The sequence below is a fragment of the Micromonospora sp. WMMD956 genome, from assembly GCF_029626125.1.
GTDB lineage: Bacteria > Actinomycetota > Actinomycetes > Mycobacteriales > Micromonosporaceae > Micromonospora > Micromonospora carbonacea.
The window spans coordinates 2,875,875-2,931,747 of the sequence record NZ_JARUBI010000005.1 but is presented as its reverse complement, the minus strand read 5'-3'; the positions used below and the strand labels follow the sequence as shown (position 1 = coordinate 2,931,747).

Sequence of the window (55,873 nt, the reverse complement as noted above, 5' to 3'; positions counted from 1 at the left end):
CCCGGCTCGGCACCGGCAGACCGCACACCGTCGTGCTACCCGGCCGAGCCTGGCCGGCACGGCCTGCCGGCGACCACCTCAAGACCTGGCACCGGGAGTTCCGTGACCACCTGCGGTGGGACGTCGCCGCCGAGACGCTGGTGCTCACCGGCAGCCGCAAGGCGTTCGAGCGGCAAGCCGACGAGGTCCGCGCCCTGGCCGAGGAGTGCCCGGCACACCGCGCCCACGCCCCTGAGACGCACTGCTGCGCCGAGATCAGCATGGGCAGGATCCGACGCCACCCCGACCACCGCCGCCCCTACGCCGAACTACACGCCGAGTACACCCGGTAGGACCACGGCGACTCGACGGTCCGCAGCAGATCCGGGTGCCGGAGCAGGACGGCTTCAGGCATTCATCCCGGAGGTGGATGCCAGCGAGGTCAGGGTCAACCTGGCCGATGATCTCCGGTCCTTCGTGGACGGCTGCAAGACGGAAGTAGCCCGCACCAGTGTGGCCGGGGTCCAACTCCTCGACCAGTACCGGGGCCGACGGCTCGACGAGCTATGGCTGGACCACGACCTCGGCGGGGACAACACGATCTGGCCGGTCGTGGAACTGCTGGAACGCGCAGCGTTCGAAGGACACCCACTCGACATCGGCGTCGCACACGTCCACTCCGCCAACCCGGTCGGCGCCACAAAGATCGTCCAGGTGCTAAGGCACTGGGGCTACCACATCCAGGCCACGCCCGGTTCGGCTATGTCGACCAGCCCGCGAACGCACGGTGAGAGCGGTGGTAGTCGGTGCGGGATCGTCACGGCGGGCCGCCGATTCGCACGATTCACGGCATGAGCGCGCTTCCCGTCCAGATGCGCGCCTCTTCTACCGTGATGCCATGCAGTGGCACCTCTTGCTCGCTTGCACGGTGCTTGCGACGGGCATCGCGGTCCTGATCTTCAAGCGCAGACGTCGGCGGCCACAGAGCGCAGCGGAGAAGGCGGCAGCCGCGCGGGCCGCCATGCGATCGATACGCCGCGACTCGCCGCGCCCTGATCGCGACGTCTTCCAACGGGGCCGAGGCGTCCCCGACCGCCACTCCGCTGCCATCGCGGAGAACACCGCGTATGGCGACGCGGCGACCTTCGACACCAGCGGCGGCGGAGGAGGAACCGACTGAACCCCACCCGCACCTGCCCAGCCTGCTTGAGGAACTGCGCAATGCACCCGTCTCAAGGTCAGCCGGTGGCTGCCAGCGCGGCCTGTAGCTGATCCCGGGTGCCTTCGTCGAATGCGACGAGTCGTACCTGTTGAACGTTCGTCGACACGGACCTGATCGTTGCTATGGCGATCTGCGCCGCCCGCTCGGCAGGAAAGCCGTACACGCCGGTCGCGATCGCGGGAAACGCCACGGTTCGGGCGTCGAGCTCATCGGCGACCTGCAGGCTCCTGCGGTAGCAGGAGGCCAGGACATCGTCCTCACCGTGGCCGCCGCCTTCCCAGACCGGTCCGACCGTGTGGATGATGTGCCGCACCGGTGGGTCGAGGTCGAACGCCGGGGTCGGCATCGCCTCGCCCGGCTCGCACGGGCCGATCGCACCACCCGCCCGGGCCAGGCGAGGCCCGGCAGCGCGGTGGATCGCCCCGTCGACACCACCACCGCCCAGAAGCGACTCGTTCGCGGCCGTGACAATGGCGTCCACGTCCTCCCGCGTGATGTCACCCAGGACGACCTCGATCGCTACCACGGCAGAATCCTGGCACACATCGGACGACGACGTGATGGCCGGCAGAACCCCGTTGGTGAGTAGAAGTAGTCGCGCACGTACCGCGCCCAGTCTTCGATCTTCGGGTCCTTCGCGCGCAACAACCACTCGGAAAGATCTACGACATGGTCGGCTGGCTGCGTCGGAATCGTGATGCGCAGACAGTCAACACCGCATGCTGACGCTCCGAGGCTGACCCGGGCCCGCGCAGCGGCGGTCGCAAGAGCCGAAATCAGATGCGTGGACCACGCGACTTTCACCGCCGATGGTCGCCTGGATGACATCCCGACCCCTGCGCGCCACCCTGCGCCAGCCCAGGTCAACGGCGACCGACCGACCCGACATCCACCTCGGGAAACAAGATCCACATGACCGACCACAGCGGACGATGGCTGACCCTGAAGTACCGGCGCCCCGACCATGATCCAGACCAGCCGACACGCAAACGCACCGGTCAGCATGCCCCGGCACGAACCCCGCCGGAACAGCACACCGACAACGGAGCACCATCGGAGCACCAGATTCCAAATCCTGGGAAGATCCGTCCCAACCCGCAGAAGCGATCAAGGCCGCGACCAGCGTTTCCGCTGGCCACGGCCTTGATCGTGAAGTGCGCCCGAAGGGACTCGAACCCCTAACCTTCCGGTCCGGTGCGCCGTGAGGCGCTGTTGTTCGAGTGGAGGTGGAAGACCGCCGCCGTCTGCCTGTCGCAGCAGGTGGGCGTAGCTGAGGGCAGCCTGGTCCGGGTGGTGCCGGTTCGGGTGGGAAGCAGCCCTGACAAAGCCGGGGCGTGCCAGCACTGCCAGATGGTGCGGGTCCGGCGAGCGAGACGAAGAGGAGTACGCGAGGAACCGGCGTCATTACGTCCCTTAATGGGTTACCGGCTCGAACCTGGTGGATCAGGGCCGGACGACGGTGTTTCCCGAGTGCATCGAGCACCCGGGGAGTTTCTGGGCTGGATTGGATCGCCGGTCCGGGAGGCTGCGGGGAACTCTGCGGTGTACTCGTAGCAAGGCCGTCAGGGGCAAAGCCGGGCTCCTCCTTCGACGAACGAACAGCAGTGAACACGGGAGCCACCCGGCCGTGACTCCCGAGCCGTCCGCTTCCAGCGGGCCGGTCCGGGATAGGCGCACCGACCGTCGAACGGGTCGGGTGGGGCGGAGCCGCCGTAGTACTCCGAGCCGGGGAGAGCCCGGCACATGGGGAAGGGCGGCAGCGGTTACGCGAAGGGATGGATGCTGTAATGCCGCAAGACGCGCCGCCGAACGGCGACGCCCGACCGGGCTCCAGTCCGGTTGATCGGGTAGCGGAGATGCAGACCAAACTTCATCGTTGGGCGGCGGCCGATCCCGGCCGCCGGTTTGATGACCTGTTCAACCTCGTGCACGACCCGGCGACGCTGGTGATGGCGTTCGACCGGGTCGCCGGTAACCGGGGAGCCCGCACTCCCGGCGTCGACGGCCTGACCGTCGATGACGTCGAGCAGTACGTGGGCGTCCCCGGATTCCTGACCGGCCTGCGTGCCCAGTTGAAGGCGGGCACGTTCCGGCCGCTGCCGGTGCGGGAACGCAAGATCCCGAAACCCGGCGGGTCGGGCAAGGTCCGCAAGCTCGGTATCCCGACTGTCGCGGACCGAGTCGTGCAGGCGGCGTTGAAGCTGGTGCTGGAACCGATCTTCGAGGCCGGTTTCGAGCCGGTCTCCTACGGGTTCCGGCCCAAACGGCGGGCCCAGGACGCAGTCGCCGACATCCACCTGTTCGGCACCAACGGGTACCGGTGGGTGCTCGACGCGGACATCGAAGCGTGCTTCGACTCCATCGACCACACCGCGTTGATGAACCGCGTCCGAGCCAGGGTGACCGACAAACGCGTGCTGGCGCTGGTGAAGGCGTTCCTCAAAGCCGGGATCCTCACCGAACTCGGTGACCGGCGGGACACCCATACCGGCACGCCGCAGGGCGGCATCCTGTCTCCGTTGCTGGCCAACATCGCGTTGTCGGTGCTCGACGAGCATCTGACGGCGCCGTGGAAGCCTGGCGGGACAATGTCGACCAGCGGACGCCGTAACTACCGGCGCAGCCGGGGGTTGCCGACGTGGCGGCTGGTCCGTTACGCCGACGACTTCGTGGTCCTGGTCCACGGGACCGAGGACCACACGGCCGCGTTGCGCGAGGACATCGCCGCTGTGCTCGCTCCGCTGGGTCTGCGCCTGCCGCCGGCCAAGACGCGGATCGTGCACCTGGGCGACGGGTTCGACTTCCTCGGCTTCCACATCCAGTGGCAGCGCAAGCGAGGCTCGAACCGGTGGCATGTGTACACGTTCATCGCCGCCCGGCCGATCCGGTCGTTGAAAGCGAGGATCCGAGCACTGACCCGCAGGACATCACAGCAGGACCTGAAATCCGTGCTGACCAGGCTCAACCAGGTCAGCCACGGCTGGGCCAACTACTTCCGGCACGCCGTCGCCAAGCACACCTTCCACACCCTGGACAGGTTCACCTGGCAACGGCTGATCACGATGCTCATGCACCGGCACCGCTGGAACTGGAAGGCCGTCCGCAAGCAGTTCACCACGGCGACCGGCAGGTGGCTGCCCATCACCGCGGACGGGACCGCGCACCAGCCGATCGCGGCAATCTCCGTGACCCGCTACCGGCAACGCCCGATCCCCAACCCCTGGCCCGCACCCGACAACGCCTGACGACAGCAACCGTGGAGAGCCCGTTGCGCGGAGACGCGCACGGCGGGTTCGGCGAGCGGCCTGGAGAAACGGACCAACGGCAACGCTGGCACCGCGCTCCAGGCCGACTCAACTAGTCCGACGGCAAGAGAGCGGGGTTCTACAAAGACCACTCTGCCCCAAACTCGTCCGACCGCAACCCCTCCGATCCACCCACGTCCAGCCGCGTTCCCCTAGGTCCACGCCCTGCACACGGGAAGCTCGCCCTCTCATCGATATGCAGGCACACCTCGCGTTTCCTGTCGGGTCCGCGTCCGTAGCGGTACGTCCGTGTCAGTTCCCCGGCGTACAAGCACCCGCCGAGCAACCACGATCACCACACCGCCGCTCGCAGTGCGCCGGTCCAGGACCAACTTGGGTACGCCACTATCGTGCTGACCGCCGACCTCTACACCAGCGTCCTGCCGGAGTCGCAGCGTGCAGCGGCCGAGGCTACCGCACGCCTCGTCCTCGACGCCGGCAAACCCGACGAGGAGATCCGGCGTCAGATGGGCCGGAGCCGGGACGCAGCGCAGGAGCCTGCCGTCGCCGCGCAGGAGCGGTCAGCAGGTGGATGCCGGCCGCGGTGAAAGCCGTCTCGGGCTGCGGGGAGCGGCCGGGTGTCGGGCGTCGAACCGTCGTCGGGCCGGTGGGGCACACGGATCCGGCTGACCGTAGGCGTTCCTCGGACCCAGGCCGTTCTGGTATCGGTGGTGCGGGAACGTGTGTGTGCGCCGTAGGCTCCGATCCTCGGTCGCCCGGCCGTAAGTCGTCGGGCGCGCGGGCGGAGGAGCAGTGCGGGTGGCGCAGTTGGAAGACCTTGTGTCGCAGGTGTGGAGTCCGAGTAGCCGGCCGTTGGTCGAGGAGGCGTGGCGCTGCTATAACTCCGGCGCGATCCGGGCCAGCATCGCGGCGACGTGGACCGCTGTCACTGCGGACATCATCACCAAACTCACTCGACTCGCCGACGATGGTGACAACGCGGCCGTCCCGTTCCGCGACGAGGTCGCCAGGGCCCGGGACAAGGGCCTGACCAGAGACGGCGTGCGTGCGATGCAGGCCATCGAGACGGCGCTGCTGGACAAGGCCGCCGGGTTGGAGCTAATCGACGCGATCGGTGTGCGCGAGTTGGAGCGGATCCGTGAGGACCGTAACCTGTGCGTGCATCCGTCGCTGCGCGGTAATGGGGACGTGTACGAACCGCGACCGGAGGTCGCCCGGGGGCACCTCGCGGTGGCCCTGACGACGTTGCTGACCCACCCGCCGATTCAGGGCGGGAAGGTCCTGGAGGCGTTCACCGCGTACATCTGCGACCCGTTGTTCGTGCCGACGCTGCCGCACATCCAGACGACGTTCTTCGACCGGGTCCGGGTCGCGACCCGGCGGACCCTGGTCAGGTTCGCCGCCAAGCACGCCATACTCGAACTCGACCCCAGCGGGCAACTCCCGGCGGCCGAACACGCCGACCGGATGGCTGCGGCACTCCGGGCATTCGCGGGACGGGACCGCGCACTGGTGCGCGAAGCGGTCGCGGAACAGCATGACAAGTTTCATATGCTCGGCGGCGGGCCGCAGCTTCGGGCGCTGGCTCGGCTCGGCGACGAGGACTACTTCTGGAGCCTCGTGGACGAGTCGCTCACCGAGCGGCTCCGGGAATTGCTGGTAACCCCGGCCCCAGCCACCTGGGAACCACTTCCGGTCGACGTCACCGCCAGCCTCGCTCTGGTCCGCAGTCTGCACGTCCGTGAACGGCTACCGGATCTGGAGAGCCGCTTTAACGCCTTGTCGGCGTTCCACCGGATGTCAGTCGTCGAGACAAGTCCGGACCCGTACTTTGTTCCCACGGTCGTCGCACTGCTCAAGGAGGCGGGCAGCTACCGGACGGGAGAGCGAGCCGGCAGGATCCTCGTACAGCATGCCCCTTTCCTCAGCGTCGAGGCACTCAGGGCGGCATTGGAGGAGTGGTACGGCAACGGGGAATGCTTGCACGCCACCGAGATGCCGGAGTTCGCCGTTCAACTGTCTCATGGCACGACACACCTCGGCCCAGTCGGAGCTGGCGCCTTCGTCGAGTTCCTCAGCAAGGTTCAGTCGCGCGAGGAACCGGACAGCTACTACAGCTACCCGGGACTCGACAGGGCGCTCCGCGCCGCTGGACACCTACCGCCGCAGCCACCGGTGGCATCTTGACCGCCGCAAAGACCCCCTCGGATCGCGATTGAGGAGTAGAACGTGGCCGAATCAGCCACTTCAGGCGGCTCCATCAGCGGGGCAACGGAGGTCGCCGCACGTCATCTGGCGGTACTGCGGCGGCCTACGTTACGTGCCCGACGGGTGGAGGCCCACTCACTCGCCTCGAACAAGGAGCGGCTCCTGGGGTGGGCCCGGGGCACAACTACGCTGCGCGTCGAAGCGCCGTCGGGCAAGGCAGTCGTGAGCTGGGATCTGCCCGACAAGGAAGCGCTTGATTCTCTCGCGGCCCGATGCCGACCCTTCCTTCTCAACCGCGATCCCGTCTTGAACGGCCTTGAGTTCTTTCTTCAGGGCGCGCCTGGCGACCTTCAGCAGCAGCATCAGACGATCCGCGCAGGCTGGCGGCTGCTGGACCTTGCAGACCGGGGCACCCTCGGCTACGGGTCAAAAGCTGGCCTACTCACCGAGGCGATGAACGAGTTCGTCACGGACAAGGAGTTGGCGTACGCCTGGCTCCACGGCGACCTCGCGCACGCCGACGACGCGACCGAGGGTCGCGTCCACGGCCACGACATCGACGCCCGCTTCCAGGCGGGAGTCCTCCTCATCACGAACGTCGCTGTCAGGGCGATCATGACCCTCAACTTTTTCAGGCGCCTGCGGTCGGCGGGATACGTCGAACTCGAAGAGGATGTCTTCACCGAGCGAGTTGTGGCACGCCCTGAACGTGAACTGGCGGTCACGAAGATCGCTACCGCTCCTGTCGGAACGCCGATAGATGCCATCGAAGCTTTTCTGGACGGGTCTGCTACTCGTGCTGACGAGGACGGTGCCGGGGTGACATAACACGGGATATTGATCCGGCTACCGGGCTGGCTGCCGGCACGACCGAGTGAGCCTGGCCCCTTTGATGGTGAGATCGCTCGAGCGACACCCACCGTCGAATTGGGACGATCAACAAAATCGCCTGACCGCGTTTTCGCAGGCCAGACGCCTCCTGATCTTGTGCGCCTGAAGGGACCTGAACCCCTAACCCCCTGATCCGTAGGCGGTTTATGGTTGCGCCTCCCGAGCCCGGCGGGCCTGTCCACACGTCGATGGTCAGGCGCCACGGTTCGGTCGGTAGTGCACTGCCCCTTCGGTCGCGTGAGTATCGCCGCCGCCCGCCCAATACCCGATGATGAGCCACAGCTCGTAGTGCAAGAGCCATTCGGTGGTCCAGGGCAGGATCGTCGTCGCCAGGAGCATGTGGTGTTTCCACTCACCCGGGTAGTACAAGCACAGCTCGTCGCCGGGGTAGACGTGCGGGAGCGCCTCCGCCTCTGGGTGCAACTCCAGCACGGGAGGGTCGATGACGGTGACCTTGGGACGGAGTCCGTGCCGGTAGGTCAGACGCACGGTGTAGGTCCGGCTGGCCGGCGACGGCTCAAGCCGGACGGTGCAGGTGAGCTCGCCGCCGCGGACGGCGCCTTCGGCGTCAGGCAGCACGGTGGTGATCACGACGAGCTGCCTGGTGAGGTTAACCGCGCGGGTGGGGATGCTGACCATGGAATGTGTGTCGTGGGACGCGCGGTCCGGACGCGGTCGTGGTGAGCAGGCCGCCGGTGGCCATGTGCAACTTGCCGGTCTTCACCTCGATGGTCCGGCGCTCGGCGAGCCGCTGGAAGGAGCGTTGCACGGCGTCGGCGGTGAAGCTTTCCGACATCCGGGCGGCGAGGGCCGGGAGTCCCTTGTGCTGCAGATGCACGAGCTCTTCGAGCAGCACAGCGAGGTCGTTGTGCCAGCGGAGGAAGGCCTTGCGCCGCTCCGGATACTCGTTCCACTTGTCGGCGAAGTTCTCGTCCTCGTGCGCCGGGTTGGGCACCCAGAACTGGCCGTGGCGGTTCTCGACGTACGCGTTCATCCGGTCCATCACGGCGCGGGTGGCGCTGAAGAGGTCGGACTCGCCGAGGTAGGCGCGGGCGGCGAGGGTGGTGATGAGGATCGACGGGGGCCGGTGGTCGGTGTCGTCGGCGAAGTACAGCATGGCGTGCCACTTGAGGATCTGCACGGCCCGCTGCAGGGTGCTGCGCACCTGCCAGTCGGGCACGTCGGCGACGTTCGCGTGCCGCTTCGCCTCGACGAGGCGGCGATCGAGCTGCGACTGCTGCTGGAACCAGGTGGCGTAGCCGATCGGGTTGGAGTGCTGCCACAGCCGCAGTTGCTTGTCGGTGAGCAGGATGCCGGTGGGCGGCAGATCGGCGTCCGGGATGGTGGGCAGGACGTCGAGGTGGAAGCCGTCGTCGGGGTAGCTCAGGGTCCAGCAGCGGCGGGTGGACACGCAGCTGGCGGGGCCGTCACCGTGGCCTTGGCGGTGCTTGAACCGCACGAAGGCGTGCAGCATGCGCCCGACGCGCTCTTTGAGTTCGGCCTGGGTGGTGGACTCCTTGGCGATCGGCAGCCAGCACACCAGGTCGATGTCGTACTCCCCGGTCGGGGTGTTCGGCCGCACGACGGTGCCGAGCCGGAACGAGCCCTGCGGGTAGATGCGCCAGTCCGGGGTTCCGTGCTCGGCCAGCCAGCTGCCGACCTCCTCGTACTTGTCGACGGCGAGCTGGTACAGGTGCGGGGAGATGTCGAGGGTTTCGACGGCGCCGTCGAGCAGCATCGACAGCATCTCCTCCATGGTGTCCATCTGTTCCACGGTGTGCACGGGTCAGTCCTTCCGGGCCGGGTAGTGCGGGACGTACGCCGGCGCGGTGTGGTCGGCGAAGCAGCGGGTGAAGGCCGGTGATGCGTCGCGGCTGTGGTGCCCAGCGAGGCCGATCAGGGCGTCGGCGTCGACCTTGTCCAGGGCAAGCGCGCCGGTCGGCACGGTCGGGTTGAGCCGCAGGACGTTGTCCTTGCCCAGGAAGTGGCGGACCTGCTTGGCGGCGCTCTCGCTCTGGGCGCGCATGAGGACTTCGACCGCGTCGCGCGCCCAGGGGAACAGGCCGCCCCGGTCGAGGCGGCGGCTGCGGTGCCGCCGGTCAGTCGTGGTGCCGAGGCTGAACACCCGGATCTGCTCCAGCGGCACGCCGAGCGGGCCGACCGCTTCGGTCAGCGCGACCATCGCTGGGTTGTTCGCCCAGATACCGCCGTCGACGAGCCGCGCACCGCCCAGCGGCATGCCGGGCAGGTAGGTCGGCGCGGCGGCGGTGGCCATGGCGACGTCGACCGCACGCTCACGCCAGTCCCGCTTCAGTGTCGGCAGGTGCGGGGTGCGGAACAGGTAGACGTCGTCCGCGCCGATGTTGTACGAGGTGATCAGCAGCCGCTTGGTGCTCTGCCCGAAGGTGCGCTCGCCGAGGACCTCGGTCAGCGCGGTGCGCAGCGGCTCGGCGGCGTACTTGGCGCGCAGCAGGTGCCGCACGCCGCGCAGCCGGCTGCGGTCGCGGAAGATCCGCGAGCCGTGGTCGGTGTAGAACTGCAGGATCTCCCGCGGGGTAAGGCCCAACCCCAGGCCAAGCGCGATGATCCCGCCCGTCGACGTTCCGGCGATCAGGTCGAAGTGGTCGACGATGCGGATGTCGAGGTCTTCCTCGAGACCCGCCAGGACCGCGGCCGAGAACATCCCCCGCAGCCCGCCCCCGTCCAGCGACAGGATCTGGAACCGATCGCCGCTCACTGGCCGTACCCGCTCCGCCACCTGCGTGCCTCCGTCTCGGGCCGAGCCTGTTGTCGACCTTGCTCTCACGATACTTCACGCACAGACCGTTTCATGTACCGGATAGGTCTACGAAACAGTCGCGTAGAGGTGATACGTGCATGGAACGCTAGAGTCCAGGGTGATGGACATCTGGTTCGGCGACAACGAGACCGCCGAGTTGTGCAGCCGGGCAGCCATGCTGACGGCGCGCTGGGGGGCGGCGGGCGGGATGGCGGTCGGCCGCAGGCTCTTGCAGATCGAGGCCGCTCCGACCGTCGAGGCGCTGCGCGCACTTCCGGGCGGCCTGCGCCGCGACGCGACGGACGACACGTGGATGATCAACGTTGGCAACGTGGCGGTCATCCGGTTCGCCCTCGACGACCGGACGTCCGACGGCGCTGGCACCGTGCGTGTGCTCTCCGTCAGCGATCAACCAGCGGGAAGGACTCGCCGATGACAAACACCGGTAACACCCGGCGGTTCCGGCCCGACTACGCGGTCCCGCCCGGCGAGACGCTGGTCGAGGTCCTCACCGAACGCGGCATGAGCCAGGCCGACCTGGCGCGGCGGACCGGGTTGTCCACCAAGCACATCAACCAGATCGTGCTCGGCACGGCGACGCTGAGCGCCGAGACGGCCGTGAGGCTTGAACTGGTCACCGGCGTGGCCGCGCAGGTGTGGACCGGGCTGGAGGCGGCCTACCAGGTGGCGCAGACCCGGCTGGAGGAAACTACCCGACTGCAGGCGCACGTCGACTGGCTGAACCAGCTCCCGGTCGCGGAACTCATCCGCAGAGGCTTCGTCCGCAGCGACACGTCGCCGGTCGAACGGCTGCGCGAGGTCCTTGCCTTCTTCAAGGTCGCCTCACCGGACGCGTGGCACCAGGTCTGGGCGGTACCGACCGCCTATCGGCAGTCCCGCGCCTTCGACGTCGACTACGGCGCGCTCGCCGCGTGGCTGCGCATCGGCGAGATCCGGGCCGACCGAGCCGACCTACCACCATTCGACCGCAGCCGGTTCCGTGACCACCTCCCCCGCATACGCGCCCTCACCAACATCGAGGACCCCCAGATCTGGCTGGCGCAACTCGAATCCCTGTGCGCTGACGCCGGCGTCGCACTCGTCGTCGAACGCGAAATCGTCGGCGCCCGCATCAACGGCGCCGTTCGCTGGCTTCCCAGCGAACGACCACTCATCCAGCTCAGCGTCCGGCACCGCTGGGCGGACATCTTCTGGTTCACGTTCTTCCACGAGGCAGCACACGTCCTTCTGCATGACCGCAGAAGGTTCACCATCGTTGACGGCATCGAACGCCCCGACACCGACAACGCCATGGAACTCGAAGCAGACGACTTCGCCGGCCGGGTCCTGCTACCTCGATCGTTCGACAGCCGCCTGACCACTGTCCGTTCTCAAGCGCAGGCCGTCGCTCTAGCGAAGGAAGCCGGTGTCCATCCCGGCATCGTCGTCGGCCGCCTTCAGCACGACAAGACCATCCCGTACAGCCACTTCAACCGCCTCCGCACCCGGCTCGCGTTCACCGACGAGTAGTCCGCTCCATCGGCTCTGCCTCGACTCACCCCAAAATTCTCACCGAGCCGCCGGCCGTGGATGGCATCCACCGGCCCGGACTTCGCCGCCGCCAGTGCCGACCGGACGTCTATCGAAATGCGCCCTGCAGGGCTTCGAACAGGTCCAAGCCCTGGTACTCGCGACTCTGCCGCCAAGGCGGCAGAGTCGGTGTCGCTCTTTCGGGTGATGAGCCGCTGTTCCGAACATCGTCATGCTGAGCCGCAGGACGGATCGGCGGGTAGCACGTCGATCGGCCGGCCCGCTCCTTTCACGCGTCGCAGATAGGATCGAGATCTCTGGCTACCAGTATCCCGACGCTACCGGCCGACCACCGTTGATCACCGCGTACCGGCTTGCGTGCTGGCCGCCTCCTTCTGGCCAAGGATACGACAGCCAAGCCTCTCGGTATAGCGCGGGCTCGCTCGGCCACCTTCACCGTTCCATCAAAGCGGGGGGGCAATCACAGCAACAGCCACCGATAACGCCAACGGGTGGGGTCTAAAGTCGCATGCAACAGGGGAACCACCGGCTACTCAGCCCGGGCAGCGGGCGCGGTTTGTGTGTTGGCCAGATGGGCCTGAAGACGCGCGTGACGGAACTGATAGGTGGCTCCGACCTGCCGCAGGACTCCACGCCGGTAGGCGTCGTCCAGGAAGCGCATCACACGCCATGGCAAATGCCCACGCGCTGCCAGCCAGATCCGCGCCACGCCAAACTGAAACCAGGCACGACCAAATCCGAAAATCGGCCCGACCGTGAGCCCGACCATGAGTCCGAACATGAACCCGAACCTCAACCCGAACACGACCCCGAACACGAGCCCGGCTTGAACTCCGAGCACGAGCCCGAGCGCGAGCCCACCGGTCAGGAACAGCGCCCTGTCACGGCGGAAGGCAAGCTGGGGATCGAGAAATTCATCGGCACCGGCGGGTTCAATCCCGCTATCGAGCGCGCCCAGGAGCGCGCCCGCGAGACTGCCCCTGAGGCCGCCCCCGAGGCCGCCCACGAGACCGCCCACGAGACCGCCCACGAGACCAAACACAAGACCGAACGAGAGAATTCTCGGGCTTACGCGGTAACGAGCCAGCCCGCCCCCCATCGCTTGGTGAACGACCGCGACCACAAGCGCGCCCACTCCGCTTATGAGTCCCAAGGCAACCCCGACCACGAGGTCGCTTATGAGCCCGAACGGGACTGCGTAGTTTTCCGTGTTTGGTCTGGGTGTGGTCCGTTGGACAGGACGGAGTTCCTGTCCGGGAAGGACCACGTCATGGCAGACAAGAAGAACGTTGCTCCGCTTCCGCAGCCGTCGGTGGCGGAGGTGGAGTTCGCGCAGCAGCTGGTCGAGCGGGCCAAGGCCGATGGGGTGTCGTTGGTCGGGCCGGGTGGGCTCCTGGCCGGGATCACCCGCACGGTCCTCGAATCGGCCCTCGATGCGGAGTTGGACGCGCACCTCGACGAGGCTGGTGTCGACGAGGCGACGGGTCGGCGGGTCAACGTCCGTAACGGTCATGGGGCGAAGACGGTGCAGACGGAGGTCGGGCCGGTGCGGATCCAGGTCCCGCGGGATCGGGCCGGGTCGTTCACCCCGCGGATCGTGCCGAAGCACGCCCGCCGGTTGGACGGGTTCAACGAGGCGATCCTGTCGCTGTACGCGAAAGGGTTGACGACCGGGGAGATCTCCGCCCACCTCGCCGATGTGTACGGCGCGGATGTGTCTCGGGAGTTGATCAGCCGGGTCACCGACAGTGTCCTGGCCGACATGGAGGCGTGGCGGCAGCGGCCTCTGGACCGGGTGTATCCGGTGGTGTTCATCGACGCCCTGGTGATGAAGATCCGGCAGGGGCAGGTCGCGAACCGGCCCGTCTACGTGGTGGTCGGGATCAGCCTCGACGGGGAACGCGACGTGCTCGGCATGTGGGCCGGCACCGGCGGTGAGGGCGCCAAGCAGTGGGCCGGCACCTCACCGAACTACGCAACCGCGGGGTGGAGGACGTGTTCATGGTCTGCTCCGACGGCCTCAAGGGCATGACCGACGCCATCGAACAGGTCTGGCCGCAGGCGGTACACCAACAGTGCGTCGTCCACCTCGTCCGAGCGAGCCTGCGCTATACGAACCGGAAGGACTGGCAGAAGATCACCCCGGCGTTGCGGGAGATCTACACCGCCCCGACCGTCGCGGCTGCGGAGGCCCGTTTCGAGGCGTTCGCCGCCGAGTTCGGCGACCAGTACCCTGCGGTGATCCGGCTGTGGCGGACCTCGTGGCCGCAGTTCGTGCCGTTCCTCGACTACGACCACGAGGTCCGCAAGGTCCTCTACACCACCAACATCATCGAGTCCCTGAACGCCCGGTTCCGCCAAGCCGCCCGCAGGCGGGGACACTTCCCCACCGAGCAGGCCGCGATGAAGGTCCTCTACCTCGTCGTCCAGCAGAAACGTAAGGGGGGCGGGAGCATCACCGGCCGGGTCTACGGTTGGGCCAAGGCCCTCAACGCCCTGATCCTCGCCTACGGCGACCGGATCACCGTCTAACAACCTCGATCACACCCAACGGTCAAACACGGAAAATGCCACACTCCCCGGTCAGGGACGCCGACGATGCGCCCCTGTACGAGGGGGAACCCGGCTACCGGCCCGAGCTGGACCGCGACGGCGACGGAGAGGCGTGCGAACCGGACGGCGGCAACGGGAACCGGAGCGGCCGCGACGACACCAACGGCGACGTGTACTACGCGAACTGCACCGCGGTGAGGGCGGCAGGTACGGCCCCGATCCGGCGCGGTGATCCCGGGTACTCACGCAAGCTGGACCGAGACGGCGACGGGGTGGGCTGCGAGTAGCCAGCAGACTCATGGGAGCCCCGTCACTGGACCGAAGGCAGCCAGGGCTTCCACAGGCAGTCACCTGACTCCAGGACGATCAACGCGACCGAGCACATTGACTACTCGTCAGCGGACAGCGCGTCGCTCAAGAAGTTTTGGACCGGAACTGGTGGGCGACGACTGAGCTGTAGTTATGTTGACGGTTCGCGCAGTGTCTCGCGGACCGCCTCGAAGGGACGAAGGGACGCCTCGTTGACGTTGCGCGATTCAGGCGTACGAAACTCGACGAGAACCGAGAACCGCCGCGCCCAGGGCCCAAATCCACTCCTGGTGAATGCCTCGCGGACTGCGGCCCTCCACGCAGGCATGGCTGCCGACGAGTAGCTTGCCGACCGACCTGCCATCTCTACAATGACGAGCGTCTCGAACCTCGTGACAGACCATGATGGCCGCCGCAGCCCCTGCAACGAAAGGCCCCCACTCTCATCGCGGCATGTCCGGACGCCGTGCAGTCTGCGATGCCTGAGTCAGCGACGTTGGCATGCTACTGCGCCCCAAGGCAGTCGGTGCCGACCAGTCCCCGCGCGCCGTTACCGGTACCACCAGGTCTGGCTTTGTTTAGGGGCCTCGAGCAGCGGCGAGCGGCGCGGATCGCCACTGCGGCGGGGGCGACAGGGGATGTGATCATGGAACTATTCCGGTAGCATCCTGGCTTCGTGGCCTTGACGGACGATATGGAACGGCTGGGAGTGCACAGCGTTGGGCGGCTGGTGCACCGGGAACTACGCTGGAAGTTTCGTGAGCAACACGAGTCGGACTTCGGTATCGACGCCATGATCGAAATCGCCGAGGATGGCCGTCCGACGGGCCAGCTGATCGGGGTGCAAATCAAGAGCGGGAGGAGTTATTTCGGTACGTCCGCGTCGGATCAGGCCGGCTGGGTCTTCCGGGCACGCAAGCGGTTGCTGGACTACTGGCTCGATTACGCGTTGCCTGTTGTCGTAATTCTCTACGACCCGGGATCGCAGGCCGCATTCTGGCAGCACGTTACCGCTGACCGCGTGGAACTTACCGGTCCTGAGTTCCGGATAACGGTCCCGGCGGCGCATCGTCTAGACGGATCGGCTGCAACGCAACTACGTGCGATCTCGACCCGTCCGTCGAACACAGTCAAGTATCAGTTGCTCGTTAATCTGCGTGATACCCTCGGCGCCGACCATCCGGAGACTCTGGAGGCTGCGGACGATCTGGTAGACGCCCTAATCGACCTCGGTGCGATGCAAGCTGCCCGCGATATCGGCGAGGACACCTTTGGTCGCCGCCAACGAGTGTTCGGCACGGACCACCCGGACACGTTGGAATCGGCAAAAAAACTGGTGGCTGTGCTGGGTTACCTGCAAGACAACGAAGCCGCGCTTCTCCTTGCAGACGACACATTTGCGCGCACCCGTCGATTGCTCGGCGAGGATGACTACCGCACCTTAGACATTGCCAAAGAATTCACCAGAATCCTATACCTGTCAGGCGCCGAGCAACGGGCCAGAGCCCTCGGCGAGGACACCCTTTCCCGGTGCCGCCGGGTCTTCGGAGAGGAAGATTTCCAAACGGCACAATTCGAGGAGCAGATGGCAATAGTGCTGGCCGGGATGGGCGATGACAATGCAGCCCAGGCGACGCTACTGCACCGGCTCGATGCTGTGCGCCACCGACTAGGAGCCAATCACACGCACACTCTGGTCCAAGCGCACAACATGGTCCTTACGCTGGATAGCCATGGCTACACCGAGGTTGCACGGGACTTAGCACAGGATACGCTTTCGCGTCGTCGCCGAGTGCTCGGAGAGGACGACTTCCGGACGCTGCGGACAGCCGGTTTCTTGATCAGTGTCTTATACCGGTTGGGCGACCATGAGGCAGCACGCAAGCTCGGCGAGGACACTGTCAGTCGTAGACGTCGCTCATTGGGGCCTGACCACCCGGAAACCACCTTTCTTGTTGACTTCCTATCTGCCTTGTCGGAATACTAAAGGCCGACCATGTAACGCACGGCGTGCTCACTGCTACACGCCCAATTGGTCCTCTCGACCCGAGTACTCCAGCCGCAGCTGGTGGATTCATTCGGTGTCTTCGCTGGTAGTGGGCCCGTTTGGCGCTGTATGGGTGCCGGCGTCGCCATCGTGACCATCGAGTATGCGATCGAAGGGTGGGGTGGTGGTGATCAGGTGTGCCAGGAGACGGCGGACCTCGCCGAGACTGAGGGGACGAGCTGTTCGGCGGGGCGGTACGGGTCGGGAACGACGGTGGCTTCCACCACCAGGCCGCCCGGGACTGCGCGGAGATCCTGATCATCGGCGGCGAGGACGCAGCTTCGGCGGATTCACTGGCTTTCCTCCGGTCTGGTCTTCTCGTCATGGTTGGTAGCGCGGGACCGGTGAGATTGAAGCACCGCGCACCGCTCGCTGGGGTCAGCCGCGCGAGATAGAAGAGGCTGTCGGGTACATGTCGCTCAGCTCCTCGTTTTCGGCCGCGCGATGCTTCAGCCGGGGTGGCATGGTGCTCCTTCGCGGTCGTTCGGTTGGCCTCGTTCATGCGACGGCCCGTTGACCCAGTTCAGGTAGTCCTCGTCGGAGGCGTTCCGGTACGGCTCGAACACGGTGCCGCCGGCACGGGCCGACCTGCGTGTGCTGGCCCGCCAGCAACTCGTGCGGTGCCGGTGGAGCGCCCAGTTTCCGCACCCGACCGATCAGGCCACGACCCGGGTCGTCGAGTCCGGTGAGCGGCCGGTTGAGGACGTCGGCGACAGCTCCCGGGGGGCCAGCCTCGTCGGAGCGCGGCGGCGATGCTGCGGGTGAGCTCCCGGGCGTCGGGAATCGTCAGGTTCCCCCGGACCCGGTCGACGAGCCCGGCCGCCGCAGTGTGGGCCTCGCCGTCCGGCGTCGCGCTGTCCTCCGCCGCCTCCGGGGGGGGGTGGAGGTTAGAGGTTCAGGTAGGGGTACTGGTGGTTGCGTTCCACCGTCGGAACTACCAGCGCTGTCCGTAGCTCCAACGGTGGGAACCACCAGGGTTCGCCAGGCGGTAGACGGTCAACCGGCTGCTCGCTTCCTGCGCCACGACCAGCCAGCCCGCCTCAACGAGCGACGTCGCCGAATCCGTTGCCATGGTGGTGACGACGCCGAGCTGCGGTTCGAATTAGTCTCGTAGCTCACGGCAGGCCGCCCAGAGGGCGGCGACGAGGCGCTGGCGCCACGATTGCGGGGTGGGCATGGACTGATACGTCGCCCCGGACAGACGATCACCCTAGGAGCACCCGGAGTCCATGTCGGACGGTCGTGCTGATTGAAGATTGCGAGTATATGCTGGTCATGGGGTTGCAAAATTGCCTACTGCTGATGAATAGACGGCCGCGCTGAGGACTTTTAATCCTTAGGTTCTGGGTTCGAGTCCCAGGCGGCCCACCGTTCAACTGGCAAGTCAGCCCGACATCACTTCATGTCGCCGCCCTTTGCGCGAGTATTGTCGGGCGCTGGCCTTGGCTTGCGAGCACCCGCGAGCATCCCGTTCGGTGATGGCAGCATGGGCGCGTCGCGTCGCCGCCGGCCTGGGCGAGGGCCTGAGTACGGTGGCCGACCCTTCACCACATCCGACCAGGTGTTTGTCGCAGTAGTCCAGCCCGTACGACCCGGCCCTTGCGACTAGGATCGACGCAGGGGATGGCCTGGTCGGGGGCAGGCGAAGCCAGTCCGTCGCTGGCCCTCTCCGGCCCACACGCCGACACCGCACATCGCCAGGCGCGACAGTTGGAAGGACGCCGGCACCACCATCCAACGCGGGCGGCTGTCGGCGGAAGATGACCCGCAGACGTTCGCCGCATTCGTGATCGAAGACGCCGAACACGGCATCGTCAGCAACGCCGCCGGCCTCTGCGACCGCCACGCGCCAGGTCCCGGCAATCCAGGCGGCCTGCGCGGTCACATCTTCAACATCAGCACCCTGCCCCACGCCCGCGGACGCGGCCACGCCCGAGACTGCCTGACCTCCCTCCTCCACTGGTTCGCCGACCACACCACGGTCAGCGTGGTCGACCTCAACACCACCCCGGGCGGCGAACGCCTCTACCGCACCCTCGGATTCGCCCCACCACGCCACCCCGCCCTGCAACTGCGCCGCGACCAGATGTAGGGCTGCCTACGTACCGGAACCTTGAATCCCGATTCGGGATCGATCGTGGTCAGGCGGACGGCAGCACACCGCGTGCGCATCGCCCGGGCCCGACCACCGCCACCTTCGGTCGTGGGCAATGTCACACTACTTTGCATGCTGCAAATTGCAGTCAGCTAGAAGCTCCCCGCTGCATTTCATCAAGCGTGTCCGCTACACGCAATTCGGGCGGTTTTGTGGTGGTGGAACGCAGAGTCCGGCCCAAATGTCAACGTACAGGCCGTGTGGCAATACGGTGAGGCAATAGTCACGGTGACCGGCCGCTCCCGGGACCGCGCCCGCGTTTCCGCCACCGTGTCCGTCACTCCCGCCCCTGCTGAGCGTTGAGTCGAACGCGAGGGGAGTGCGTGGACTCCTTCGGGTCACCGGTGTCCGAAGAAGAAATGGTGCCTGACGGCCCCGACGAAACAATCCCCGCTCGGCCCGGGAGGCAGCCAGCACCCCGGGACGACACGGTCCGGGCAGTGGAGGCGCTGGCCGCCGTATCCGAGCTTGCAGCAGTAGTGCTGGAGGCCCGGGGCAACGGTGGCCCTGCTGACGCAGCCAGGGCCACCGCCCATCTGCTACGCCTGATCGCCGCACTCGCAAAGCTCAACGATCAGGGGTAGCCGTTCCTGGTGCGGGGCCGGCGCATGCCGGTCCCGCACCATTCTCAGCATCCAACGAGGACGGTGCAATAACGACGCGGCACTCTTGCAAGTACGCACTGAAGTGCGGAAACTTCCGACTGGGCACAAGATAGTCGCCCACCGATCGCACATCGTGCAGTGCCGCCTCCGACCAGACCGGTCGGGGGCGGCACTGCACTGCGGGTCGGGACGGCGGTCAGCCGTGAGGGGCATCCGGGCGGCGCGCCGGATCGGCGCCCTCGCCGGCACGGGGTGACTCACCGCGCCCCCCTTCCGCGATTGTGATGGTGTGGGCCTCGATGTAGGCGCGGAGACTCCGGAGCGGAATGCGGACGCTGCCATTCGGCCCGTCGCTCTTGATCGCTTCCAGCGCTCCGGCCCCGATGTAGCGCCCGACGCTCCACCGGGAGACCCGGAGGATGTCCGCGACCTCTTGGACGGTCAGGAAACGGTCCGCGTCCAGCTCCGCCATCGGAGACCACCTTGCATCGAATAGCAGCGCATCCGTGCGTTACGCGATGCTACCCGACGCACACTCCCGCCACAAAACGCCACGAGGCAGGAGGCGCGATGCGGCGCTGAACTGGGCTGCCCTCGCCGGGGCTATGTCCGGATCATGCACTCGTGCTACAACATGCACGTGACTCAGGGGCCCGAAAGGGGCGTAGCGTACGACTTCTGGTGGCGCGTGCGCACCGAGCAGGGCGCACGCGGTTGGACGGACGAGGAGCTACGCGCCCGGACCGGCGTCGCCCGCACGACGGTCGACCGCCTCCAGGCCGGCAGGCGACCGCCCACCGCCCGCGTCGTCAACGCCCTCGCGGAGGCCCTCGACATCGACCTCACCGAGGCGCACCGGCTCGCCGGCCGCACGCCGGCCCCGCCGGCCGCCTCTACCGACGAGGACGGCGGGCCCCGGGTGAGCGCCCGCGAGGCGGTCCGGCGCGACCCGGCCTTCACCGACCAGCAGCGCAGGACGCTGCTGGACCTGCTCGACATCTTCGAGCAGGCCAACCGCGGCCGCCGGGCCTGAGCACGGGCGCGGCCGAAGACGCCCCGGCCAGGCCGCCCGCTGGTCCGCCGTACACCGGCCGCGGCGCCGGGCACGGCGGACGCACCGGGACGCGGCGGACGCACCGGGCGGCCGGGGCGCGGCGGGCGGGACGGCGCCTGCCGGCCGCTCCCACGTCGCCCCAGCCCTGCGGCCCGCCTGCCGCCGGACGGCATCGACGGGGCTGGGTGGGGCGGCAGCTAGGCTTCGGGTGGCGTCCGAGCGGCCTGAGGAGAACGGGTGGTTGGCAAGATGGTTCGCGCAGTGGTCGCGGCCTGCGGGCATCCGGCGTGAACGACGGGCTGCGGCCCGGCGACCCGGCCCGGCTCGGTGGGTACGAGCTGCTCGGCCGGCTCGGCGACGGCGGCATGGGCAGCGTCTTCCTCGCCCGTTCGCCGCAGGGGCGGCGGGTGGCGGTCAAGGTCGTCCGCCCGGAGCTCTCGCACGACGACGAGTTCCGGGCCCGGTTCCGCAGCGAGGTGAACCGGGCCCGGCAGGTCCCGCCGTTCTGCACCGCCGAGGTCCTGGACGCCGACCCGGACCACGACCCGCCGTACCTGGTGGTGGAGTACGTCGAGGGCCCCAGCCTGGCCCAGTTGCTCCGGGAGGACGGGCCGCTGGGCGCGGCGCGACTGCACAGCATCGCGGTCGGGGTGGCCACGGCGCTCACCGCGATCCACGGCGCCGGGGTGATCCACCGCGACCTGAAGCCGGCGAACGTCCTGGTCGCGCCGGGCGGGATCCGGGTCATCGACTTCGGCATCGCCCGCGCGTTCGAGGCGACCAGCCAGCACACCCGGACCAACCAGCTGGTCGGGACGGTGTCGTACATGGCCCCGGAGCGGTTGGACACCTCGTCCGGCCAGCCGGCCGGCCCGGCCGCCGACATCTTCGCCTGGGGCGCCCTGGTCGCCCACGCGGCCACCGGCCGCAACCCGTTCGGGGGCGACTCCGCCACCTCCATCGCGATGCGGATCCTCACCCAGCCTCCGGACCTGGCGGGCCTCGACGGGCCGCTGCGGGAGCTGGTCTCCCGGGCGCTGGAGAAGGACCCCGCCGCCCGGCCCACCGCCCGGGAACTGCTCGACGGGTTGCTGACCGCGGCGGGCCAGGGGGGCGGGGCGGGCGTCCGGAGCGCGCCGCCCACGGCCGCCCCGGGCGTGGCGTCGGCGGCGGGCGCGCCCCACGCGGCCGGCGGCGACCGGGGCGAGGGGTCCGCGCCGTCGGGGGCGGGCACGACCGGCCGCACGGGCTCGACGCGGCGTCGGTGGCTCACCGGGCTGGGCGTGACCGCGGCGGTGAGCGCGGTGCTGGTGCCCGCCTTCCTGTTCGGCCCGCGCCTGCTGGGCCCGTTCGAGCCGGGCCCCAACGGGTCGACCTCGGTCGGCGGGCCGGCGACGACCGGCCCGGCCTCCACCACGCCGGCACCCGCCTCGGGCACGCCGAGCGGGTCGCCGTCGTCCGCCGAGGCCGACCGCACCCGGGCCATGCTGGCCGGGCAGCGACGCATCCTGCTGCACGTCGTGGAGATCGACCGTGACCTCTCGCTGCCGTACGACGGCAAGGTCCACGTCGGGGACGGCACCGGCCGGGACGCCCTCTTCGTGCTCGAACCGGTCGGCGTCGACTACCTGATCCGGTCGCTGAACCCGGACATCGCGCACCAGCCGTGCCTCGGCGTCAAGATCGACTCGGCGGGGTACGCGTCCCTGGTGGGCACCGACTGCCAGCCGACCGACGCCACCCTGTTCGGGATCTCCCGCGAAGGCAAGGACGACAAGGGACGCACCTCCTACGCCATCGTCAGCGAGAAGTACGGGGTGGTGCAGTGGAGCCCCAGCCAGAAGAAGATCTACGTGGAGGTCCTCGGCGACGCCCCGGTCGGCACGACGTTCAGCATGGTCGACCGAGGCGCGGCCTGACCAGGGGACACGACCCGACCAGGGACAGCCTCGACCAGGCGACGCGACCGGCTCAGGCAGGTGGCTGGCTCAGGCAGGTGGCCGGCTCAGCCCGCGTTCGCGGGGCCGAAGAGGGGATCCGGCGCGCCGGCGGTGATCGGCTCGACGTGGTGCTCCGGCGGCGGGAGCTGCCTCGCCGGCTGGCGGGAGTGCAGGCGTATGCCCGCCTCCGCGCGCCGTGCAGTGACGGTGAGGGTGACCATCCGCACCGGCTCCGGCGGTGCGGCGAAGCCACGGGAACCCCAGCGCACCCAGATGGGCACCCGCCCGGCGGCGGCTTCGGCGCGCAGCTTCTCGACCGTGCGACGCCGGTCGGTGTGGTCGACCTCGATCACCACCGGCGGCGCGGCCGGCCGGGCACAGGCGACGTCCACGACCGACCGTTGCCCGGACATCGGCGGCGGCAGCGGCATGACGCTGGCCGCCCGGCGGTAGACCCGCCACCCCTGCGCCGCGCCCCAGTCGGCGATCGTGTCGACGAGCAGCTCGGTCACCCGCTCGGTGGTGAGGTCGACGAAGGTGAGGGCGGCGAGCCGGTCGGACAGGGCCCCGGCCAGGCGTGCTCCGTCGTCTGGGTCGCTCATGGCACCTGGTCCGCCGCTGCCCCGCCGTGGCCCGCGGCGGCGCCCCGCCCGGTCACAGCCCGTCCGGTCACAGCCCGTCCGGTCACGGCCCGCCCGGTCACGGCTCGTCCGTCGTCGGCATGGTCGCACGATAGCCACCGCCGCCACACCTTCGCCATTGATCGACAGACGACTATCATCTACGCATCCAGCTCGTTCGATCGAGAGGTGCCTCAGTGAAGAAGCTCGTGCGGAACGCCGTGGTGGCCACCCTGCTGACGGTCGCCGGCACCACGGCGGTCGTGGCCAGCCCCGCCCACGCCCTCCCGTACCCCAAGGACAACGAGAGCATCACCATCACCTACTACTCCGACGCCAGCAAGACCGTGCAGGTCGGGATGGTCGTCTACGGCAACTGTCTCGACGACTTCCAGTACGGCATCCGCACCGCCTACTCGACCATCAACCACACCGTCTGCCCCGGCGACCTGTAGGGGACCGGGGTGGGGCCCGACGACCCGCCGGGCCCCACCCTCCTCCGGAGGGGGCAGCCCTGCGGCCCGGCCGGGCGGCTCAGCGGCGGAGGCCCACCCCACCGAAGCCGTGCGACACCCCCGCCCGCGGCTCGCCGTCCGGACGCCAGTCGGCAAGCCAGGACAGGCCCGGCTCCACCAGCTCGTACCCGTCGAAGAAGCGCAGGATGTCGGCGCGGGTGCGGGGCACCAGCGGCGCGGTGCTCTGCTGGTAGACGGCGCGGCCCTGCTGGGCGGGCACCGGCGGCGCGCCGTCGAGGGTCAGGTGGGACAGCAGGAGCTGACTGCCGGGGGCGGTGGCGTCGCGCAGCCGGGCGACGGCCGCGTAGGGATCCTCCGCGTCGGGCACGAAGTGGAGCACCGCCACCAGCAGGACCGCGACCGGCCGGGTGAAGTCGATCGACGCCGTCACGTCGGGGTGGGCCAGCAGCTCGTCGGGCCGCCGCAGGTCACCCTCGACGACGACCGTGCGGGCCGCATCCCCGAGCAACCGCCGGGCGTACGCGACGGCGACCTCGTCGTAGTCGACGTAGACGACCCGGGAGTCGGGGGCCACCGCCTGCACCACCTCGTGCACGTTGCCCTGGGTGGGCAGCCCCGCGCCGATGTCGAGGAACTGCCGCACGCCCCGCTCCGCGGCGTACCGCACGGCGCGGCGCAGGAACGCCCGGTTGGTCTGGGCGGCGACCCCGGTGTCGGGGAAGATCTCCAGGACCTGACGGGCGGCGGCCCGGTCGACGGCGAAGTTGTGGCAGCCGCCGAGATAGTAGTCGTACATCCGGGCGACGTTCGGCCTGCTCTCGACGCCCGCGGCGGAGGGGGCCGCGGGCGGTGGGGTCGCCGACGCGGAGTTCGCCGGCGCGGAGTTCGTCGGCCCGGGGCTCGCCGGCGCGGGGCCCGTCGGCCCGCGGCCCGTCGGCCCGCGGCTCGTCGCGGTCGGTGCCGGCTCGCTGGTCACGGTGTCCTCCACGGGAGCGGTCCGGGCCTGCCGCGTGGCGACCCGCAATGAGCGCGCCCTGAATGTCTAGCACCCCGCGCGGCTGCCCACGGCCCCGCCGTGTCGTTGATCCGGTTGTGTCCGTCGACCACCCGGGCGACGGTGGGCTGCGGACGTCGGCCGGGCCGACGCCGCAAGGTCGAGGAGGTCGCCATGACCCGCCAGCGGGAGACCGTCGAGGTCGATCCGGTCCTGTTCCGCGCTGTGTACGACTCACCGGCCTCGCTGCCCGGCCGGCACCGCTGGGTCACCCCCGAACACGACGTGCGCCGGATCGAGAAGCTGCTCGGCATGCCCGCGCGCAGCATCGGCGCGCCGCTGTGGGTCAGCGGCGACGAGCCGGACTGCCCGAAGTGCGGCCGGCGGATGACCTGGCTGGACATCGTCTCGTCGGCCCTGCACGGGGTGCACGACCCCGCGATGATCGCCCGAGTGATCCTCGGCGACCGCCGGTACGTCAACACCGAGGTCCCGGACGCGATCCCCGGGGTGCACTGCGTCGACTGCCGGACCCCGATCGACGGGCTGCGCAGCTTCAAGTGCCACAACTGGGCGTACGCCTTCGAGGCGCTGGAGGACGTCGTCGAGCGGATGTCCGGCGTGGTGCAGCAGCCCGTCCCCGGCCCGGCCGCACCCCCGGCGTAAGCGTCCCCGCCCCCGGCGTAAGCGGGCTCGCCTCAGGTGTAAGGAGGGGACCCTTCTCTACCGTATGCGTTAACAAGGGGCCCCTCCTTACCGCCCGGCGGGGCGGCGGCCGGGTGGGGACGGCGGCTCCGGGCCCGGGGTCGGGAAGCTCCCACCGCCGAGGGTCCGCCAGGGGAACGTTGCCCCGGCCAGCCGCAGCTCGGCGGCAGATCCGGCGCTGCGGTGACCCGGTCAGTTTCCTCGCACAGGGCCCGGTAAACGGCAGGTGAACTTTTGGTAGGCTGAGTCATGATCAACGCTGGTTTGTCACCTGTTCCACCCTTCAGCGATGGTCTGTACCGTGAGGTCGTCCGCTTCGCCGACGGCACGCCCGAGCCGGTCCAGTGGTTCGCCGCGCACTTCACCGAGTGGTCGATCGTCCTGCTCGGGCTGCTCCTCGTCGCGGCCGCCCTGCCCAAGCTGGGCGCCGGGCCGCGCAACCTGGCCCTCGCCGTGGCCGCGCCGGTCACCGTGGTCCTCGCGTACGGCGGCAGCGAGCTGCTCAAGACCGTCGTGGACCAGGACCGCCCCTGCCGCGTCCCGACCGATCTGTTGATCATCGCCGAACGGTGTCCGCCCGTGGGCGACTGGTCCTTCCCGAGCAACCACTCGACGATCGCCGGGGCGCTGGCGGCCGCGATCGTCCTGCTCCACCCCCGGCTCGGCTGGTACGCGGTCCCGCTGGCCGCGCTCGCCGCGTTCTCCCGCGTCTTCGTCGGGGTGCACTACCCGCACGACGTGCTCGCCGGCCTGCTGCTCGGCGCGCTCGTCACCGGCGTCGGCGCACCGCTGCTGGCCCGGCCGGCGGCCGAACTCCTGCGCCGCCTGGCCCGCCCGGTGAAAGGAGGGGCCCCCTGTTAACGCACACGGTAGAGAAGGGTCCCCTTCTCACGACCGGAGCGAGCGCGACGACAGGGCGGCGCGGCAGCGGGCACGGCAGGGCGGCCGGCAGCGGGCGCGGCAGGGCGGCGCGGCGGGCAGCAGGCGTAGCCCGGGGCGGGTCGGTCAGCGGGCCAGCAGCAGGGCGGCGACCGCGCCGAGAACGAGGAACGGGCCGAACGGCAGGTGGCTGGACCAGCGGACCCGGCGGGCCAGCAGCAGCGCCAGGCTGGTCAGCGCGGACAGCGTGAACGTCACCAGCAGGCCGAGGACGAGCACGGGCCAGCCGTGCCAGCCGAGCAGCGCGCCCACCCCGAGCGCCAGCTTGGCGTCGCCGAGGCCGAAGCCGCGCCGCCCCAGCAGCAGGGTGGTGGCGGCGAAGGCCAGCGCCAGCCCGGCCCCGGCGAGCGCGGCGCGCAGCCAGGGGGCGACCCCCGCCGAGGTCGCGGCAGCCACGCCGTAGAGGGCCAGGACTCCGGCGGCGGCCGGCCAGGTGAGCCGGTCGGGCAGCCGGTGCACGGCCACGTCGATTGCGACCAGGGGCACCGCGAAGCAGAGCCACCAGGCGAGGGCCGCCCGTTCGACCGGCGCGCCGGGCACCGCCACGAGCACCGCCAGGGCCGCCAGGGCGGCGAGTTCGACCGTCCCGGGCGGTGCGCCGACCCGGGCCCGGCAGCCGCCGCACCGCGCCGCCGGGCCGAGCGCGGGCCAGGGCCGGTCGAGGCCGAGCGGCGTGCCGCAGCGCGGGCAGGCCGTCCGGTCCGGTTCCCCCGATGGTACGGCGTACCGGGCGACCGCGAGGCGGAGCAGCGGCGTGCCGGCCAGGGTGGCCGTCAGGCGTACGCGGGAGAGCCGGCCCGGCGCGCGGGCCGGGAGCGGCGGTCGCCGCAGCCGTTCCCCGGTCACGCCCGGCTCCACGACCGGGACACCCCGGGACGGGGCGACACGGTGAGTAACTCTCGGCTTGCCGACGTGTAGCGGATGGTGCGGAATCCGACGGTCGCCCGCCCCACCGGGTCGGCGTCCAGCTGGGACACCCAACTGGCGGCGTTCCCCCGTCGGCCGGGGGGCAATTCGGGCCTACCCACCTGGAGCGGGCCGCCATTCGCGCCGAACGGACCAACCGCCGTCGGCACCTCGACACTGTGACGGCGGCCACCGTACAGCAACGGGGCGCGACACAGGACATCGACTCCCGCCATCCGCGATCACCGCCGCTCGTCACTCAGAGTATTCGAACAGATTGCCTCTGTTGCAATGCCGGACGCCAGCTTATGCTCGCCCCTTGAGTACGGCGCAACCCCAGCATGAGGCGTCGGAGGCCACAGAAGACATCGGTGCACGGCTCTTGGAAGATCAGCACAGGTAAATACGGCGGTGGACAGAAAGGCCCGGATGAGTCGATCCGGGGCGCACTGCCGCATGCCCCGGAGACGGTCGGTGCACCCCCCGACCCGGGTCGCCAGCGAGGAGGCACGGCGTTGCGAACACGGCGCCCCGGCCGATGGATGATCTTACTGGTCACGGCCCTGACCGCCGCACCGGTGGCCGCCTGCGGCGCGAAGCCGGAAGCCGCCGCGCGGCCCCACGCGACGGCAGGGCCGAGCGCCACCGCGACCCATTCCGCGGCGGAGGAACGGGCGGCCCGCGAGGCGGCGCTCGCCGCCTATTCCGGATATCTCGCGGCATCACGGGCGGCGAGCCGACGCAGCGATCCACGCCACCCCGAACTGGCCAAATTCCTGGCCGACCCGTTGTTGACCAGGGTCCGACTGGCAATTCGCGAAGCTAAGGAGCACGGTGCCGTGCGTACCGGAACTTTCGTTTCCGACCCCACCGTCACCTCGGTGAGCCTGGACTCCGTCCCCGCCACCGTGGAGATCCAGGACTGCCTGGACACCACCGGCTACCGGCTGGTCGACGCCAAGACCAAACGGGTGGTGCCCGGCTCGGGCGGCGGTCGGCACCTGGCCACCGCGACGGCCACCCGGTACCACGGCCGGTGGTTGATCAACTACGGTGCCGGCCACGAGGACCAGCCGTGCTGACCCGGTGGGCCCACCGCGTGGCTGACTCCGCCGCCCGCCCGGCACGACCGCCCGCCGCCCGCCCCGGCCTGCCCTCCGCACCCCGCCCCGGGCGGCTGCTGGCCACGCCCCACCCCGCACGGCTGCTGGCCGCGATCGGCGTGGTCCTCGCGCTCGCCGTCGCGGCGGCCCCGCCGACCGCCACCGTCGCGGCGGCCCGCGAGGGCGGCGTCGAGTGCCCCATCGGCCAGAACGACTGCGACGTCTGGGACGACGACCCGGGCACCCCCGGCAACCCCGGCGGCGGGGACCCCGGCGACGGCGACGGATCGAGCGGCGGCAGCGGCACGTGCCAGTGGAACGGCAGGGTCATCGCCTGTTACGACGACGTCCTCGGCTGGTTCAACAACGGCGACGGCTGCTACTACAAGCTGTCGCAGCCGCAGCCGGAGGGCACGCCCGAGGGCAAGCAGTGGTACACGGCCACCTGCAACGGTGGCGACCTCGGCACCCAGCACGAGGTTCTGCTGGACGCGCCACCGCCCGGCTACGGCACCCCGCCCGACCCGGAGGAGCTGGCCCGCCGGGCGCTCGCCTCGATCTCGCTGCTGCCGCCCCGGGCGACCGTCGCGCCCCGCAAGAGCATCGGCCCCGGGCTGGTCGGCCTGCCGGTGTGGATGTGGGCGAGCCCCGGCAAGGCCTACTTCGGCACCCTGGAGGCCTCGGCCTCCGACCGGGGCCTCACGGTGAGCATCACCGCGAAGGTCGACGACATCGTGTGGGACATGGGCAACGGCGACAAGGTCACCTGCCACGGCCCCGGCACCCCGTACGACCCGCAGGGCCCGAAGGCCGGCGGCCCCTCGCCGGACTGCGGCTACGACGGCGGCTACCCGAAGGCCGGCACGTACCGGATCTTCGCCACGACCCACTGGACCGTCGACTGGACGGCCACCAACGGCGTGCGCGGCGAGATCCCGCAGACCCGCACCAGCGGCACCGTCCAGATCCAGATCGACGAACTTCAGGTGGTGACGCGGTGAGTCTCGCTACGCGCAACGCAGCCGGGCAGCCGGTGGACGCTCCCGTCGCACCGCCCCGGGTGGTCCGGCAGCGGCGCGTCCGGCCCGGCCTGCTCGGCCTCGCCGTGCTGCTGATCGCCCTCGGCGGCCTCGGCGCGGCGTTCGCGGTGACCTCCGTGCGGGCCACCGGCAGCTACCTGGCGGTCGCCCGCGCCGTCGAGGTGGGCCGCACGCTGGGCGTGGACGACCTGGTCACCGTGCAGGTGGCCGGCGGCCAGGGGCTGCGGCCGGTGCCGGCCGCCCAGCTCGACGACGTGGTCGGCATGCGGGCGGCCGTCGCACTCACCCCGGGCACCCTGCTGACCCTCGGCCAGCTCACCGACGACCCGCTGCTCGGCCCCGGCCAGCAGCAGCTCGCGCTCGACCTCGCCCCGGGCCGCGTGCCGGCGAAACGGCTGCACCCCGGCGACCGGGTGCTGCTGGTCAGCACCCCGGACCGCAGCTCCGGCGGGCAGTCCGCCTCCAGCACCCGGTTCGAGGCGACCGTCATCGACACGGCCACCCCGAGCACCAGCAGCGTCGTGGTCTACGTCGCGCTCACCGCCCGCGACGTGCCCGCCGTGGTGGCGCTCGCCGCCCAGAGCCGGATCGCGGTCGTGCTGACCCGGGCGGCCTGAGCATGGCGATCATCGCGCTGGTCTCGGCCAAGGGCTCGCCGGGCGTCACCGCGTCCGCGCTCGCCTGCGCCCTGACCTGGCACCGGCGGCTGATCCTCGCCGAGTGCGACCCGGCCGGCGGCTCGATCCTCGCCGGCTATCTCGGCGGCGCGCTGGACGGGCCCCGGGGCATCGGCGAGCTGGCCGTCGGGGAGCTGCGCGACGGCAGCCTGGAGACGGCGTTCTGGTCGCAACTGGTCGACCTGGACGCCCCGCGCCGGGAGCGGCTGCTGCTGCCCGGCGTCGTCGACCCGGCCCAGGCCGGCAGCGTCGCCCCGCTCTGGCAGCGGTTCACCGACTTCTTCCTCGACCTGGAGCGCGGCGACCCCCCGTACGACGTGCTCGTCGACTGCGGTCGGCTCCAGGTCGCCGGCCCGCCGTGGCCGATCCTGCGCGCCGCCGCCGTGGTCCTCCTGGTCACCCGGGCGCGGCTGCCCGACCTCTCCGCCACGCAGGCCATGGTGCGGGCGATCGAACGGGACTTCACCGAGCACCGGGTCCCGCCGGGCACGCTGCGGCTGCTGCCGGTCGGCGACGGCCACGGCCGGGGCGAGATCAGCAAGGCGCTGCGGCTGCCGGTGATCGCGCGGCTGCCGGACGACCCGCGTACCGCGGAGGTGTTGACCCTCGGCGGGACCCTGCGGGCCGGACGGCCGTTGATGCGCGCGGCCGGCGCCCTGGAGGTGCCGGTCCGGGCGCTGCTGGACCGCCGCCGGGCGCGGCTGGCCTGGCCCGTCACCCAGGGGGTGCCGGGTGCGGTTTGAGCCGGTGTCGCACGACCCCCGGGTGGCGCGGCAGCCCGCCGCGACCTCCATCGCGCCGCCGCTCGCCCCCGCGCCGGCCGGCGGCCCGCCGACCCTCCCGCCGGGCGGCCATCCGCAGCCTGCGCCGCCGGCGGGGGCCGCGCCGGCACCGCCCGTCGCGCCGGCACCGCCCCGGCCCCGGGTCGACTTCGCGGTGGTACGCGAGCTGCGCCGCGAGCTCAGCGAGCGGCTCACCCTGTGGCAGCGCGGTCGGGAGTTCGACGCCGACGCCGAGGACGTCGAGCGGGCCCAGCTCGCCGTCGCGGTGGTCGCGGAATACGCCGATGCGGTCCGCCGGGCCGGCACCCCGATGGCCGCCGGCGAGGAGCGGCTGCTGCTCGACCAGGTGACCGCCGAGCTGGTCGGCCTGGGGCGGCTCCAGACGCTGCTGGTCGACGGCAGCATCGAGGAGGTGCACATCCTCGGCTGCGACCAGGTGCGCATCACCCGGCACGGCGGCGGGGTCGACTGGGCCGACCCGATCGCCGACAGCGACGACGAGCTGGTGGAGATCCTCCAGGCGGCGGCCCGCCGGGCCGGGGCGACCGAGCGGTCGCTGTCCACCTCGAAGCCGACCCTGGACCTCCAGTTGCCCGACGGCAGCCGGCTCGCCGCGGTGTTCCTGGTCAGCCACCGCCCGTACGCGGTGATCCGCAAGCACAACACCCTCGAGGTGAGCCTCGACGACATCGCCGGCGGCCGGGGCGACCTGGACGAGATGATCGACCCGCTGTTGCGCGACTTCCTGCGGGCGTCCATGCGGGCCGGGCTGAACATCATGGTCGCCGGCCTGGCCGGGGCCGGCAAGACCACCGTCATCCGGGCGCTGATGGACGAGATCCCGGCCGACGAGCCGTACGTGCTGCTGGAGGAGAGCCGGGAGCTGCTGCCCACCCGCCGGGGGCACAAGCACCGGGCGGTGATGAGCTTCGAGGCCCGCGAGGGGCACGGCGAACGCGGGCTGGACGGCCGCCCGGCCGGCGAGGTGAGCATCGCCGACCTGATCCCCGTCTCGCTGCGGATGGGCGTGCTGCGGATCATCGTCGGCGAGGTGCGGTCCCGGGAGATCGTGCCGATGCTCCAGGCCATGACCACCAGCCGGGGGTCGATGTGCACCATCCACGCCCGGTCGCCGGGCGGGGTGGGCGAGCGGATCGTCGAGCTGGCGCTCTCCCACGGCCGGGAGATGACCGTCGACCAGGCCCGCCGGATGGCCGGCAACGCCCTCGACCTGATCGTCTACGTCACCGTCGAGGACGAGACCGCGATCGGCGGGCGCAAGCACCGCTTCGTCTCCCACGTCGAGGAGGTCATCGGCGTCGGCGAGGGCAGCCGGATCACCACCACCACGGTCTTCGGTCCGGGCCCGGACGGCCGGGCGGTCCCCCGGCACCTGCCGGAACGCGTCCGCGACCAGTTGCTGCGGGTGGGCTACGACGCCCGGCTGCTGGGCCGGTGGATCGACGCCGGCACGGGCGCGTGGCGGCGACCCCGGCACACCCGGCTCGGTGCGCGGGTGGTGGCCCGGTGACCGCCGACATCGAGCTGATCGCGGTGGTCTCCGGCGCGGCGTGCGTGGCCGGCCTGGTGCTCGCCGTCGTGGCGCTGGTCGGCACCACCCGACCGGCCGGTCCGGCCCCCGGCGCGGGGTCCGGCGGTGGGCTGAGCCGGCTCTGGCTGGGCTCCGGCACGCCCCGGCAGCGGCGCAACCACCAGCTCCTGCTCGGCGGGGCGGTGCTGGCCGGCGCCCTGGCGTTCCTGCTCACCGGGCTGCCGGTGGTCGGCCTGCTGGTCGCCGTGGCGGTGCCCGGCGCGCCGTGGCTGTTCACCGTCGGCCGGGCCGAGCAGCGGGCCATCGCCCGGATCGAGGCCGTGGGCGAGTGGACCCGCCGGCTCAAGGACGTCTCGTCGACCGGTCAGGGCCTCCAGCAGGCCATCCTCGGCACGCTGGCCACCGCTCCGGCGGAGATCCAGGAGGAGGTACGCCTGCTCGCCGCCCGCCTCCAGGCCGGCTGGCTGGCGAAGTCGGCGCTGCTCGCGTTCGCCGACGAGATCGGCGACCCGGTGTGCGACCAGGTCGTCGCGGCGCTGATCCTGCACCTGTCCGACCGGGGCGAGCGGCTCGGCGACGTGCTCGGCTCGATCGCGGGTGCCGCCGCCGCCGAGGTCGCCACCCGGCGGGAGATCGAGGCCAAGCGCACCCAGCCGCGCTTCGCGGTGCGCTTCCTCACCGGGATGACCCTGCTGACCGTCGCGTACGGGCTGGTCAACACCGACTACGTCCGCCCGTACGGGACGCCGGTCGGGCAGGTCGTGATGTTCGTGCTCGGCGCGGCGTTCGTCGGGCTGCTGGCCTGGGTGCGGTCGATGAGCCAGCCGCCCCGGCCGGCGCGTTTCCTGCCCGCCCCCGACCCGGCGGAGGCGATCGGATGATCCTCAACTGGCATCTCACCCTGGCCGTCGTCGGCGGGGCGGCGGTGGGCCTCGGGCTGTTCCTGGTGGTCCGGGAGGCCCTGCCGGCCGCACCGGCGCTCGGCCCCGCCCTGCGCCGGCTGCACCAGCCGCCGGGCACCGGCCGGGCCGCCACGGGGCGCGGGCCCGACTGGATCGGCGGGTTCGCCCGCTGGCTGCGCCCGCCGCACCGGCAGCTCGCCCTGCTCGACCGCACCCCCGAGCAGTACGCCCTGTCCCTGCTGCTCTCCGCCCTGGTGGGGCTGGTCACCCCGACCTTCCTCGGCGCGGTGCTCTTCCTCGGCGGCGTGTCCGTGCCGCTGGCCGTGCCGCTGCTGGGCAGCCTCGGCATGGCGTTCGTCGCCGCCCTGATCGCGCACCGCAGCGTGCTGACCCGCGCGGACGCCGCCCGGGACGAGTTCCGCCAGGCGGTCTGCACCTACCTGGACCTGGTGGCGTTGCAGCTCTCGGCCGCGCACGGCCCGGTGCAGGCGCTGGAGCGGGCCGCGGCGGTCTGCGACGGCTGGGTGTTCGACCGGATCCGGGAGTCGCTGCGGATCGCCCAGATGCAGATGCACTCGCCGTGGGACGAGCTGCGCGAGCTGGCCGACCGGATCGGCATCCCGGAGCTGGGCGACGTCGGGGCGATCATGCGCTCGTCGGGCAGCGAGGGCGCGCAGGTGCACGAGACGCTGCGCAGCCGGGCCGACTCCCTGCGCGACCAGATCCGCACCGACAACCTGGCCCGCGCCGAGGGCGTCACCAGCCGGCTGGACATTCCGGGCTCCCTGCTGGTCTTCGTGCTGCTCGGCTTCGCCGTCTATCCGTTCCTCGCCCGGTTGTGAAACCCCTCCCCCTCCGAAGGAGCACGCCATGCACCTCATCGCCTACCTGCACGTTGCGCTCACCACACGGCTGGCCGAACTGCGCCGCGACGGCGAGCGGGGCGACAGTCCTGTCCCGACCGCAGTGATCATCTTTGGGCTGGTCGCCGTGGCGATCGCCGTCACCGGCTTCGCCCTGGCCAAGGCCAACGACTGGATGAGCAACATCCCCGACCACCAGGCCCCGACGGCACCGTAATGACCCACCGCACCGCCTTCGTGGACCGGAGCCGGTCGGCACCCGCCGACCGGCCCGCCGGCCTGCGTCGCCACGGGCCACCCCGGCCAGGGGCCGGTCCCGACCGGCGGGCGCCGCGGCGGCGGCTCGCCGGCGGCGTACGGCTCGGCCGGGCGGCCCGGCGGCAGCTCACCAGCGGTCTACGGCTCGGCCGGGCGGTCCGGCGGCGGCTCGCCGGCGGCGGGGCGGACCGGGGGGCAAACCCGGTGGAGCTGGCGGTGGTGATGCCGGCGATCCTCGTGCTGCTGTTCGCCTCGATCCAGGTCGCCGCCTGGTTCGTCGCCCGCGCCACCGCGCTCAACGCCGCGCAGAGCGCGGTCAACGCCCAGCGCCTGTACGAGGCCCCCGCCGGGGCCGGCGAGGCGCGGGCAGTCGACTTCCTCACCGCCGCCGGGGACTGGCTGGTCGGCTGGGACCAGCCGGGGCCCGCCTGCGTCACCGGCGTCGCCGAGGTGACCTGCACGGTCAGCGGGGACTCGTTGTCGGTCATTCCCGGCGTCAGCTTCCCGGTGCGCCAGACCGCGCACGGCACGATCGAACGGTGGACGACCGGATGAGCCGCCGCCGTCGCCCCGCAGCCGAGCACGGCTCGGTCGCCATCGAGGTGGCCGTCCTCGCCCCCGCGTTCATCGGGCTGATGGTGCTGGCCGGCGTCGCCGGGCGTACCGCGATCGCGCAGGAGGCCGTCCAGTCGGCGGCGCACGACGCCGCCCGCGCCGCGTCCATCTCCCGGGACGCCGAGACCGCCCGCGAGCAGGCCCTGGCCGCCGCGCAGAGCCAACTCGACTGGCAGCGGGCCAACTGCGCCGGCCAGCCCTCGCTCACCCTGCGCGGCTCGGTGGGCGGCTCGCCGACCAGCTTCGCCGAGGCGTTCGACAGTGGCCCCGGCACGACGGCCGCCGTGACGGTGCAGGTCACCTGCACCGTCTCCTTCACCGACATCGACCTGGCGTTGCTGCCCGACATGGCGGCCAGCCGGACGATCTCGGCCAGCTTCACCTCCCCGCTGGACCGCTACCGGAGCCGGTCGTGACCGCCCGCGTCCCCGGTGCGGCCGCGCACCCCGACCCAGCCGAAGACCGGGGCGAGGGTGCGAGCTCCACCCGCGCCACCGGCGGGGGCGGGGGTGCGGGCTCCGCCCGCGTCGACGGGGCGGGGCGTCGGTGGCGCGGCGACGACGGCCGGGTCAGCCTGTTCCTGGCGGCGGCGATGATCGGCGTCCTCGCGATCATCGGCCTGGCCTTCGACGGCGCCGGCCAGCTCCGCTCCCGGCAGCTGGCCGACAACCTGGCCGCCGAGGCGGCCCGCACCGGCGGCCAGTCCATCGACCGGGCGAAGGCCATCCAGGGTGGCCGCAAGGAGATCGACGAGGCGGCGGCCAGGGCGGCGGTGACGAGTTACCTCGCCGCGGCCGGCGCCACCGACCACAGCGTCGAGTTCCCCGTCGTCGACGGGGAGAAGCTCATCCGCGTCCAGGTCACCGTCACCTACGACCGCTACCTGCTCGGCTTCTTCGGCTTCGGCGCCGACGTCACCGTCTCCGGCGAGGCCACCGCACGCGCCCTCACCGAGGGCCCCTAGGAAGGGAAGGCACGCCATGGCCGCACCGGGTCGCTCCGCCGCACGGCGGGTCGGGCAGGTACTCACCGGGTTCGGCGCGCTGGTCGTGCTGATCGCCGTGCTGGTCGGGGGGCCGGTGGCGCTGATCGCGTTCGCCGGGAACCCGCTGCCCGACCACCTGCCCAGCCTCGCCGAGGTCGGCACCACGCTGACCAGCCGCGACGACGGCCAGCTCTTCCTGCGGGCGCTGGCCCTGGTCGGCTGGTTCGGCTGGATCACCTTCGCCTTCTCCGTGCTCGTGGAGCTGGGCGCGCAGACGCTGCGCCGGCCGGCGCCCCGGCTGCCCGGCATGAGCCGGCAGCAGCGCGCCGCGGCGGCGTTGGTCGGCTCGGTGGCCCTGATCATCGCGGCGAGCCCGGCCGCCGCCAGCGCGGCCACCGTGCTGTCCGGCCCGTACCCCGCCGCCGCACCCGCCGCCGTCGTCGCCGGGGCGCCGGCGGCCCGCCCGGTCGCCGCGCTGCCGGTGGTCGACGCCCGGGCCGCGACGCCGCCGGCCGCCGCGGCGGCCGGGCTCCGGCAGGAGGCGGAGCCGGCGGTGTACCGGGTGGCGAAGGGCGACTACCTGGGCGAGGTCGCCGAGCGCTACCTCGACGACTTCGACCGCTACCGGGACGTGGCGAAGCTCAACCGGCTGGGCGACCCGGACCGCATCCGCCCCGGGCAGCTGATCACGCTGCCCGACGGCGTCCACGACGCCGGGGCCCGCCGGCACGCCACCGGGAAGCTGGTGGTCCGGCCCACGACGCCCACCCCCGGCGGTACTGTCACCCCCCGGCCGCCGTCGGCCCCCGGCACCCCGCCCGCCGCCGACGCGCCGGGTGCGGCGCAGCCCTCGCCCATCCCGCCCTCGCCCACCTCGCCACGGGCCACCCGCCCCGCCCCCGGCCCCTCCACCGCCCAGCCGCCCGCCGGTTCGTCGTCGGACGGCTCGTCGCACGGCACCCAGCAGGTCGCCCAGCCGCCCTCCGGCCCGCAGCCGGCGATGGCCGCCGGAGCGTCCCGGGCGGGCGCGGGCGACCAGGTGAACCGGCCGCTCGCCGTCTCGGCGGTGCTCGCCGTCGCCAGCATCGTCGGGGCGCAGATCGGGGCGGTTCTCGGCCTGCGCCGCCGGCCGGCGGTCGTCCGGGCCACCAACAGCGCGCGGGCCCTCGTCACCGGACGGCACCGCCGGGACTGACCCCAGCCGGCGCGCGGGGCGCGGCGGGGCCCGGGCTCAGGGCAGCCGGGCCTCCAGGACCCCGTCGACCACCCGGGTCGGCAGGATCTGCTGGTCGTTACCGGACGGCCCGTGCATGACCTCGCCACCGTTGAGCCGGAACGCGCTTCCGTGCCACGGGCAGACGACGCAGGCGTGCCCGTCGATCTCGGTGACGTCGCCCTCGCCGAGCGGGCCGCTCTGGTGCGGGCAGCGCTCCAGCATCACCGTGACCTCGTCGCCGTGCCGGTAGAGGATCACCGAGACGTCGTCGACCTCGCGGGTGACCAGCTTCCGTTGCGGCAGGTTGGCCATGTCCGCCAGCGGGTGCCAGCCCTCGCCGATCCGGTGCAGCTCGGAGATGCTCTGGTTGACCTGCGCCCCCTGCTTGTACGCGAGGTGCCCGCCGAGGTACGCCCCCGCGCTCGCCGCGCCCAGCCCGAGGTACGCCAGCGCCCGCCCCGTGCCGTGCCGCCCGCGCAGCCGGGCCGCCAGCGAACCCGCGTACAGGGTGAGGCCGACCGCGTTGGCGGCGGCGTGCACCAGTCCGACGCGGCGCTGCTCCCGGGAGAGGGCCGCCCAGTCGTTGAGGCCGGCGATCGCCGCGGGGAGGGCGCTGACGGTGCCCAGCCCGACCAGGGCGGTGGCCGCCCGGCGTTGGCCGGGCATCAGGTCGAGCACGGCCGCGCTGATCCAGGAGCCGACCGGCACCTGCACCAGTGCCGGGTGCAGCGGATGACCGATGAAGACGCCGTGCAGCAGGTCACGCACCCGCTGCGGGCGCAGGGTGGCCTGGACGACGCGTTGCAGCCGGTCACCGGTCCGGTCCAGCGTCGAGGCCTGTTCGAGTTTCGTCAAGAGTGCCCGCATTCCGTCCGACTTCCCGGCAGAAGCGGTCGCAAACCGGGCAGCCGCAGCGGGTCTCCAACGTACGCGGGTCCGCGCGTACGCCGGACGGGGCCGGCTACAGCCAGGGGCCACTGCGGCAGATGAACTGGGTGGTCCCGCTGTACTGGGTGGCGCTGCCGTCGAAGTAGCTGTAGCTGGCCCGTACGGGGTGGCCGAGGTTGCTGGCCGGGCAGGTGGCGAAGAGGGTCGACCCGGCGGTCGTGAAGGTGCCGACGCTGCCGGAGTACCAGGTGACGGTCCACGTCGTCGTGCCGGTGCTGCTGGCGTCGCAGTAGAACTGCGACGCGCCGGACTCGCAGAAGGGTGCCGGGGCGGCGGCGAGGGCCGGGGTGGCGGCGGCGGCCAGACCCAGGGTGGCGAGGACGGATGCGGCCAGGACCTTGACGGTGGTACGCATGGAACTCCTCCCGACGTAGCTAAGCGATGACTCAGGGCGACGTCAGCCTAGCCGCCGCATAGACGTACCTGAATTAGCTGTTCGGTCGGTCAGCCGACCGTCGCGCCCAGCGGTCGTGGTGCAGCGCCTCGGCGAGGGGTCGGCCCCGCCGCCACCCGTGCCGCTCCAGGTCGGGCACGGTCTCCAGGTGCGTCACCGGCCCGACGCAGAGCCAGGCCACCGGCCGGATGCCGGCCGGCACGCCCAGCAGCTCGGCGAGGAACGGCTCCCGGTAGAAGGAGACCCACCCGACGCCCAGCCCCTCGGCGGTGGCGGCGAGCCAGAGGTTCTGGATGGCCAGGCAGACCGAGTAGAGGCCGGCGTCGGCGATGGCGTGCCGACCGAGCACGGCCGGGCCGCCGCGCTGCGGGTCGTAGGTGACGACGACCGACAGCGTCGACTCCAGCACCCCGTCGATCTTGATACGCGCGAACCGTTCGGCCGCCGCGCCGTCCAGGGTGGCGGCGAAGGCGGCCCGCTCGGCCTGCACGTGCCGGTGGAACCGGCGGCGGACGGCGGGATCCCGGACCAGGACGAAGTCCCACGGCTGCGAGTAGCCGACGCTGGGCGCCGCGTGCGCGGCGACGAGGATCCGGTGCAGGGCGTCGGCCGGCACCGGCTCCCCGGTGAACTGGGCCCGGACGTCCCGGCGGCGGCGGATGGCGTCGTAGAGTTCCACAGGCAGGCTCCCGCTGCGCTCGGCCCACCTCGACGGGTGGGCGGTCGACGCGAGGCCGGTCTTCGGACTCCCGGATCGACGCCTGCCCGTCCGCCTTCCCAGCCGCACGGCCAGTGGCTGCGCTCCTCGCGCGTGGACGGTGGCTCCCCGGTCACCGCGGCGGGCCCGTGCCGGATTCACACCGGCTTCCCGATTCTCCCCGCGCAGGCGGGGCACCTCGCATGATCGTGCCGCCGGCGATGCTAACCCGCGTCAGCGGCGCAGCGTCCGGCCGGGCAGCTCCCCGTACGTGGCGAGATAGCGGGCGGCGAAGCGGCGCGGGTCGGCGAATCCCCAGCGGGCGGCGACCACGGCCACGGAGACGCCGTCGCCGGGCACGGCCCGGGTCAGTTCCTGGCGGGCCAGATCGAGCCGCACCCGGCGCAGGTAGGCCAGCGGGGTCGTGCCGAGCTGACTGCGGAACGCGAGCTGCACCGCGCGGGGGGTGGTGGCGGCGGCGCGGGCGATGTCGACGAGACCGATGTCGGTCCCGGCGGCCGATTCGATGAAGGCGATCGCCCGGCGCAGGGTCCCCTGGTGGGCGTCGGTCCGGTCGCATGACCGGTCCGCCACGACGGCGTTGCTGGGGAACGCGGCGAGCGTGGCCGCGGCGAGCAGGCGGCCGAGGCCGCCGAGCACGAGCGGGGACGCGCCCGGCGCGCCACCGGCGGCGATGACGGACTCCGCGTACCGGACGGTCCGCCGCCACCGCCACTGGGCATCGGCGCAGACCGGCCGGAAGCTGGCGAACCGCAGGGGGGCCAGCGGGCGGTCCGGGTCGACGCGGGCGACCTGGTCGAACAGCGAGAGGTCCAGCAGGACGGAGGTCACGTCCACGTCGCTGGACCACGAGGAGCCGGGCAGGTCGGGCTGGTAGAGCACGCCGACCTCGCCGGGCCCGATCAGCTCGTCGACCCCGTCGCACCGGTGCCCGAAGCACCCCCGGCGGGGGGCGGCGAGCAGGACGTACCCGAGCGGTTCCGCCTGCACCCGCAGGTCCAGGGAGATGCTGATGTCGTCGATGCAGAACGCGCCGGTGCTCCACCGGTCGTGGCGCAGCGGAAGCCCGGTCGGCACCGCGGCCAGTCGCACGCTGCGGCCGTACGAGGTCTCGAAGACGTGCGCCGCCTCGGCCGGATCGCTGGTCGAGAACCGGGTGAGCACCGGCGGGCCATTATTACTGCAAGTCACTTATCCACATCCCTCAGTCACGAGGGAGCCTAGCCACCCGGCGCGGGCGGGCCGCGCAACGGCACGCCGGGGCGGTTCCTCCCCCGCCGGCGACCGGCGCGGCCGACGGGCCGGGGTTCGCGCCGTCCGTCAGCCCCGCAGGGTCTGGCTGGGCGGCTGCCCGTAGGCCCGGCGGTACTCGGTGGCGAACCGGCCCAGGTGGGCGAAGCCCCACCGCGCGGCGGCGGCGGCCACGGTGAGGCCCGCGCCGGGCTCGGCGGCCTGGAGGTCGCTGTGCACCCGTTCCAGGCGCACCCGTCGCAGGTAGCGCGTCGGCGTGGTGTCGAGGTACTTCCGGAAGGCATGCTGGAGCGCCCGCGCGCCCAGCCCGGCCGCGACCGCCACGTCGGTCAGGGTCAGCGCCTGGTCCGCGTACTGCTCGATGTAGGCGACCGCGCGACGGACCGCGGCCGGCGCGACGGCCCCCGCGCCGCGCGTCGGCGCCTCGGTCATCGTCGTGTTGGGGAACGTGGCCAGCGCGACGGCCACCAGCAGGCCCGTCGCCTCCGCCTGCACCAGGGCGTTCGTCCCGAACGCGGCGCCCGGCAGCGCCACCTGGGTGAGATAGCGCGTGGTGTTGCGCCAGAGCTGCGCGGCGGACGGGGACACCGGCAGCAGCCCCTGGAACCGCAGGTCGACCGGCGCGAGCCCGCACCGCTCCTGCGCCACCCGCCGCACGTCGGCGAGGGGCAGCTCCACCGCGACGACCTCCATGTCGCGGTGCAGGATCGCCCTGGTCCGCCGGGGCGGCACCAGCAGCAGGCCGCCCGCGCCGGCCATCACCTCCCCGGCCCCGACGTCGACCCCCCAGCCACCGGAGAGCACCTCCGCCACCCCGACGACGTCCCGGGTGGACACGTCGTTGTCCGCGTTCATCGGATAGCGCACCCGGGCGACGCTGGTCGCGCCGAACCGCGCGTGGGCGGCCCGGAAGATTCCCCCCGCGCGACGGTCGAATGCGCGTAGCCGGTGTTCCGGATAGGCCGCCAGCAGCCAGCGGTGCGCCTCGTCCGGGTCGTCCGTGACGAGCCGCGACCACGACCCCGGCGGGTCGGCGGGCGCCTCGTCGCCGCAGTCGACCTGCTTGCTCGCCGAGGGCCCCGCCCTGGTTCCTCCTGTCACGACCTCTCCCCGCATCGCCGACCGGCGTCTCTCGCCTCACCCGCACCCCGGGCGCGACGCGTACGGCGCGAATTCGCTTCACCACTGTCCGCGACCCTCCAGCGGGCATTGTGTCCGTCGACGGCAGACGAGAGAAGTGGCCACGGAGCGGGCTGTCCGCCGCGCGAAGCCGATGTACGAAGTACGAACACGCGGCCGTCCGCCCGGATCCCGTCCACGCTGGTGCGTCGCCGCCCGGGCAGGGCATGCTGTCCCGATGGGGGTACGGGTCGAGCACGCCGCCGCGGTGACCACGGTGATCCTGGACCGGCCGGCGTCCCGCAACGCCGTCGACGGTCCCACCGCCCGGGCCCTGGCCGACGCGTTCCGCGCCTTCGAGGCCGACCCGGCGGCGGCGGTGGCCGTGCTGTGGGGGGCCGGCGGCACGTTCTGCGCCGGGGCGGACCTCAAGGCGATCGGCACGCCGAGCGGCAACCGGGTCGAGCCGGACGGCGACGGACCGATGGGCCCGACCCGGCTGCGGCTGTCCAAGCCGGTGATCGCCGCGATCTCCGGCTACGCCGTGGCCGGCGGGCTGGAGCTGGCGCTCTGGTGCGACCTACGGGTCGCCGAGTCCGACGCGGTGCTCGGGGTGTTCTGCCGGCGCTGGGGCGTGCCGCTGGTCGACGGCGGCACCGTCCGGCTGCCGAGGCTGGTCGGCGAGAGCCGGGCGATGGATCTGATCCTCACGGGCCGACCGGTGCCGGCCGAGGAGGCGTACGCGATGGGGTTGGTGAACCGGCTGGTCGCGCCGGGTGCGGCCCGCGCGGAGGCCGAGCGGCTCGCCGCCGAGATCGCCCGGCACCCGCAGGCGTGCCTGCGCAACGACCGGGCGGCCGTGCTGGCCGGCGCGAACCTGCCCGAGCGGGAGGCCCTCGCGGTGGAGCTGGCCTACGGCGCGGCGTCCCTCGCGGCCGACGCGACGGCGGGGGCGGCCCGGTTCGCGGCCGGCGCGGGCCGCCACGGCGCGCCCGCCTGAGGGCCGGCCGGCTACGCCAGGTCGCGCAGGGCGGTCTCGATGGCGCGGTGGAACGTCGGGTACGCGTAGATCATGTGCCGGAGCCGGGCCAGCGGCACCTCGGCGTGCACCGCCACCACCAGGCCCGACAGCACCTCGCCGCCGGCCGGGCCGGCCGAGGTGGCCCCGACCAGCACCCCCCGGTCGGCGTCCGCCACCAGCTTGACGAACCCGTCGCCCCGGTGGATCCAGCCCCGGGTGGACGAGTCGAGCCGGCTCACCCCGACCTGCACGTTGATGCCCCGCTCGCGGGCCTGGCGCTCGGTGAGCCCGACCGCGCCGATCTCGGGGTCCGTGAAGGTGACCCGGGGCAGCGCCCGGTAGTCGGCGTGCGGCACCCCGCCGGCGATCCCGGCGCCCTCCGTGCGCGCCACGCCGCCGACCGCGCTGGCGCTGCCGCTGGCGTCCGCGCCGGCCTGCGCCCGCCGGACGTGGTCGAGCACGTCGGCGACCACGATGGCCGCCTGGTACATGGCGATGTGGGTGAACGCGCCCTCCCCGGTCAGGTCGCCGACGCCCCAGATCCCGACGGCGGCGCGCATCCGGTCGTCCACGGCGAGGAACCGCTGGCCCGGGTCGAGGCCGACGGTGTCGAGGCCCAGCTCGTCGAGGTGCGCCCGGCGGCCGGTGACCACGAGCAGCCGCTCGGCGGTGAACTCGGCCCCGCCCGCCGCCCGCAGCGTGAACGCCCGCCCGTCGTGGTCGACCCGCTCCGCGCGTACGTCGGTGGCGATCCGCACCCCGTCGGCGCGCAGGGCGGCGGCGGCCACCTCGGAGGACTCGGGCTCCTCGACGGCGAGCACCCGGCCCGACGCCTCCAGCACGGTCACCTCGACGCCGAACCGGGCGAAGACCTGGGCCAGCTCCAGCCCGATCGCGCCGCCGCCGAGCACCAGCAGGCTGCCCGGCAGCTCCTCGACCTCGATGGCCTGCTGGTTCGTCCAGTACGGCGTATCGGCCAGCCCGGGCAGCGGCGGCACGAAGGGCCGGGTGCCGGTGCCGAGCACGATGCCGTGCCGGGCCTGGAAGACCCGGTCGCCGACGCGGACCCGGCCGGGGCCGTCGAGCGCCCCGCTGCCCCGCACGAACCGGCCGCCCTTGCCGGTGAACCGCTCCACCGCGACCCGGTCGTCCCAGGTGTCGGTGGCCTCCTCACGGATGCGCTTCGCCACCGGGGCCCAGTCGGGGCGGACGTCGGCCTCGCCCGCGAACTCGGCGACCCGCCGGGCCTCGGCGACCGCGTTCGCCGCCCGGATCATCATCTTGCTCGGGATGCACCCCCAGTAGGGGCACTCGCCGCCGACCAGCCGCCGCTCGACGCCGACGACGCTCAGGCCCGCCTCGGCGAGCCGGCCGGCGACCTCCTCGCCGCCGACGCCGAGCCCGAGCACGACCACGTCCACCAGTTCCGGTTCCGCCATCGGACCAGCATTCCGCACCGACGGACCGCCGGCCACCGCGCCGGGCGAATTCCCGGCCCGGCTGCCCTCGCCCTCCCCTCGCCCCGCTCCCGGAAATTCCCGAACCCCGGGCCCGCTGGGCCCCTACCGTGGCCGGATGCGCGCACGCTTCGCCCCCGTCCGGGACTGCTTCCACGACCTGTTCGCCGCCGGCCGGGAGACCGGGGCCGGCCTCGCCATCTGGTACGACGGCACGCCGGTCGTCGACCTCGTCGCCGGCTCCCGGGCCGCCGTCGCACCGGGCCGGTCGGTGCCGCCGGCCGGGGGCGGCGACCCGTGGCGGCCGGACACGCTGGTGGACGTCTACTCGGTCGGCAAGCCGGTGGCCGCGCTCTGCCTGCTCCTGCTCGTCGACCGGGGGCGGCTCGACCTGGACGATCCGGTCGCCGACCACTGGTCGGGGTTCCGCGCGCCCGCCACGGTCCGCCAGGTGCTCAGCCACACGGCCGGGCTGCCGGCGTTCCCGGTGCCCCGCCCGGCCGAGGCGGTCGCCGACTGGGACCTGCTCTGCGCCGACCTGGCCGCCGCCGAGCCGCGGTGGACGCCGGGGACCGTCGCGGGCGAGCACGCCTGGACGTACGGGCACCTCGTGGGCGAGCTGGTGCGCCGGGTGGACGGGCGGCCGGTGGGCCGGTTCCTGGCCGAGGAGATCGCCGGCCCGTGGCGGCTCGACCTGGGCTTCGGTCTCGGGGCGGCCGACCGGCGGCGGTGCGCCGACCTGTCGTACGCCGATCCGGGCTGGCCGGTTCGCACGCTCGGCGAGCCGGGGTCGCTGCGGGCGGCGGCCCTGGGCAACCCGGCCGGCGGCCTGGACGTGACGGTGCTGAACAGCGATCTGTGGCGGGGCGCGCAGGTGCCGGCGGTGAACCTGCACGCGACGGCCGCCGGGCTGGCCCGCTGCTATGCCGGGCTGCTGGCCGGCGGCGCCCTGGACGGGGCGCGGCTGTTCAGCCCGGAGCTGGTCGCCGAGGCGACCCGGACCCAGTACGACGGGCCGGACCTGGTGCTCGACCGCCGGGTGTGCTGGACGCTGGGCATGCAGCGGGAGCCGGACGGGAGCTGGGGCATGGGCGGGATCGGCGGCAGCAGCGCCTGGGCCGACCCCGACCGGGGTTACGTGTTCGCGTACGCGACCGCGCGGCTGGCCGACCACGACCGCGTCGACGAGCTGGTCGAGGCCCTGCACTCCTGCCTCTGACGCCCTGCACTCCTGCCTCTGACCGCGCGCTGCGGCCCGCGCCGGTGCCGGGGTGTTAGGAGGGGTCCCTTGTACAACAGAATGCGTTAACCAGGGGCCCTTCCTTTCACCCAGCGGCGGACGTACGTGCCGTCGGGGTCGAAGCGGGCCGCCTGGCGCACCGGGTTGAACCCCCGGTGCGGCCGGCTGTCGTTGCCGGTGCCCGCCACCCACTGCCAGTTGCCGGCGTTGTTGGCCACGTCGCCGTCGAGCAGCCAGCGGGAGAAGACGGCCACCCCCTCGCGCCAGTCCAGCCCGAGCACCTTGGTCAGGTAGCCGGCCGTGATCAGCCGGGCCCGGTTGTGCATCCAGCCCTCGGCGCGCAGCTGCCGCATCCCCGCGTCGACGATCGGCAGGCCGGTGCGCCCCCGCGTCCAGGCGTCGAGCGCCTCCGGGTCCTGCCGCCAGTCCTCGGTGGCCCCCCGCCGGTACGCCTTCGTGGCGATCTCGGGGAAGACGGCGGTGACCTGGTGGTAGAAGTCCCGCCAGCAGAGCTGCCGGACGAACGGGCCGAACCGCGCGCCGGCCGGGTCTTCGGCCCGCGCACCGGCCCGGTTCGCCAGCTCCAGCGGCGACAGGCAGCCGAACCGCAGGTACGGGCTGAGCCGCGAGGTCGCGTCGCCGGCCAGGTCGTCGTGGATGTCGCCGTACCGGTCGACGGTGGGCAGCCACTGCGCGAGGCGGCGGCGGGCGGCGGCCTCCCCGCCCGGCGCGGCGTGCGGCGACTCTCCCGGCGGCGGGGCGGGCAGCTCCCCGACCGGCGGCCCGTCGGGCGACGACCCGGGCCTCAGCCGCTCGGGCAGCCGGATCCGGTCGGGCGGGGCCAGCTCCTCCCGCCACAGCGCCCCCTGCCAGGCCCGGAAGTAGGGGGTGAAGACCCGGTAGTGGTCGCCGCCGGCCGGACGCACCGCGCCGGGGTCGACGATCGTGAGGCCGGGGAAGAGGCGCAGGTGCAGGCGGTGCCGCTCGCACTCGGCGCGCAGCCGGCGCTCCCGGGTGCGGGCGTAACGGCTGACGTCGGCGGAGAGGGCGACCCCCTCGGCGCCGACCTCGCCGGCCAGCCGGATCGTCTCGGCCACCGGGTCGCCGTGCCGGATCACCAAGTCGCCGCCGCGGTCCCGCAGCGCGTCGCGCAGGGCGGCGAGGCTCTGGTGCAGGAAGCGCGTCCGGTTGGGCGAGCGGCCGGTGAGCGCCGGGTCGAGCACGAACAGCGGGACGACCCGGGCGAAGGCGGAGCAGGCCGCGGCCAGCGCCGGGTGGTCGTGCACCCGCAGGTCGCGGGTGAACAGCACGATCGCGGTACGCGTCATCGGCCGGCGGGCGGCAGGGTCGGGCCGGGGACCACGACGGGGGTGCCGGCGGGGGTGAGCAGGGCCCGCCCGGCCACCGCCATCCGCCGCCGCCGGGGCACCAGCGCCCGCCGGGTGAACACGTCGTAGTCCTGGGCGGCGACCTCGTCGAGGATGCCGCCGTAGAGGGCGTACGCGGTGCGCATGCACGCCTGGGAGGCGGGCGTGAGCATGGTGACGCCCGGCGCGGCGGCCGCGTAGTGCGTCTGGGCGCGGCTCACCTCGTACTCGACGAGGTCGCGGATCCTCGGGGTGGCCCGGCCCCGGGCGGCGGCGGCGAACAGGTCCTCGCGGGTGACGTCGAACTTGGCGAGGTCCTCGTCGGGCAGGTACGTCCGGCCGCGCGCCAGGTCCTCGGCGACGTCCCGGATGAAGTTGGTGAGCTGGAAGGCGAGGCCGAGCTGCCGGGCGGGCTCGCGGGCGGCGGCGGGGTCGGAGCTGCCGAGGATCGGCAGCATCATGGTGCCGATGACGGCGGCCGAGCCCTCCATGTAGTCGAGCAGGTCGTCGTAGGTCGGGTACGCGGTGACGGTCAGGTCCATCGCCATGCTGCGCAGGAACGACGCGAAGTCGGCCCGGTCCAGGTCGAAGACGGCGATGGTGTGCAGCACGGCGGGCAGCAGCGGGTCGTTGACCGGGGCCCCGGCCAGCCCGGCGAGGAAGCGGGCCGACCAGTCGTCGAGCCGGGCGGCCCGCTCGGCGGGCGGCAGGTCCTCGGTGCGGTCGACGATCTCGTCGGCGTACCGGGTGAATCCGTACAGGGCGTGCACGTGTCGCCGTTTCCAAGCGGGGAGCAGGCGGGTGGCGAGATAGTAGGTGCGGCCGTGACGTCTGTGCAGCTCGCGGCAGCGGTCATAGGCAGCGGTGAGGTCGACGTCCACCGGCCCTCCCTCGAATTCGACGCAGCAATCGACGCAACTCGTAACCCTAGGGTACGCTCGCCGACATGGCCAACGACGCAGTTGCGGGTAATGCGCTCCGCGTCGCGCCGGCACAGCCGGGAGCGACGGACGATCCGGTCCGCGGCGTACTGGCCGCGTTCACGAAGGACCTGGTCAAGGGGGTCGACGAGACTCTCGCCGGCTTCCTCGCCGCCGAGGTCTCGACGCTCGCCGAAATCGACTCGGCGATGGGCGAATTCGCCGCGACCGCGCGCGACTGCGTGCTGGCCGGCGGCAAGCGGGTCCGCCCCACCTTCGCCTACTGGGGCTGGCGGGGGGTCGCCGGCGGGGACGAGCCGCTGCCGGCGGTGCTGCCGGCGCTCGCCGCCCTGGAGCTGCTGCACACGTTCGCCCTCGTGCACGACGACGTGATGGACGCGTCCGACACGCGGCGCGGCCGTCCCACGGCGCACCGGGCCGCCGCCGCCCGGCACGTCGCCGCCGGCCACACCGGCGACCCGGGCCGGTTCGGCGAGGCGGTGGCCGTGCTCGTCGGCGACCTGTGCCTGGTGTGGGCCGACCGGCTGCTCGCGCACGCCACCGTGCCGCCGGCCCGGCTGCTCGACGTCCGGCGCTGCTACGACCAGATGCGCGTCGAAACGGTCGCCGGGCAGTACCTCGACATCCTGGGCGAGAACGACGCGGCCAACTGGTCGCTGGACCGGGCCCTGCGGGTCGCCCGCTACAAGACCGCCAGCTACACCGTCCAGCGTCCGCTGCTGTTCGGGGCGGCCCTGGCCGGCGCCGACGCCGACGGGCCGCTGACCGCCGCGTACACCCGCTACGGCCTGGCAGTCGGCGAGGCGTTCCAGCTCCGCGACGACCTGCTCGGCGTCTACGGCGACCCCGCGACCACCGGCAAGCCGACCGGCGACGACCTGCGCACCGGCAAGCCGACCGTGCTGCTGATGCTCGCCCGGCAGCTCGCCACCGCGACCCAGCGCCGCGCGCTGGAGCGGGCCGGCGCGGTCACCGCCGCCCGCGACGTGGCCCGGCTCGCCGAGCTGGTCACCGACACCGGCGCGGTCGCCAAGGTCGAACTGATGATCTCCGACCGGGTCGCCGACGCGCTGGCCGCGCTCGACACCGCGTCGATCGACGAGACCGCGCGCACCGCGCTGACGGGCCTCGCCACCGCCGCCACCGCACGGCGGGCATGATGGGCAAACTCGTGAGGGAGGTGGTCGCGTGCGCACCGTGACCGGACGTACGGACCGGGTGGTGGTCGTCGGCGCGGGGCTCGGCGGGCTGGCCTGCGCGCTGCACCTGGCCGGCAGCGGACGACAGGTGACCGTGCTCGAACGCGAGGCGGTGCCCGGCGGGCGGGCCGGCCGGCTCGGCGTCGACGGGTACGAGTTCGACACCGGCCCCACCGTGCTCACCATGCCCGACCTCATCGCCGAGGCGCTCGGGGCGGTCGGCGAGGAGCTGCGCGACTGGGTCGAGCTGATACCGCTGGACCCGGCGTACCGGGCGTACTACCCGGACGGCTCGACGCTGGACGTCATCACCGACACCACCCGGATGGCCGCCGAGATCGCCTCGGTCTGCGGGCCCCGGGAGGCCGACGGCTACCTGCGCTTCGTCGACTACGCCCGCGAGCTGTGGCGGCTGGAGCGGGCCGACTTCATCGAACGCAACCTCGACGCCCCCACCGACCTGCTCACCGGCAACCTGCTGAAGCTGCTGGCCGGCGGCGCGTTCCGCCGGCTCCAGACGAAGATCGGGCAGTTCTTCCGCGACCCGCGTACCCAGCGGATCTTCTCCTTCCAGGCCATGTACGCCGGGCTCGCCCCGCACGACGCGCTGGCCATCTACGCCGTCATCGCGTACCTCGACTCGGTGGCCGGGGTCTACTTCCCGCGCGGCGGCATCCACGCGGTCTCCCGGGGGATGGCCGGCGCGGCCGAGAAGCACGGCGTGCAGATCCGCTACGGCACCACGGTGGCCCGGGTGGAGACCGCGAACGGCCGGGCGACCGGGGTGGTCACCGCCGACGGCGAGTTCGTCGGAGCCGACGTGGTGGTGCTCAACCCGGACCTGCCGGTCGCCTACCGGGACCTGCTCCCGCCGACCCGGCGACGCCGGTTGACGTACTCGCCGTCGTGCGTGGTGCTGCACGTCGGCTCGCGGCAGGGCTATGAGAAAATCGCCCACCACAACATCCACTTCGGACGGTCCTGGAAGGGCACGTTCGACGAGGTGATCCGGCGGGGGGAGCTGATGACCGACCCGTCCCTGCTGGTCACCAACCCCAGTCGCACCGACCCGGCGGTCGCCCCGGCCGGCGGGCACACGTACTACGTGCTCGCCCCGGTGCCGAACCTCGACCGGGCCCCGTTCGAGTGGCGCGGCGACCTCACCCGCCGGTACACCGACCAGCTCGTCGGCACGCTGGAGGAACGCGGGTACGTCGGCTTCGGCGCCGGCATCGAGGTGCTGCGCGCGGTCACCCCGGCCGAGTGGGCCGAGCAGGGCATGGCCGCCGGCACCCCGTTCGCGTCCGCGCACAGCCTCTTCCAGACCGGCCCCTTCCGCCCGTCGAACCTGCACCGCACGCTCGACAACGTGGTGTTCGTCGGCTCCGGCACCCAGCCCGGCGTCGGCGTGCCCATGGTCCTGATCTCCGGCAAGCTGGCCGCCGCCCGCGTGACGGGCGGCGACCGGTGAGCGCCCGGGTAGTGGGAGGTGTGGGATGAGCGTGCGCGAGGAGCACCTGGTCGAGCTGGTCGACGACGACGGCCGGGCGCGGGGCGAGGCGACGGTGTCCGCCGCCCACCAGCCGCCCGGCCGGCTGCACCGGGCCTTCTCCGTGCTGCTCGTCGCCCCGGACGGCCGGGTGCTGCTCCAGCGCCGGGCCGCCGTGAAGACCCGGTTCCCGCTGCGCTGGGCCAACTCCTGCTGCGGCCATCCCGCGCCGGGCGAGTCGCTGGTGACCGCCGCGAACCGCCGGCTGGGCGAGGAGTTGGGCGTCGGGCCCGTCGAGCTGACCGAGGCCGGCGTGTACGTCTACTACGCCGAGGACCCGGCCACCGGGCGGGTCGAGTTCGAGTACGACCACGTGCTGCGCGCCGACGTCCCGGCCGACCTGCCGGTGCGGCCGGATCCGGCCGAGGTGGCCGAGCTGCGCTGGGTCGACCCGGCGACCCTGGAGGCCGACCTCGACGCCGACCCCCGGGCGTACGCCCCCTGGCTGGGCGGGGTGGTGAACCGCCTGCTGCGCCCGTCCCCGCCGGCGCGCGGCGCGGCACCGGCCGGTCCCTGCGTCGACGAGGTGAACGAGGCGGCGGAGCGGTCGGGTGGGCGATGAGGCGTTGAGCGCGGGGGCCGTGGCACGCCGCCTGGGTGTCGCGGTCACCACGCTGCGCACCTGGCACCAGCGGTACGGCCTGGGACCCAGCCAGCACCTGCCGGGCCACCACCGGCGGTACACGCCGGCCGACCTCGCGCGCCTGGAGATCATGCGCAGGCTCACCGCCGAGGGGGTCACTCCGGCCGAGGCGGCCCGCTGGGCCCGGCAGGTGCCCGCCCCCGCCCCGGGCGACGCGGCGGCCGGCATCGGCGCCAACCGGGTCCGGCCGGGCAGCGGACGCGACGGCGGCGGGCAGACCATCCCGGTCGGCCGGGCCGGGCCGGCGGCCCGCGGGCTGGCCCGGGCCGCCATGCGGCTGGACTCGGTGGCGATCGGGGAGGCCATCGCGCACGCCCTGGCCACCGACGGCGTCGTGGGCACCTGGGAGGGGCTGCTGCGCCCGGTGCTCGTCGGCATCGGCGAGCGGCACGCCGCCACGGCCGGGCTCATCGACGTGGAGCACCTGGTGTCGCGGTGCGTCTCGGAGGCGTTCGCCACCGTCGCCCGCGCCTTCTCGGCCACCGGCCCGGCCCGCATCCTGCTCTCCTGCGCCGACGAGGAGCAGCACACCCTGCCGCTGGAGGCGCTCGCCGCCGCGCTGGCCGAGGCCGGCGTCGCGTACCGGATGCTCGGCGCCCGGGTGCCGACGGCGGCCCTGGTCGAGGCGGTCAACCGCACCGGCCCGGCGGCCGTGGTGGTCTGGTCGCACATCCGGGCCACCGCCGACCCGGCCCAGCTCAGCGCACTGCTGGCCAGCCCGCGGCGGCCCCTGCTGGTGCTGGCCGCCGGCCCGGGCTGGCGGGCCGACTCGCTGCCGGCCGGCGTGGTCCGCCCGGTCGACCTCGCCGAGGCGGTCTCGCTCGCCCTGGCCGTGCGGGACTCGCTGGACCAGTCGACGGGGGCCTGACCGCCCTGCCGCCGTTCACGTTTCGTCCACTACGGTCGAGTGGCCCACGGCCCCCGACCCCTCGGAGTGACGATGAGCGTACGGAGAGCACTGGCGCTCGGCCTCTGCCTGGCGTTGTTCCTCGCCGGCTGCGGCGAGCGGACGACCGACCGACGGCCGGAGGCCGCCGCCTCCCCGGCGGCACCGACCGCGCCCCCGCCGGAGCCGACACCCAAGCCGACCGTCACCCCCAGGCCCACCCGCACCAGCCCGCCCCCGCTGCGCCCGCGCCCCACCAAGCTCCCGGCCGGGTTGCGTCGGACCACGGGCGTCAAGGCCGTGGCGTTGACCTTCGACGACGGCCCCGACCCGGCCTGGACGCCGAAGATCCTCGACCAGCTCAAGGCAGCCGGGGCGAAGGCCACCTTCTGCGTGGTCGGCACGCAGGTGCGCAAGCACCCGCAGTTGGTCGCCCGGATCGCCCGCGAGGGACACCAGCTCTGCAACCACAGCTGGCGGCACGACATCGACCTCGGCCGGCGACCCGTCGCCGACATCCGCGCCGACCTGACCCGCACCAACCGCGCCATCCGGGCGGCGGTGCCCGACGCCAAGGTGACCCTCTACCGGCAGCCGGGCGGGCGGTGGACCCCCGAGGTGGTGACGGTGGCGAAGCAGCTCGGCATGCGATCGCTGCACTGGGCCGTCGATCCGCAGGACTGGGCGAAGCCCACCGCCCCGACGATCAGGAAACGGGTCACGGGCGCGACGAAGCCGGGCTCGATCGTGCTGATGCACGACGGGGGCGGGAACCGGGCCGCCACGGTCGCCGCCTGCGCCCACCTCATCGGCGACCTGAAGCGGCGCTACGGGCTCACCCGGATCGGCTAGACCGCCCGTGACCTGCTGGTTTCCGGCTTCATGTGCCGCCGGCCATACCGATTTGTTTCGTGGGCCGACCGTCACGTATGCTTTCGAAGCCTCCGGCGGGGCCGGATGGGAGCAAGTCCGCTAGAAGTTGCGAGTGTGCAATGATGGCGGGGCCGCCCTCATCGTCTAGCGGCCCAGGACGCCGCCCTTTCAAGGCGGTAGCACGGGTTCGAATCCCGTTGGGGGCACGACCGGCGCAAGCCGGAGCAACACCGGTAACACCAGCAAGGTCCTGTGGAGCAGTCGGAGTGCTCGCCGCCCTGTCAAGGCGGAGGTCGCGGGTTCAAGTCCCGTCAGGACCGCAAGCGCTGACGCCGCGCGTAAGATGCGCGGCGTTCTGCGTATCGGAGCAGGTGCCCTGCCGGCGGCGATCCCGCCCCTTGGGTACGATGAGCCGAGCAGCACGGCCAGGTAGCTCAGTTGGTACGAGCGTCCGACTGAAAATCGGAAGGTCGGCGGTTCGACCCCGCCCCTGGCCACATAGCCTTTCGCCGGGCTACAGAGGTCCCCACCAGCGGAAACGCAGGTGGGGATCTTGCTTGTGCGGCCCGGATCGCAGCGATCAACGCTGTCCGTGGTTGATCGCCGGGCACCCATGATCACCACCGCTGGTCGCACGTAGGTTGTACGCCAAGTTCACCCCCGCATGCGCGGGGAACACTGCGACGCCTACGAGTCGTGCCCGGTCTGCGCGGGATCACCCCCGCATGCGCGGGAACACACTTCCTGAACTGGACCGCTAAAGATCAAACAGACGCGGTCGGCCGGGGAGAGTGCCACGTCGCTGTTGACGGCTTTCGCATCGCAGCGATGGCAGTAGTCGACGAGTTGGCAGACCCCGAATTCTGGCGCGAGGAAGACGACCCACGCGACGCACTGTATGTCCACAGAGTGATCGTGGATCGTGGTTACGCTGGCCGCGGTCTCGGCGAGGCACTGGTTGACTTCGCCGCGAAACTAGCGGCTGACCGAGGAAAGAGTTGGCTTCGCTTGGACGCCTGGCGAACGAATCTGGCTCTTCATGGGTACTACCGCCGGCAGGGTTTTGATCATGTCCCTACCGTCTCGCTCCCTCACCGGGAGTCAGGGGTGCTCTTCCAGCGCCGAGCAGGAGAGGCGTCCCGGGGAACGGTTCGGTTTGAACGGATGAGCGTATGGGCCCGGAGGGGGAAGAGTTGGGGCAGAGCGGTTCGCTGGACGGGGAGGGCCGATGACGGTGCCCAACGAGCGGGACGAGTTCGAGCGCATCAGGCTCGTTGAGCGCATCGAGCGGGCGCGCGAACTGATCACGCAGTACGAGACTCATCAGGAGTTCTACCGCCGTCAGGTGGAAGACAGCCGGTACGAACTCGGTAAGCTGGACGAACGGCTAGGAGGTTGAGGCGATGACGATGGACCCGCACGTTCAGGCACTCAACGACGCGCTGCGCAGCGAGCACGAGGACTGGATCGCGGAGGTCCAGCGCTGGGCGGACGAAGCCGCCGCCGCTGGTGACCACGAACGGCAGCGCCGTCACCTCGCCCACGTCGAGCGGCTCCGGGCGATGCCCTACCCGTGGGAGTCCGCACAAGCAGCATGAGGCGCCGCGCGCGGCAGCAGCGCGTTGCTCGACGACCACTCGGCGCGACTGTCCGACATCCGGGCGCAGCGGGTCTGCAAGCCGGCACTTTGCAAGCTGCACTTCAGGACACCAGCCGGTATGGTCCGGGCCTATGGGACAGGAGATCGACGGTCCGACAGCCGTCCGGCAGGACGTCGCACAGTACTCGCTCCGCAGCAGCCTCCTCGTTCCCGCCCCCGCCGAACGGGCCTTCGCGGTCTTCACCGGCGCCCTCACCGACTGGTGGGTGCCGGAATACACCTGGTCCGGGCCGGCCGAGCTGGTCGAGTTGGGCGTCGAGCCGCACGCCGGCGGCATGCTCTACGAGATCGGCCCGCACGGGTTCCGCGCCGACTGGGGCCGGGTGCTCACCTGGGATCCGCCCCGCCGGCTGGTGTTCGTCTGGCAGATCGGGCCGGACCGGGTGCCCGTCCCCGACCCGGCGCGGGCCAGCGAGGTGGAGGTGTTGTTCCTCCCCGAGGGCCCGGAGTGGACCCGGGTGCAGGTCGAGCATCGGCACTTCGACCGGCACGGCGCGGCGGCCGAGGGGTACCGGGAGGCGCTCACGGCCGGCTGGCACGAGCTGCTGACCCGCTACCTTTCCTGCGTCCTGCACCCCCACGACAGCTGACGACCCCGCGCCAACGGCGTCAACCCCACGGCGGCCCGCGCGACGGTCAGCGGGTGAGGCCCCGTGCCGGCCGGGCCGCGGGGGTGACCTCCCGGCCGCCCAGGTCGGCGCGGCGGCCCGCCGCCGCGCCCGAGCCGAAGCCGGTGCCGGCGAGCCGCCTCGGCGCGGCCGTGCGCAGCCGGGGATAGACCTCGGCGACCCGACGCTGGACCCGGTCCGAACGGTCGGCCAGCACGAGCGCGACGGAGGGGCCGCCCGAGTCGGCGACCGCGTCGGCCTCCGCCGCCGCCAGTCGCGCGCCGACCACCTGGGCGAACCCGGCGAGCCAGGACCGCCGGAACGCGGCCGGGTGCTCGCCCGCCGGGACCCCGGCGGCGGCCAGCCCGTGCGCGGCCTGCACCAGCAGCGAGGTGAAGAGCAGGTCGACCCGTTCCAGGTCGCTGGCGAAACCGAAGAGGTGCATGGCGAAACCGTCGCCGTGCCGGCGGCGCACGCAGCGGCAGCGCAGCGGGTCGGCGACGGCCGCGAGCAGGCCGGCCTTGTCCCGGGCGTACGGGGCGACGACCTCGACCACCCGGTCGCCGACCGGGTCGGTGGTCGGGTCGCGGGCCGCCAGCAGGGCCCGGTCCACGCCGTAGCGGGCGATGAGCTCGGTCGCCTTGGCGGTGAAGGCGGCCGACTCCTGGGGCGTGCAGGCCGGGTCCTCGGCCTTCGCCAGCAGCTTGCGCACCTTGGCGAGCATGGCCTGCGACATGCCACCAGAGCTATCACACCGGGCCCGCCACGGCCGGGCCGACGCCGCGAAGATCGACCAGTATCATCGTC

Annotated in this window: 58 protein-coding genes, 4 tRNA genes and 1 riboswitch (1 of these 63 running past the window's edge); of the genes, 45 read left to right on the top strand and 17 right to left on the bottom strand. The window is 72.2% G+C overall.

Annotated elements, in window-relative coordinates; all coding sequences use genetic code 11:
• From O7628_RS13560 to O7628_RS13550, 3 genes are all read left to right on the top strand, one after another.
• Positions 1-332 carry the 3' portion of a hypothetical protein gene (locus O7628_RS13560; protein ID WP_278130778.1) on the top strand. The gene continues 301 nt to the left of window position 1, outside the view, so only the last 332 of its 633 coding nucleotides appear in the window; the start codon falls outside the window, past its left edge; it ends in the stop codon at positions 330-332.
• A gap of 73 nt (positions 333-405) precedes the next feature.
• Positions 406-834: a cyclic-phosphate processing receiver domain-containing protein gene (locus tag O7628_RS13555; protein ID WP_278130777.1), complete on the top strand. Its 429-nt coding sequence runs from the start codon at positions 406-408 to the stop codon at positions 832-834.
• 43 nt (positions 835-877) lie between these two features.
• Positions 878-1,159 carry a hypothetical protein gene (locus O7628_RS13550; RefSeq protein ID WP_278130775.1) on the top strand — a complete coding sequence of 94 codons (282 nt, stop codon included), beginning with the start codon at positions 878-880 and terminating at the stop codon, positions 1,157-1,159.
• A 58-nt stretch (positions 1,160-1,217) separates the two neighbouring features.
• On the opposite strand, the gene O7628_RS13545 is transcribed toward O7628_RS13550, so the two are convergent.
• The gene (locus O7628_RS13545; RefSeq protein ID WP_278130772.1) at positions 1,218-1,727 is read right to left on the bottom strand and encodes an O-acetyl-ADP-ribose deacetylase; all 510 of its coding nucleotides are present in this window, start codon (positions 1,725-1,727) and stop codon (positions 1,218-1,220) included.
• A gap of 1,330 nt (positions 1,728-3,057) precedes the next feature.
• On the opposite strand from O7628_RS13545, the gene ltrA reads away from it, so the two are divergent.
• The 4 genes from ltrA to O7628_RS13525 all read left to right on the top strand — a co-directional run bounded on the left by ltrA (position 3,058) and on the right by O7628_RS13525 (position 7,503).
• Positions 3,058-4,446 (top strand): group II intron reverse transcriptase/maturase, encoded by a 1,389-nt coding sequence (gene ltrA, locus O7628_RS13540; protein ID WP_278130770.1) that lies wholly within the window; start codon positions 3,058-3,060, stop codon positions 4,444-4,446.
• 410 nt (positions 4,447-4,856) lie between these two features.
• Complete coding sequence (locus O7628_RS13535; RefSeq protein WP_347405159.1) at positions 4,857-5,054, top strand: hypothetical protein; 198 nt, start codon at positions 4,857-4,859, stop codon at positions 5,052-5,054.
• Positions 5,055-5,265: 211 nt separating this feature from the next.
• Positions 5,266-6,654 (top strand): hypothetical protein, encoded by a 1,389-nt coding sequence (locus O7628_RS13530; RefSeq protein ID WP_278130769.1) that lies wholly within the window; start codon positions 5,266-5,268, stop codon positions 6,652-6,654.
• A 42-nt stretch (positions 6,655-6,696) separates the two neighbouring features.
• Entirely contained in the window at positions 6,697-7,503 is an 807-nt protein-coding gene (locus O7628_RS13525) for a hypothetical protein (protein WP_278130768.1), read from the top strand.
• Between the two features lie 255 nt (positions 7,504-7,758).
• Here O7628_RS13525 and O7628_RS13520 read toward each other — a convergent pair whose 3' ends face one another.
• The 3 genes from O7628_RS13520 to O7628_RS13510 are packed head-to-tail and all read right to left on the bottom strand — an operon-like array spanning position 7,759 to position 10,303.
• A complete protein-coding gene (locus O7628_RS13520; protein ID WP_278130767.1) occupies positions 7,759-8,205 on the bottom strand; it encodes a hypothetical protein in 447 nt (148 codons plus the stop codon).
• Positions 8,177-9,349 carry a nucleotidyltransferase gene (locus tag O7628_RS13515; protein WP_278130766.1) on the bottom strand — a complete coding sequence of 391 codons (1,173 nt, stop codon included), beginning with the start codon at positions 9,347-9,349 and terminating at the stop codon, positions 8,177-8,179. Before O7628_RS13515 ends, O7628_RS13520 begins: the two co-directional genes overlap by 29 nt.
• A 3-nt stretch (positions 9,350-9,352) precedes the next feature.
• Positions 9,353-10,303, bottom strand: a complete 951-nt coding sequence (locus tag O7628_RS13510; protein ID WP_278130765.1) for a CBASS cGAMP-activated phospholipase — start codon at positions 10,301-10,303, stop codon at positions 9,353-9,355.
• Positions 10,304-10,466: 163 nt separating this feature from the next.
• Here O7628_RS13510 and O7628_RS13505 point away from each other — a divergent pair, with 163 nt between their 5' ends.
• The 8 genes from O7628_RS13505 (at position 10,467) to O7628_RS13470 (ending at position 18,897) form a co-directional block, all read left to right on the top strand.
• Positions 10,467-10,781 carry a hypothetical protein gene (locus O7628_RS13505; RefSeq protein WP_278130763.1) on the top strand — a complete coding sequence of 105 codons (315 nt, stop codon included), beginning with the start codon at positions 10,467-10,469 and terminating at the stop codon, positions 10,779-10,781.
• Positions 10,778-11,875 carry a HigA family addiction module antitoxin gene (locus tag O7628_RS13500; RefSeq protein WP_278130762.1) on the top strand — a complete coding sequence of 366 codons (1,098 nt, stop codon included), beginning with the start codon at positions 10,778-10,780 and terminating at the stop codon, positions 11,873-11,875. The genes O7628_RS13505 and O7628_RS13500 overlap by 4 nt, the downstream gene beginning before the upstream one ends.
• A gap of 592 nt (positions 11,876-12,467) precedes the next feature.
• Positions 12,468-13,928, top strand: coding sequence for a transposase (locus O7628_RS13495; protein WP_278130761.1), 1,461 nt, complete (start codon positions 12,468-12,470; stop codon positions 13,926-13,928).
• Positions 13,883-14,428: a transposase gene (locus tag O7628_RS13490; protein WP_278130759.1), complete on the top strand. Its 546-nt coding sequence runs from the start codon at positions 13,883-13,885 to the stop codon at positions 14,426-14,428. Before O7628_RS13495 ends, O7628_RS13490 begins: the two co-directional genes overlap by 46 nt.
• 35 nt (positions 14,429-14,463) lie before the next feature.
• Positions 14,464-14,736, top strand: coding sequence for an excalibur calcium-binding domain-containing protein (locus O7628_RS13485; protein ID WP_278130757.1), 273 nt, complete (start codon positions 14,464-14,466; stop codon positions 14,734-14,736).
• A gap of 698 nt (positions 14,737-15,434) precedes the next feature.
• Positions 15,435-16,745, top strand: coding sequence for a DUF4365 domain-containing protein (locus tag O7628_RS13480; protein WP_278130755.1), 1,311 nt, complete (start codon positions 15,435-15,437; stop codon positions 16,743-16,745).
• Between the two features lie 1,338 nt (positions 16,746-18,083).
• Positions 18,084-18,173, top strand: a tRNA-Lys gene (locus O7628_RS13475).
• Between the two features lie 418 nt (positions 18,174-18,591).
• Entirely contained in the window at positions 18,592-18,897 is a 306-nt protein-coding gene (locus O7628_RS13470; protein ID WP_347405158.1) for a GNAT family N-acetyltransferase, read from the top strand.
• An 864-nt stretch (positions 18,898-19,761) separates the two neighbouring features.
• Here the strand turns inward: O7628_RS13470 and O7628_RS13465 are convergent.
• Complete coding sequence (locus O7628_RS13465) at positions 19,762-20,037, bottom strand: helix-turn-helix domain-containing protein (RefSeq protein WP_278130753.1); 276 nt, start codon at positions 20,035-20,037, stop codon at positions 19,762-19,764.
• A 168-nt stretch (positions 20,038-20,205) separates the two neighbouring features.
• Here O7628_RS13465 and O7628_RS13460 point away from each other — a divergent pair, with 168 nt between their 5' ends.
• Together O7628_RS13460 and O7628_RS13455 are read left to right on the top strand one after the other, a co-directional pair.
• Positions 20,206-20,598: a helix-turn-helix transcriptional regulator gene (locus O7628_RS13460; protein WP_278130751.1), complete on the top strand. Its 393-nt coding sequence runs from the start codon at positions 20,206-20,208 to the stop codon at positions 20,596-20,598.
• Between the two features lie 308 nt (positions 20,599-20,906).
• Positions 20,907-22,538, top strand: coding sequence for a serine/threonine-protein kinase (locus O7628_RS13455; RefSeq protein ID WP_278130749.1), 1,632 nt, complete (start codon positions 20,907-20,909; stop codon positions 22,536-22,538).
• Between the two features lie 86 nt (positions 22,539-22,624).
• On the opposite strand, the gene O7628_RS13450 is transcribed toward O7628_RS13455, so the two are convergent.
• Positions 22,625-23,161 (bottom strand): hypothetical protein, encoded by a 537-nt coding sequence (locus tag O7628_RS13450; RefSeq protein WP_278130747.1) that lies wholly within the window; start codon positions 23,159-23,161, stop codon positions 22,625-22,627.
• A gap of 215 nt (positions 23,162-23,376) precedes the next feature.
• Here O7628_RS13450 and O7628_RS13445 point away from each other — a divergent pair, with 215 nt between their 5' ends.
• Positions 23,377-23,634 (top strand): hypothetical protein, encoded by a 258-nt coding sequence (locus tag O7628_RS13445; protein WP_278130745.1) that lies wholly within the window; start codon positions 23,377-23,379, stop codon positions 23,632-23,634.
• Between the two features lie 79 nt (positions 23,635-23,713).
• Here the strand turns inward: O7628_RS13445 and O7628_RS13440 are convergent, their stop codons facing one another.
• Positions 23,714-24,631 (bottom strand): SAM-dependent methyltransferase, encoded by a 918-nt coding sequence (locus O7628_RS13440; protein WP_278130744.1) that lies wholly within the window; start codon positions 24,629-24,631, stop codon positions 23,714-23,716.
• Positions 24,632-24,823: 192 nt separating this feature from the next.
• On the opposite strand from O7628_RS13440, the gene O7628_RS13435 reads away from it, so the two are divergent.
• Together O7628_RS13435 and O7628_RS13430 are read left to right on the top strand one after the other, a co-directional pair.
• Positions 24,824-25,315, top strand: a complete 492-nt coding sequence (locus O7628_RS13435) for a hypothetical protein (protein ID WP_074475547.1) — start codon at positions 24,824-24,826, stop codon at positions 25,313-25,315.
• A 288-nt stretch (positions 25,316-25,603) separates the two neighbouring features.
• Positions 25,604-26,215, top strand: coding sequence for a phosphatase PAP2 family protein (locus O7628_RS13430; protein WP_278130741.1), 612 nt, complete (start codon positions 25,604-25,606; stop codon positions 26,213-26,215).
• A 144-nt stretch (positions 26,216-26,359) separates the two neighbouring features.
• On the opposite strand, the gene O7628_RS13425 is transcribed toward O7628_RS13430, so the two are convergent.
• Positions 26,360-27,070, bottom strand: a complete 711-nt coding sequence (locus tag O7628_RS13425; RefSeq protein WP_278136303.1) for an A24 family peptidase — start codon at positions 27,068-27,070, stop codon at positions 26,360-26,362.
• 644 nt (positions 27,071-27,714) lie between these two features.
• Between O7628_RS13425 and O7628_RS13420 the strand changes: the two genes are divergently transcribed.
• From O7628_RS13420 to O7628_RS13365, 12 genes are all read left to right on the top strand, one after another.
• On the top strand, positions 27,715-28,281 hold the full coding sequence (locus O7628_RS13420) for a hypothetical protein (protein ID WP_074475549.1): 567 nt from the start codon (positions 27,715-27,717) through the stop codon (positions 28,279-28,281).
• 98 nt (positions 28,282-28,379) lie between these two features.
• Positions 28,380-29,303, top strand: a complete 924-nt coding sequence (locus O7628_RS13415; RefSeq protein WP_278136302.1) for a hypothetical protein — start codon at positions 28,380-28,382, stop codon at positions 29,301-29,303.
• Positions 29,300-29,959, top strand: coding sequence for an SAF domain-containing protein (locus tag O7628_RS13410; protein WP_278130738.1), 660 nt, complete (start codon positions 29,300-29,302; stop codon positions 29,957-29,959). Before O7628_RS13415 ends, O7628_RS13410 begins: the two co-directional genes overlap by 4 nt.
• Positions 29,960-29,961: 2 nt before the next feature.
• A complete protein-coding gene (locus O7628_RS13405; protein ID WP_043961256.1) occupies positions 29,962-30,762 on the top strand; it encodes a hypothetical protein in 801 nt (266 codons plus the stop codon).
• Positions 30,752-32,332, top strand: a complete 1,581-nt coding sequence (locus tag O7628_RS13400; protein WP_278130736.1) for a CpaF/VirB11 family protein — start codon at positions 30,752-30,754, stop codon at positions 32,330-32,332. The genes O7628_RS13405 and O7628_RS13400 overlap by 11 nt, the downstream gene beginning before the upstream one ends.
• Entirely contained in the window at positions 32,329-33,234 is a 906-nt protein-coding gene (locus tag O7628_RS13395) for a type II secretion system F family protein (RefSeq protein ID WP_278130734.1), read from the top strand. Before O7628_RS13400 ends, O7628_RS13395 begins: the two co-directional genes overlap by 4 nt.
• Positions 33,234-34,097, top strand: coding sequence for a type II secretion system F family protein (locus O7628_RS13390; RefSeq protein ID WP_278136301.1), 864 nt, complete (start codon positions 33,234-33,236; stop codon positions 34,095-34,097). Before O7628_RS13395 ends, O7628_RS13390 begins: the two co-directional genes overlap by 1 nt.
• Before the next feature lie 28 nt (positions 34,098-34,125).
• Positions 34,126-34,335, top strand: a complete 210-nt coding sequence (locus O7628_RS13385) for a hypothetical protein (protein WP_278130732.1) — start codon at positions 34,126-34,128, stop codon at positions 34,333-34,335.
• Between the two features lie 245 nt (positions 34,336-34,580).
• Complete coding sequence (locus O7628_RS13380) at positions 34,581-34,931, top strand: TadE family protein (RefSeq protein WP_278136300.1); 351 nt, start codon at positions 34,581-34,583, stop codon at positions 34,929-34,931.
• Positions 34,928-35,407 (top strand): TadE/TadG family type IV pilus assembly protein, encoded by a 480-nt coding sequence (locus O7628_RS13375; protein WP_278136299.1) that lies wholly within the window; start codon positions 34,928-34,930, stop codon positions 35,405-35,407. The genes O7628_RS13380 and O7628_RS13375 overlap by 4 nt, the downstream gene beginning before the upstream one ends.
• Before the next feature lie 176 nt (positions 35,408-35,583).
• Positions 35,584-35,955 carry a hypothetical protein gene (locus O7628_RS13370; RefSeq protein WP_246384636.1) on the top strand — a complete coding sequence of 124 codons (372 nt, stop codon included), beginning with the start codon at positions 35,584-35,586 and terminating at the stop codon, positions 35,953-35,955.
• A 16-nt stretch (positions 35,956-35,971) separates the two neighbouring features.
• The gene (locus O7628_RS13365) at positions 35,972-37,171 is read left to right on the top strand and encodes a LysM domain-containing protein (RefSeq protein WP_278130731.1); all 1,200 of its coding nucleotides are present in this window, start codon (positions 35,972-35,974) and stop codon (positions 37,169-37,171) included.
• A 36-nt stretch (positions 37,172-37,207) separates the two neighbouring features.
• On the opposite strand, the gene O7628_RS13360 is transcribed toward O7628_RS13365, so the two are convergent.
• From O7628_RS13360 to O7628_RS13340, 5 genes are all read right to left on the bottom strand, one after another.
• Complete coding sequence (locus tag O7628_RS13360) at positions 37,208-38,059, bottom strand: Rieske 2Fe-2S domain-containing protein (protein ID WP_278130730.1); 852 nt, start codon at positions 38,057-38,059, stop codon at positions 37,208-37,210.
• A gap of 94 nt (positions 38,060-38,153) precedes the next feature.
• A complete protein-coding gene (locus O7628_RS13355; protein WP_278130728.1) occupies positions 38,154-38,495 on the bottom strand; it encodes a hypothetical protein in 342 nt (113 codons plus the stop codon).
• A 73-nt stretch (positions 38,496-38,568) separates the two neighbouring features.
• Positions 38,569-39,213, bottom strand: coding sequence for a 5,6-dimethylbenzimidazole synthase (gene bluB, locus O7628_RS13350; protein ID WP_278130726.1), 645 nt, complete (start codon positions 39,211-39,213; stop codon positions 38,569-38,571).
• Between the two features lie 35 nt (positions 39,214-39,248).
• Positions 39,249-39,448: riboswitch (cobalamin riboswitch) on the bottom strand.
• Between the two features lie 17 nt (positions 39,449-39,465).
• Positions 39,466-40,416, bottom strand: a complete 951-nt coding sequence (locus tag O7628_RS13345; protein WP_278130725.1) for a helix-turn-helix domain-containing protein — start codon at positions 40,414-40,416, stop codon at positions 39,466-39,468.
• 156 nt (positions 40,417-40,572) lie between these two features.
• Entirely contained in the window at positions 40,573-41,604 is a 1,032-nt protein-coding gene (locus tag O7628_RS13340) for an AraC family transcriptional regulator (protein ID WP_278130723.1), read from the bottom strand.
• 256 nt (positions 41,605-41,860) lie between these two features.
• Here O7628_RS13340 and O7628_RS13335 point away from each other — a divergent pair, with 256 nt between their 5' ends.
• The gene (locus O7628_RS13335; protein ID WP_278130721.1) at positions 41,861-42,622 is read left to right on the top strand and encodes a crotonase/enoyl-CoA hydratase family protein; all 762 of its coding nucleotides are present in this window, start codon (positions 41,861-41,863) and stop codon (positions 42,620-42,622) included.
• 11 nt (positions 42,623-42,633) lie between these two features.
• On the opposite strand, the gene O7628_RS13330 is transcribed toward O7628_RS13335, so the two are convergent.
• Positions 42,634-44,082, bottom strand: coding sequence for an NAD(P)/FAD-dependent oxidoreductase (locus tag O7628_RS13330; RefSeq protein WP_278130720.1), 1,449 nt, complete (start codon positions 44,080-44,082; stop codon positions 42,634-42,636).
• Between the two features lie 136 nt (positions 44,083-44,218).
• Between O7628_RS13330 and O7628_RS13325 the strand changes: the two genes are divergently transcribed.
• Entirely contained in the window at positions 44,219-45,319 is a 1,101-nt protein-coding gene (locus tag O7628_RS13325) for a serine hydrolase domain-containing protein (RefSeq protein ID WP_278130718.1), read from the top strand.
• An 86-nt stretch (positions 45,320-45,405) separates the two neighbouring features.
• Here O7628_RS13325 and O7628_RS13320 read toward each other — a convergent pair whose 3' ends face one another.
• Both O7628_RS13320 and O7628_RS13315 read right to left on the bottom strand, forming a co-directional pair.
• Positions 45,406-46,668, bottom strand: a complete 1,263-nt coding sequence (locus tag O7628_RS13320; protein WP_278130716.1) for a deoxyribodipyrimidine photo-lyase — start codon at positions 46,666-46,668, stop codon at positions 45,406-45,408.
• Positions 46,665-47,588, bottom strand: a complete 924-nt coding sequence (locus tag O7628_RS13315) for a phytoene/squalene synthase family protein (protein ID WP_278130715.1) — start codon at positions 47,586-47,588, stop codon at positions 46,665-46,667. The genes O7628_RS13320 and O7628_RS13315 overlap by 4 nt, the downstream gene beginning before the upstream one ends.
• A 65-nt stretch (positions 47,589-47,653) precedes the next feature.
• On the opposite strand from O7628_RS13315, the gene O7628_RS13310 reads away from it, so the two are divergent.
• The 11 genes from O7628_RS13310 to O7628_RS13260 all read left to right on the top strand — a co-directional run bounded on the left by O7628_RS13310 (position 47,654) and on the right by O7628_RS13260 (position 55,048).
• On the top strand, positions 47,654-48,808 hold the full coding sequence (locus O7628_RS13310) for a polyprenyl synthetase family protein (protein ID WP_278130714.1): 1,155 nt from the start codon (positions 47,654-47,656) through the stop codon (positions 48,806-48,808).
• A gap of 28 nt (positions 48,809-48,836) precedes the next feature.
• On the top strand, positions 48,837-50,318 hold the full coding sequence (crtI, locus tag O7628_RS13305; RefSeq protein ID WP_278130711.1) for a phytoene desaturase family protein: 1,482 nt from the start codon (positions 48,837-48,839) through the stop codon (positions 50,316-50,318).
• Between the two features lie 25 nt (positions 50,319-50,343).
• On the top strand, positions 50,344-50,958 hold the full coding sequence (idi, locus tag O7628_RS13300) for an isopentenyl-diphosphate Delta-isomerase (protein WP_278130710.1): 615 nt from the start codon (positions 50,344-50,346) through the stop codon (positions 50,956-50,958).
• Entirely contained in the window at positions 50,948-51,907 is a 960-nt protein-coding gene (locus tag O7628_RS13295) for a MerR family transcriptional regulator (protein WP_278130708.1), read from the top strand. Before idi ends, O7628_RS13295 begins: the two co-directional genes overlap by 11 nt.
• A gap of 72 nt (positions 51,908-51,979) precedes the next feature.
• On the top strand, positions 51,980-52,777 hold the full coding sequence (locus tag O7628_RS13290) for a polysaccharide deacetylase family protein (RefSeq protein ID WP_278130706.1): 798 nt from the start codon (positions 51,980-51,982) through the stop codon (positions 52,775-52,777).
• A gap of 154 nt (positions 52,778-52,931) precedes the next feature.
• A tRNA-Glu gene (locus O7628_RS13285) sits at positions 52,932-53,004 on the top strand.
• A gap of 40 nt (positions 53,005-53,044) precedes the next feature.
• A tRNA-Asp gene (locus O7628_RS13280) sits at positions 53,045-53,118 on the top strand.
• Positions 53,119-53,221: 103 nt separating this feature from the next.
• Positions 53,222-53,295 (top strand) — tRNA-Phe (locus O7628_RS13275).
• Between the two features lie 731 nt (positions 53,296-54,026).
• Positions 54,027-54,197, top strand: a complete 171-nt coding sequence (locus O7628_RS13270) for a hypothetical protein (protein WP_278130704.1) — start codon at positions 54,027-54,029, stop codon at positions 54,195-54,197.
• A gap of 10 nt (positions 54,198-54,207) precedes the next feature.
• Complete coding sequence (locus tag O7628_RS13265; protein WP_278130703.1) at positions 54,208-54,396, top strand: hypothetical protein; 189 nt, start codon at positions 54,208-54,210, stop codon at positions 54,394-54,396.
• 133 nt (positions 54,397-54,529) lie between these two features.
• Complete coding sequence (locus O7628_RS13260) at positions 54,530-55,048, top strand: SRPBCC family protein (protein ID WP_074475575.1); 519 nt, start codon at positions 54,530-54,532, stop codon at positions 55,046-55,048.
• Between the two features lie 46 nt (positions 55,049-55,094).
• Here O7628_RS13260 and O7628_RS13255 read toward each other — a convergent pair whose 3' ends face one another.
• Positions 55,095-55,802 (bottom strand): DUF2786 domain-containing protein, encoded by a 708-nt coding sequence (locus O7628_RS13255; protein WP_278130700.1) that lies wholly within the window; start codon positions 55,800-55,802, stop codon positions 55,095-55,097.
• Positions 55,803-55,873 lie beyond the last annotated feature (71 nt).

What these genes read in the sequence shown, in the direction of transcription:
- O7628_RS13335 (WP_278130721.1), top strand. Translation starts at nt 41,861, where the DNA reads ATGGGGGTACGGGTCGAGCACGCCGCCGCGGTGACCACGGTGATCCTG.
- O7628_RS13360 (WP_278130730.1), bottom strand. Translation starts at nt 38,059, where the DNA reads ATGCGGGCACTCTTGACGAAACTCGAACAGGCCTCGACGCTGGACCGG.
- O7628_RS13310 (WP_278130714.1), top strand. Translation starts at nt 47,654, where the DNA reads ATGGCCAACGACGCAGTTGCGGGTAATGCGCTCCGCGTCGCGCCGGCA.
- O7628_RS13520 (WP_278130767.1), bottom strand. Translation starts at nt 8,205, where the DNA reads ATGGTCAGCATCCCCACCCGCGCGGTTAACCTCACCAGGCAGCTCGTC.
- O7628_RS13485 (WP_278130757.1), top strand. Translation starts at nt 14,464, where the DNA reads ATGCCACACTCCCCGGTCAGGGACGCCGACGATGCGCCCCTGTACGAG.
- O7628_RS13365 (WP_278130731.1), top strand. Translation starts at nt 35,972, where the DNA reads ATGGCCGCACCGGGTCGCTCCGCCGCACGGCGGGTCGGGCAGGTACTC.
- O7628_RS13405 (WP_043961256.1), top strand. Translation starts at nt 29,962, where the DNA reads ATGGCGATCATCGCGCTGGTCTCGGCCAAGGGCTCGCCGGGCGTCACC.
- O7628_RS13330 (WP_278130720.1), bottom strand. Translation starts at nt 44,082, where the DNA reads ATGGCGGAACCGGAACTGGTGGACGTGGTCGTGCTCGGGCTCGGCGTC.
- O7628_RS13495 (WP_278130761.1), top strand. Translation starts at nt 12,468, where the DNA reads ATGGGCCTGAAGACGCGCGTGACGGAACTGATAGGTGGCTCCGACCTG.
- O7628_RS13255 (WP_278130700.1), bottom strand. Translation starts at nt 55,802, where the DNA reads ATGTCGCAGGCCATGCTCGCCAAGGTGCGCAAGCTGCTGGCGAAGGCC.
- O7628_RS13355 (WP_278130728.1), bottom strand. Translation starts at nt 38,495, where the DNA reads ATGCGTACCACCGTCAAGGTCCTGGCCGCATCCGTCCTCGCCACCCTG.
- O7628_RS13260 (WP_074475575.1), top strand. Translation starts at nt 54,530, where the DNA reads ATGGGACAGGAGATCGACGGTCCGACAGCCGTCCGGCAGGACGTCGCA.
- O7628_RS13290 (WP_278130706.1), top strand. Translation starts at nt 51,980, where the DNA reads ATGAGCGTACGGAGAGCACTGGCGCTCGGCCTCTGCCTGGCGTTGTTC.
- O7628_RS13505 (WP_278130763.1), top strand. Translation starts at nt 10,467, where the DNA reads ATGGACATCTGGTTCGGCGACAACGAGACCGCCGAGTTGTGCAGCCGG.
- O7628_RS13265 (WP_278130703.1), top strand. Translation starts at nt 54,208, where the DNA reads ATGGACCCGCACGTTCAGGCACTCAACGACGCGCTGCGCAGCGAGCAC.
- idi (WP_278130710.1), top strand. Translation starts at nt 50,344, where the DNA reads ATGAGCGTGCGCGAGGAGCACCTGGTCGAGCTGGTCGACGACGACGGC.
- O7628_RS13325 (WP_278130718.1), top strand. Translation starts at nt 44,219, where the DNA reads ATGCGCGCACGCTTCGCCCCCGTCCGGGACTGCTTCCACGACCTGTTC.
- O7628_RS13550 (WP_278130775.1), top strand. Translation starts at nt 878, where the DNA reads ATGCAGTGGCACCTCTTGCTCGCTTGCACGGTGCTTGCGACGGGCATC.
- O7628_RS13500 (WP_278130762.1), top strand. Translation starts at nt 10,778, where the DNA reads ATGACAAACACCGGTAACACCCGGCGGTTCCGGCCCGACTACGCGGTC.
- ltrA (WP_278130770.1), top strand. Translation starts at nt 3,058, where the DNA reads ATGCAGACCAAACTTCATCGTTGGGCGGCGGCCGATCCCGGCCGCCGG.
- O7628_RS13320 (WP_278130716.1), bottom strand. Translation starts at nt 46,668, where the DNA reads ATGACGCGTACCGCGATCGTGCTGTTCACCCGCGACCTGCGGGTGCAC.
- O7628_RS13375 (WP_278136299.1), top strand. Translation starts at nt 34,928, where the DNA reads ATGAGCCGCCGCCGTCGCCCCGCAGCCGAGCACGGCTCGGTCGCCATC.
- O7628_RS13385 (WP_278130732.1), top strand. Translation starts at nt 34,126, where the DNA reads ATGCACCTCATCGCCTACCTGCACGTTGCGCTCACCACACGGCTGGCC.
- O7628_RS13465 (WP_278130753.1), bottom strand. Translation starts at nt 20,037, where the DNA reads ATGGCGGAGCTGGACGCGGACCGTTTCCTGACCGTCCAAGAGGTCGCG.
- O7628_RS13370 (WP_246384636.1), top strand. Translation starts at nt 35,584, where the DNA reads ATGATCGGCGTCCTCGCGATCATCGGCCTGGCCTTCGACGGCGCCGGC.
- O7628_RS13430 (WP_278130741.1), top strand. Translation starts at nt 25,604, where the DNA reads ATGATCAACGCTGGTTTGTCACCTGTTCCACCCTTCAGCGATGGTCTG.
- O7628_RS13435 (WP_074475547.1), top strand. Translation starts at nt 24,824, where the DNA reads ATGACCCGCCAGCGGGAGACCGTCGAGGTCGATCCGGTCCTGTTCCGC.
- O7628_RS13270 (WP_278130704.1), top strand. Translation starts at nt 54,027, where the DNA reads ATGACGGTGCCCAACGAGCGGGACGAGTTCGAGCGCATCAGGCTCGTT.
- O7628_RS13450 (WP_278130747.1), bottom strand. Translation starts at nt 23,161, where the DNA reads ATGAGCGACCCAGACGACGGAGCACGCCTGGCCGGGGCCCTGTCCGAC.